Annotated in this window: 52 protein-coding genes and 2 pseudogenes (2 of these 54 only partly in view); 16 read left to right on the top strand and 38 right to left on the bottom strand. The window is 62.3% G+C overall.

Translation table 11 applies throughout. The features are described from left to right. On the top strand, positions 1–476 hold the 3' end of the coding sequence (locus tag ACS4RR_RS00840; protein WP_456189574.1) for a peptide chain release factor 3. Its footprint begins 1,108 nt before the window's first position; the window shows 476 of its 1,584 coding nt (coding positions 1,109–1,584); its start codon lies beyond the left edge, outside the window; its stop codon occupies positions 474–476. 92 nt (positions 477–568) lie between these two features. On the opposite strand, the gene ACS4RR_RS00835 is transcribed toward ACS4RR_RS00840, so the two are convergent. The 4 genes from ACS4RR_RS00835 to ACS4RR_RS00820 form a co-directional block, all read right to left on the bottom strand. Further along, positions 569–1,903 (bottom strand): HlyD family type I secretion periplasmic adaptor subunit, encoded by a 1,335-nt coding sequence (locus tag ACS4RR_RS00835; RefSeq protein ID WP_260109904.1) that lies wholly within the window; start codon positions 1,901–1,903, stop codon positions 569–571. Between the two features lie 20 nt (positions 1,904–1,923). Then, a complete protein-coding gene (locus ACS4RR_RS00830; RefSeq protein ID WP_260109905.1) occupies positions 1,924–3,648 on the bottom strand; it encodes a type I secretion system permease/ATPase in 1,725 nt (574 codons plus the stop codon). A gap of 80 nt (positions 3,649–3,728) precedes the next feature. Continuing rightward, positions 3,729–7,271, bottom strand: a complete 3,543-nt coding sequence (locus ACS4RR_RS00825) for a DUF5801 repeats-in-toxin domain-containing protein (RefSeq protein WP_260109906.1) — start codon at positions 7,269–7,271, stop codon at positions 3,729–3,731. A gap of 636 nt (positions 7,272–7,907) precedes the next feature. Next, positions 7,908–8,798 (bottom strand): LysR substrate-binding domain-containing protein, encoded by an 891-nt coding sequence (locus tag ACS4RR_RS00820; RefSeq protein ID WP_456189573.1) that lies wholly within the window; start codon positions 8,796–8,798, stop codon positions 7,908–7,910. 114 nt (positions 8,799–8,912) lie between these two features. On the opposite strand from ACS4RR_RS00820, the gene ACS4RR_RS00815 reads away from it, so the two are divergent. Next, on the top strand, positions 8,913–9,620 hold the full coding sequence (locus tag ACS4RR_RS00815; protein ID WP_456189572.1) for a glutathione S-transferase family protein: 708 nt from the start codon (positions 8,913–8,915) through the stop codon (positions 9,618–9,620). Between the two features lie 47 nt (positions 9,621–9,667). Here ACS4RR_RS00815 and ACS4RR_RS00810 read toward each other — a convergent pair whose 3' ends face one another. Further along, entirely contained in the window at positions 9,668–10,054 is a 387-nt protein-coding gene (locus tag ACS4RR_RS00810) for a RidA family protein (protein WP_456189571.1), read from the bottom strand. Positions 10,055–10,081: 27 nt separating this feature from the next. On the opposite strand from ACS4RR_RS00810, the gene ACS4RR_RS00805 reads away from it, so the two are divergent. Beyond that, positions 10,082–10,663 carry an Lrp/AsnC family transcriptional regulator gene (locus tag ACS4RR_RS00805; RefSeq protein ID WP_456189570.1) on the top strand — a complete coding sequence of 194 codons (582 nt, stop codon included), beginning with the start codon at positions 10,082–10,084 and terminating at the stop codon, positions 10,661–10,663. A gap of 26 nt (positions 10,664–10,689) precedes the next feature. Here ACS4RR_RS00805 and ACS4RR_RS00800 read toward each other — a convergent pair whose 3' ends face one another. From ACS4RR_RS00800 to ACS4RR_RS00780, 5 genes are all read right to left on the bottom strand, one after another. Then, complete coding sequence (locus tag ACS4RR_RS00800; protein ID WP_222387231.1) at positions 10,690–11,091, bottom strand: GFA family protein; 402 nt, start codon at positions 11,089–11,091, stop codon at positions 10,690–10,692. 10 nt (positions 11,092–11,101) lie between these two features. Beyond that, positions 11,102–12,634 carry a S10 family peptidase gene (locus ACS4RR_RS00795; protein ID WP_456189569.1) on the bottom strand — a complete coding sequence of 511 codons (1,533 nt, stop codon included), beginning with the start codon at positions 12,632–12,634 and terminating at the stop codon, positions 11,102–11,104. A gap of 101 nt (positions 12,635–12,735) precedes the next feature. After that, positions 12,736–14,028 (bottom strand): CynX/NimT family MFS transporter, encoded by a 1,293-nt coding sequence (locus tag ACS4RR_RS00790; RefSeq protein WP_260109911.1) that lies wholly within the window; start codon positions 14,026–14,028, stop codon positions 12,736–12,738. Beyond that, positions 14,025–14,702 carry a FadR/GntR family transcriptional regulator gene (locus tag ACS4RR_RS00785; protein ID WP_260109912.1) on the bottom strand — a complete coding sequence of 226 codons (678 nt, stop codon included), beginning with the start codon at positions 14,700–14,702 and terminating at the stop codon, positions 14,025–14,027. The genes ACS4RR_RS00790 and ACS4RR_RS00785 overlap by 4 nt, the downstream gene beginning before the upstream one ends. Before the next feature lie 332 nt (positions 14,703–15,034). Then, on the bottom strand, positions 15,035–15,946 hold the full coding sequence (locus ACS4RR_RS00780; RefSeq protein WP_260109913.1) for a pirin family protein: 912 nt from the start codon (positions 15,944–15,946) through the stop codon (positions 15,035–15,037). Positions 15,947–16,202: 256 nt separating this feature from the next. On the opposite strand from ACS4RR_RS00780, the gene ACS4RR_RS00775 reads away from it, so the two are divergent. Beyond that, positions 16,203–17,015: a class II glutamine amidotransferase gene (locus ACS4RR_RS00775; RefSeq protein ID WP_260109914.1), complete on the top strand. Its 813-nt coding sequence runs from the start codon at positions 16,203–16,205 to the stop codon at positions 17,013–17,015. Between the two features lie 30 nt (positions 17,016–17,045). Here ACS4RR_RS00775 and coaBC read toward each other — a convergent pair whose 3' ends face one another. The 3 genes from coaBC to ACS4RR_RS00760 all read right to left on the bottom strand — a co-directional run bounded on the left by coaBC (position 17,046) and on the right by ACS4RR_RS00760 (position 20,033). Beyond that, entirely contained in the window at positions 17,046–18,251 is a 1,206-nt protein-coding gene (gene coaBC, locus ACS4RR_RS00770; RefSeq protein ID WP_260109915.1) for a bifunctional phosphopantothenoylcysteine decarboxylase/phosphopantothenate--cysteine ligase CoaBC, read from the bottom strand. A gap of 139 nt (positions 18,252–18,390) precedes the next feature. Then, a complete protein-coding gene (locus tag ACS4RR_RS00765; RefSeq protein WP_260109916.1) occupies positions 18,391–19,140 on the bottom strand; it encodes an SDR family oxidoreductase in 750 nt (249 codons plus the stop codon). Positions 19,141–19,268: 128 nt separating this feature from the next. After that, positions 19,269–20,033 carry an SDR family oxidoreductase gene (locus ACS4RR_RS00760; protein ID WP_260109917.1) on the bottom strand — a complete coding sequence of 255 codons (765 nt, stop codon included), beginning with the start codon at positions 20,031–20,033 and terminating at the stop codon, positions 19,269–19,271. A gap of 126 nt (positions 20,034–20,159) precedes the next feature. On the opposite strand from ACS4RR_RS00760, the gene ACS4RR_RS00755 reads away from it, so the two are divergent. Then, positions 20,160–21,065 (top strand): LysR family transcriptional regulator, encoded by a 906-nt coding sequence (locus ACS4RR_RS00755; protein ID WP_260109918.1) that lies wholly within the window; start codon positions 20,160–20,162, stop codon positions 21,063–21,065. A 104-nt stretch (positions 21,066–21,169) separates the two neighbouring features. On the opposite strand, the pseudogene ACS4RR_RS00750 reads toward ACS4RR_RS00755, so the two are convergent. Beyond that, positions 21,170–21,419: pseudogene (locus tag ACS4RR_RS00750) on the bottom strand (type 2 periplasmic-binding domain-containing protein); the annotation flags it as partial. Next, a pseudogene (locus tag ACS4RR_RS00745) lies at positions 21,419–21,541 on the bottom strand (LysR family transcriptional regulator); the annotation flags it as partial. The pseudogenes ACS4RR_RS00750 and ACS4RR_RS00745, both read right to left, overlap by 1 nt. Before the next feature lie 91 nt (positions 21,542–21,632). Between ACS4RR_RS00745 and ACS4RR_RS00740 the strand changes: the two are divergent. Together ACS4RR_RS00740 and ACS4RR_RS00735 are read left to right on the top strand one after the other, a co-directional pair. Next, positions 21,633–22,883 (top strand): MFS transporter, encoded by a 1,251-nt coding sequence (locus ACS4RR_RS00740; RefSeq protein ID WP_260109919.1) that lies wholly within the window; start codon positions 21,633–21,635, stop codon positions 22,881–22,883. Next, positions 22,880–23,266 carry a VOC family protein gene (locus ACS4RR_RS00735; RefSeq protein WP_222387237.1) on the top strand — a complete coding sequence of 129 codons (387 nt, stop codon included), beginning with the start codon at positions 22,880–22,882 and terminating at the stop codon, positions 23,264–23,266. The genes ACS4RR_RS00740 and ACS4RR_RS00735 overlap by 4 nt, the downstream gene beginning before the upstream one ends. Positions 23,267–23,283: 17 nt before the next feature. On the opposite strand, the gene ertB is transcribed toward ACS4RR_RS00735, so the two are convergent. The 8 genes from ertB to ubiE form a co-directional block, all read right to left on the bottom strand. Further along, on the bottom strand, positions 23,284–24,945 hold the full coding sequence (gene ertB / locus ACS4RR_RS00730) for a thiourocanate hydratase (protein WP_222387238.1): 1,662 nt from the start codon (positions 24,943–24,945) through the stop codon (positions 23,284–23,286). A gap of 18 nt (positions 24,946–24,963) precedes the next feature. Next, complete coding sequence (locus ACS4RR_RS00725) at positions 24,964–25,293, bottom strand: TfoX/Sxy family protein (RefSeq protein ID WP_020052607.1); 330 nt, start codon at positions 25,291–25,293, stop codon at positions 24,964–24,966. A gap of 3 nt (positions 25,294–25,296) precedes the next feature. Then, positions 25,297–26,394 (bottom strand): thiohydantoin desulfurase, encoded by a 1,098-nt coding sequence (ertC, locus tag ACS4RR_RS00720; protein WP_222387239.1) that lies wholly within the window; start codon positions 26,392–26,394, stop codon positions 25,297–25,299. After that, positions 26,375–27,700 carry a Zn-dependent hydrolase gene (locus ACS4RR_RS00715; RefSeq protein ID WP_260109921.1) on the bottom strand — a complete coding sequence of 442 codons (1,326 nt, stop codon included), beginning with the start codon at positions 27,698–27,700 and terminating at the stop codon, positions 26,375–26,377. The genes ertC and ACS4RR_RS00715 overlap by 20 nt, the downstream gene beginning before the upstream one ends. Further along, positions 27,697–29,076, bottom strand: a complete 1,380-nt coding sequence (gene ertD, locus ACS4RR_RS00710; protein WP_456189568.1) for a hydantoin-5-propionate amidohydrolase — start codon at positions 29,074–29,076, stop codon at positions 27,697–27,699. The genes ACS4RR_RS00715 and ertD overlap by 4 nt, the downstream gene beginning before the upstream one ends. A gap of 97 nt (positions 29,077–29,173) precedes the next feature. Beyond that, the gene (locus tag ACS4RR_RS00705; protein ID WP_222387242.1) at positions 29,174–30,742 is read right to left on the bottom strand and encodes an aromatic amino acid lyase; all 1,569 of its coding nucleotides are present in this window, start codon (positions 30,740–30,742) and stop codon (positions 29,174–29,176) included. Between the two features lie 202 nt (positions 30,743–30,944). Then, positions 30,945–32,519 (bottom strand): 2-polyprenylphenol 6-hydroxylase, encoded by a 1,575-nt coding sequence (gene ubiB / locus ACS4RR_RS00700; RefSeq protein WP_222292447.1) that lies wholly within the window; start codon positions 32,517–32,519, stop codon positions 30,945–30,947. A gap of 62 nt (positions 32,520–32,581) precedes the next feature. Further along, a complete protein-coding gene (gene ubiE / locus ACS4RR_RS00695; RefSeq protein WP_456189567.1) occupies positions 32,582–33,358 on the bottom strand; it encodes a bifunctional demethylmenaquinone methyltransferase/2-methoxy-6-polyprenyl-1,4-benzoquinol methylase UbiE in 777 nt (258 codons plus the stop codon). 149 nt (positions 33,359–33,507) lie between these two features. Here ubiE and mutM point away from each other — a divergent pair, with 149 nt between their 5' ends. The 5 genes from mutM to ACS4RR_RS00670 all read left to right on the top strand — a co-directional run bounded on the left by mutM (position 33,508) and on the right by ACS4RR_RS00670 (position 39,320). After that, entirely contained in the window at positions 33,508–34,413 is a 906-nt protein-coding gene (gene mutM, locus ACS4RR_RS00690; RefSeq protein ID WP_260109922.1) for a bifunctional DNA-formamidopyrimidine glycosylase/DNA-(apurinic or apyrimidinic site) lyase, read from the top strand. A 37-nt stretch (positions 34,414–34,450) separates the two neighbouring features. Continuing rightward, a complete protein-coding gene (locus tag ACS4RR_RS00685; RefSeq protein ID WP_222387244.1) occupies positions 34,451–35,224 on the top strand; it encodes an enoyl-CoA hydratase in 774 nt (257 codons plus the stop codon). A 192-nt stretch (positions 35,225–35,416) separates the two neighbouring features. Beyond that, the gene (rpsT, locus tag ACS4RR_RS00680; protein ID WP_003556028.1) at positions 35,417–35,695 is read left to right on the top strand and encodes a 30S ribosomal protein S20; all 279 of its coding nucleotides are present in this window, start codon (positions 35,417–35,419) and stop codon (positions 35,693–35,695) included. A gap of 855 nt (positions 35,696–36,550) precedes the next feature. Next, a complete protein-coding gene (dnaA, locus tag ACS4RR_RS00675) occupies positions 36,551–38,101 on the top strand; it encodes a chromosomal replication initiator protein DnaA (protein WP_222387245.1) in 1,551 nt (516 codons plus the stop codon). 136 nt (positions 38,102–38,237) lie between these two features. Then, entirely contained in the window at positions 38,238–39,320 is a 1,083-nt protein-coding gene (locus ACS4RR_RS00670) for a saccharopine dehydrogenase family protein (protein WP_222332447.1), read from the top strand. Between the two features lie 67 nt (positions 39,321–39,387). On the opposite strand, the gene hemW is transcribed toward ACS4RR_RS00670, so the two are convergent. From hemW to rph, 4 genes are read right to left on the bottom strand one after another with little or no spacing between them, the layout of a single operon-like run. Next, positions 39,388–40,590, bottom strand: coding sequence for a radical SAM family heme chaperone HemW (hemW, locus tag ACS4RR_RS00665; RefSeq protein ID WP_170257375.1), 1,203 nt, complete (start codon positions 40,588–40,590; stop codon positions 39,388–39,390). A 9-nt stretch (positions 40,591–40,599) separates the two neighbouring features. Continuing rightward, entirely contained in the window at positions 40,600–41,244 is a 645-nt protein-coding gene (rdgB, locus tag ACS4RR_RS00660; protein WP_260297615.1) for an RdgB/HAM1 family non-canonical purine NTP pyrophosphatase, read from the bottom strand. Further along, complete coding sequence (locus ACS4RR_RS00655) at positions 41,245–41,670, bottom strand: VOC family protein (protein WP_456189566.1); 426 nt, start codon at positions 41,668–41,670, stop codon at positions 41,245–41,247. Then, on the bottom strand, positions 41,667–42,386 hold the full coding sequence (gene rph / locus ACS4RR_RS00650; RefSeq protein WP_007633796.1) for a ribonuclease PH: 720 nt from the start codon (positions 42,384–42,386) through the stop codon (positions 41,667–41,669). Before rph ends, ACS4RR_RS00655 begins: the two co-directional genes overlap by 4 nt. A 128-nt stretch (positions 42,387–42,514) precedes the next feature. Here rph and hrcA point away from each other — a divergent pair, with 128 nt between their 5' ends. Both hrcA and grpE read left to right on the top strand, forming a co-directional pair. Next, positions 42,515–43,603, top strand: a complete 1,089-nt coding sequence (hrcA, locus tag ACS4RR_RS00645; RefSeq protein WP_017966717.1) for a heat-inducible transcriptional repressor HrcA — start codon at positions 42,515–42,517, stop codon at positions 43,601–43,603. A gap of 111 nt (positions 43,604–43,714) precedes the next feature. Beyond that, entirely contained in the window at positions 43,715–44,347 is a 633-nt protein-coding gene (gene grpE, locus ACS4RR_RS00640) for a nucleotide exchange factor GrpE (RefSeq protein ID WP_017966718.1), read from the top strand. Positions 44,348–44,389: 42 nt separating this feature from the next. Here the strand turns inward: grpE and ACS4RR_RS00635 are convergent, their stop codons facing one another. Continuing rightward, positions 44,390–45,334, bottom strand: a complete 945-nt coding sequence (locus ACS4RR_RS00635) for a nucleoside hydrolase (RefSeq protein ID WP_162115415.1) — start codon at positions 45,332–45,334, stop codon at positions 44,390–44,392. 277 nt (positions 45,335–45,611) lie between these two features. Between ACS4RR_RS00635 and ACS4RR_RS00630 the strand changes: the two genes are divergently transcribed. Both ACS4RR_RS00630 and ACS4RR_RS00625 read left to right on the top strand, forming a co-directional pair. Next, positions 45,612–46,037, top strand: a complete 426-nt coding sequence (locus ACS4RR_RS00630) for an Hsp20 family protein (RefSeq protein ID WP_017966720.1) — start codon at positions 45,612–45,614, stop codon at positions 46,035–46,037. A gap of 47 nt (positions 46,038–46,084) precedes the next feature. Beyond that, positions 46,085–46,342 (top strand): BQ00720 family protein, encoded by a 258-nt coding sequence (locus ACS4RR_RS00625; RefSeq protein WP_003556039.1) that lies wholly within the window; start codon positions 46,085–46,087, stop codon positions 46,340–46,342. Between the two features lie 373 nt (positions 46,343–46,715). Here the strand turns inward: ACS4RR_RS00625 and ACS4RR_RS00620 are convergent, their stop codons facing one another. The 10 genes from ACS4RR_RS00620 to olsA form a co-directional block, all read right to left on the bottom strand. After that, on the bottom strand, positions 46,716–46,982 hold the full coding sequence (locus ACS4RR_RS00620) for a DUF2277 domain-containing protein (RefSeq protein WP_456189565.1): 267 nt from the start codon (positions 46,980–46,982) through the stop codon (positions 46,716–46,718). Between the two features lie 231 nt (positions 46,983–47,213). Beyond that, on the bottom strand, positions 47,214–47,918 hold the full coding sequence (trmB, locus tag ACS4RR_RS00615) for a tRNA (guanine(46)-N(7))-methyltransferase TrmB (RefSeq protein ID WP_170257379.1): 705 nt from the start codon (positions 47,916–47,918) through the stop codon (positions 47,214–47,216). After that, positions 47,915–49,168: a methionine adenosyltransferase gene (gene metK / locus ACS4RR_RS00610; protein WP_456189564.1), complete on the bottom strand. Its 1,254-nt coding sequence runs from the start codon at positions 49,166–49,168 to the stop codon at positions 47,915–47,917. Before metK ends, trmB begins: the two co-directional genes overlap by 4 nt. 178 nt (positions 49,169–49,346) lie before the next feature. Further along, the gene (locus ACS4RR_RS00605; RefSeq protein WP_017966725.1) at positions 49,347–49,763 is read right to left on the bottom strand and encodes a helix-turn-helix domain-containing protein; all 417 of its coding nucleotides are present in this window, start codon (positions 49,761–49,763) and stop codon (positions 49,347–49,349) included. Between the two features lie 152 nt (positions 49,764–49,915). Beyond that, positions 49,916–51,520 (bottom strand): apolipoprotein N-acyltransferase, encoded by a 1,605-nt coding sequence (gene lnt / locus ACS4RR_RS00600; RefSeq protein WP_456189563.1) that lies wholly within the window; start codon positions 51,518–51,520, stop codon positions 49,916–49,918. 80 nt (positions 51,521–51,600) lie between these two features. Further along, complete coding sequence (locus ACS4RR_RS00595; RefSeq protein WP_162115411.1) at positions 51,601–52,746, bottom strand: hemolysin family protein; 1,146 nt, start codon at positions 52,744–52,746, stop codon at positions 51,601–51,603. After that, a complete protein-coding gene (gene ybeY, locus ACS4RR_RS00590; protein WP_017966728.1) occupies positions 52,743–53,258 on the bottom strand; it encodes an rRNA maturation RNase YbeY in 516 nt (171 codons plus the stop codon). Before ybeY ends, ACS4RR_RS00595 begins: the two co-directional genes overlap by 4 nt. Then, positions 53,258–54,310 (bottom strand): PhoH family protein, encoded by a 1,053-nt coding sequence (locus tag ACS4RR_RS00585; RefSeq protein ID WP_456189562.1) that lies wholly within the window; start codon positions 54,308–54,310, stop codon positions 53,258–53,260. Before ACS4RR_RS00585 ends, ybeY begins: the two co-directional genes overlap by 1 nt. Before the next feature lie 18 nt (positions 54,311–54,328). Beyond that, positions 54,329–55,738, bottom strand: a complete 1,410-nt coding sequence (miaB, locus tag ACS4RR_RS00580) for a tRNA (N6-isopentenyl adenosine(37)-C2)-methylthiotransferase MiaB (RefSeq protein ID WP_260109929.1) — start codon at positions 55,736–55,738, stop codon at positions 54,329–54,331. A gap of 49 nt (positions 55,739–55,787) precedes the next feature. Then, positions 55,788–55,894, bottom strand: the final stretch of a protein-coding gene (gene olsA, locus ACS4RR_RS00575; RefSeq protein WP_260109930.1) for a lyso-ornithine lipid O-acyltransferase. 691 nt of this gene lie beyond the right edge of the window; only the last 107 of its 798 coding nucleotides appear in the window; its start codon lies off the right edge, out of view; it ends in the stop codon at positions 55,788–55,790.

Genomic DNA, 55,894 nt, shown 5'->3' with positions numbered 1-55,894 from the left:
CGCTGACCGAGGGTGAATCGCTGGTCTTCCAGGGCGTGCCGAACTTCTCGCCGGAAATCCTGCGCCGCGTGCGTCTGGAAGACGCGATGAAGGCGAAGAAGCTGAAGGAAGCCCTGCAGCAGATGGCCGAGGAAGGCGTCGTTCAGCTGTTTTCGCCGGAAGACGGCTCGCCGGCGATCGTCGGCGTCGTCGGCGCCCTGCAGCTCGACGTCTTGAAGGAGCGGCTGATGGCCGAATACGGCCTGCCGGTCTCCTTCGAAATGTCACGTTTCTCGGTCTGCCGCTGGATCTCGGCCGATCTGCCGGCCGATCTCGAGAAATTCCTCACCGTCAAACGCGGCGATATCGCCCGCGATCTCGACGGCGATCCGGTCTTCCTCGCCCAGGACGGTTTTTCGCTGCGTTACGAGTCCGAGCGCCATCCGGCGATCAAGATGGTCGCCATCAAGGAATATCACGCCGCCAAGGCGGCGTGAGCGATTGACCGGGAGGCGGTCGCGGCGGCGCTGATGTTGGCACGTCATCAAGCCCAATCAGATAACAAAAAAAGCCGTTGGGCCGCCTACGGCTATTTTTCCCGCATCGCTCGGCGGAAGTTCTGGGCGATCGGCTCAGCCAGATAAGAAAGCACGGTGCGAGCACCCGTCCGGATCATCGTTTCGCTCGACATGCCGGGCATCAGCTTGCGGCCCTCCAGCTTGGCGAGTTCGCTCTTGTCGATCACCACGGTCGCGGCGAAATAAGGTGCACCGCTGCGCTCCTCCGTCATCCGGTCAGCCGATACGACCTCCACGACGCCGTCGAGCGGCGGCAGGCTGTAGCGGGCGAAGGCCGGGAAACTGACGCGCGCGAGCTGTCCGGGGGCGATCGTCTCGACGTCCTCTGGCCTGACCATGGCCTCGACCACGAGTTGCTGTCCGAGCGGCACGACGGTCATCAGTGTCTCGCCGGGTTTTACGACGCCGCCCGCCGTGTGGACCTTCAAATCCATGACGATGCCGTCAACGGGGGCGACGACATTGGTACGGGCAAGCACGTCTTTGGCGGAACGCTCCTCCTGTCTGAGGTCAAACAACTCCGCCTCGACCTTGCTCAACTCCTCGACGGCCTCGTTGAGGCGCACCGTGCCGAGGTTCAAGATCTGCATGTCGATCTCGGCCATGGCGCTTTTGGCGCGAGCGATGGCCGCGACGTTGGTGGCGCGTTCCCCCTCGATCTCCCGCTGTTGTCGCCTGAGCATCAGGTTCCGCTCGCGTGTGACCAGCCCACGCTTGATCAGGCTTTCTAGGTCTTTGGTTTCGCCCTCCAGCGCTTCGATCTGCTTGTCCTCGGTGACGATAAGCCCCTCCAGTCCCGTTATCTCTTCCTCGGTCTGGTGACGGCGCTGGCTGAGAATTTCCCGCTCGTCCTTCAAATTGTCGTGCTTCGCGGCGAACACGTCACGCTGTGAGGCCACCGCGTCCTTTGCGGCTTTGGCGGGGTTTGCGAGCAATGCCGGATCAAACTCGATGTCGACCTTGCCGTCACGCTCAGCCCTGAGACGAGCGGCAAGCGACTCACGCGTTGCTATCCGGTTCTGGATCAGATCAAGCCTCGCCTTTGCCGGTGTGTTGTCGAGCTGGATGAGGACCTTGCCCGCCTTGACGATATCACCGTTGGCGGCGTGCAGCTCTGCGATGATGCCGCCCTCGAGGTGCTGGATGAGCTTGCGGTCGCCGGCAACCTTGATAACGCCCGGTGCCACGGCGGCGCTGTCCAATGGTGCAAGCGTCGCCCAGCCCCCCGCCATGCCGAAGAACAGGAACATGATTGCGAAGCCGGTGAACGTCACGCCGGTGAGACGCAGGGGGACCGGCGCGGCGGGTGGCGAAACGGGTAGCGGAACGACCTTCATATCCTGCATATCTGTTTTCTCTTCCGTGCTTACTTCGCCACTATGGTCGGCATCTGGCTAACCTTGCGGGCGCGCGCGGCGAGCTCGTTGAAGACATAGTCGCGTGGACCGAAGAGGTCCTGTTGGCCCCGGTTGAGGATCAATATCTTGTCAACCGTCTCCATGATGTTCGGCCGGTGCGCGATCAGGATGACAGTCGTGCCTGTCGCCTTGACCGTGCTGAGGGCGGCGATCAATGCCTCCTCCCCTTCGCGGTCGAGATTGGAATTGGGCTCGTCCAGGATAATGAGCGCCGGGTCGTCGTAGAGTGCTCGCGCCAGGCCGATGCGTTGGCGCTGTCCGCCTGACAGCACCGCGCCGGATTCGCCGATCTCGGTGAGGTAACCCTTCGGCAGTCCTTTGATCAATTCGTGGACACCCGCCAATTGCGCGGCCTTGACCACCTTGTCGAAGACCACCGGGCTGAGCTTTGCGAAGCGGCAGATGTTTTCCGAGACGGTACCGGCGAAGAGCTCAATGTCCTGCGGCAGGTAACCGACATAGTGACCACGGTCTTCTGCCGCCCATTGGGCAACGTCCATGCCATCAAGTAATGCACGCCCTCCGGATGGACGCCAGGCGCCGGCCAGTATTCGCGCCAGACTCGTCTTGCCGGCCGCGCTCTGGCCGATCAGCGCCATCGATTCACCGGCCTCGAGGTGGAAGTCGATCCCTTTCAGGATAGGCTCGCCGCCCTGTCGGGTAAGCACAATATTGTCGGCCTCAAACTTACCTTTCGGCCGCGGGAGTGGCAGAACCGGTGTCGCCTCCGGGTGCTGCCCGGCGACGGCGGTGAGACGCCGGTAAGCGGCACGCGCTCCGACCGTCGCCTTCCACGTGCCGATCGCTTGTTCGACCGGGGACAAGGCGCGACCCATCAGGATGGAGGCGGAAACCATGATTCCGGCTGAAGCTTCGTTGCGAAGGACGAGATAAGCCCCAAGGCCGAGTATCCCCATTTGCAGGGCCAGCCGGTGACAACGGGCGATGGCGGAGATGATGCCGCCGCGGTTGGCGGCAAGCACCTGGCCCCTGTTTGCCTCGTCCTGCTGCGTCTTCCAGCCCTCCATCAAGGGCTTCAACATCCCCATCGCCTGGACGACCTCGGCATTGCGGATTGCGGCCTCGGCCTGGACATAGGCGCGCGACTGTGCGCCTGCCGCCTCGGTCAACGGCTTGCGGGTCAGCCATTCGTTGAGCAAGGCCAGCGCAAAGAGCACCGCCCCGCCGCAAAGCGCCAACCAGCCCAGCCACGGATGCATGAAGAATATGGCGGCGAAAAACAGCGGCGCCCACGGCGCGTCAAGAATCGGAAAGATGCTTGGGCTGGTGAAGAAATTTCGGACTTGATCGAGGTCGCGCAGCGGACGGGCGTTGACCTGGCCGGGCGCTGAGGCGGCATATTCCACCGATGCGGTCAGCAGAACCGGCGCCAGACGCGCGTTCATCCACGATCCGACGGTTGCCAGAAGGCGGCCGCGCACCACCTCCAGCCCCGCCATAGCCGCAAGTGCGCCCGCCGCCATCAGCGACAGCATTGCCAACGTCTCCAGACTGTGGCTGGACAAAACACGGTGGTAGACCTGCAGCATGTAAAATGCCCCGGTCAGCATCAGCACATTGATGCCGCCGCTGAACCAGATAAGCGGTCGGATCGCCCGTCTGGCTTCTTTCATCACCACCTGAAGCGCCGGGGGCGGCTGTTTGGTTTTCATCTTTCCAGCTCTGGTACTCGAGACAACACGTCATGCAATGGCAGAACGGGGGCAGCTTTCGCTGCCCCGCTGGTCATATGTCAGGCGACGTCAACAAGGATGTGCTGCATCACCGTCTGGTCTCCGTCCGCATCGACCACCTGGAAGGCGAAGTCGAGGTTGGCGTTCGGCGTCTCGGTCACGGTCGAGGTGAAGCCGATGTCGGTGATCTTCAACACGTCATTATCGGTGGCGTCGAAGTTCACCAGACCGCCGATCGCATTGCTGCCGCCATTGGCGCCAGTCGCCTTCACCAGGTCGATCGCCGTATTGTTGCCGGTGATCCCGTTGCCCGACTGCATGATCTGCGCGCCCTGCAGCACGTAGTCTTCGCCGGCGGCGTTGTAGTCGTTCTGCTCGACGATCACGAGGCCGTCATTTTGGTCGAGCGTGAACTCGCTGCTGTAGGCGGTCGGGACTTGGCCTGTCTTGTAGATGGCGTCATTCGACACATACATGGCCCGGGTGATCGTCGTGTTGTCGTCCGCGGTGCCGGCGATATTGTCGGCGCCGTTTTTGTCGATCAGATTGAGGATCAGCATCAGGTCCTCGCTGTTGCCGATGCCGTCGAACTTGATGGCCATTGCGCCGGCGGTCGCCGTCGGGGTCGTGGCCTCGCTGGCAATGCCGACATTGCTGCTGAAGAACCGCAGGGTGAGCAGTTCGTCTTTCTGGATGGTGTCGCCGGCAACACCATTGGTGCTCTGCGTCGCAGACACCCATGTTTCATTGGTGTTACTCACCATCTCGTGACCACCGAGGGTGAAGGTGGAGTCGGCGGATGACCCCTGGCCATTGCTCGTCAAGCTGAATGGGTGGGATCTGTCGATCGCGTTGCCCGTGAACTGTACGTAGAAGTCTTCATCATCAGGCGTGTTCGGGTCATCCTTCTGCAGCCCCTCCACCACGATCTGCGGATGGCCGGTATTGCTCGTCGGCTCCTTGGACAGGAGCTCGCTGGTGTGGAGAACGTCGAAGCTGAAGCCTTCCAGCGGGTCGGTCAGGTTGACGGTATAGGTGTCGCCGGCCTTGTCGAAGACAAGCGTGCCGCCCGCCGTGCCCGCCTGGACGCCGGCTGCCGGATCCTTGTCATAGGTGAAGTTGAAGTTGAACGTCGCCGAGGTGAGGCTCTCTGACGCCAGCGTCACATTCGAGGTGACGAGATTGCCGCCGCCACCGCCGGTAATCGCGCCGGTCAGTCCGATCTGGACACCGGCCGTCCCGCTATCCTGGTCGACAAAGTCGGAACCGCCAGCGGTGTAGAAAGCCGCCGGATGGACATCCGCCCCGATATTGTAGCCGAAGGCGCCGCTGGCCGAGGCGTTGAGCACGTTGGCCAGGGTTTCGTGCTGGATGCCTATGAGAGCCGGGTTGCCGTCAAACGGCACCGTGATCGTAGGCCCGTCATCCTTGAAGTAGAGGCTCTGGCCGATATGGGCGGTGGAGGTTGCCTGATCGCCGTCGCCATCGGTGATGGTTGCGGTCAGGGTGATGTCGGCAGCCGCCAGGGTGGTGATGTCGTCCGGGTCGTTGGCATCAGCATGGACGACCGCCCTTGTCTGGTCGAGGGTGATGACGCCGGCAGCGCTGACGCCGACGGTGAAGACGATCGGACCGCCAGCTCCGGCGCGGCCGACCACGCTGCCGCCTTCCAGGAAGAGCAGGACGGACTGGCCGGTTTCGGTATCGGTAAGACCGCTGACATTGTTGTTCGGGTTGATGCCGAGCGCATAGGTGATACCGTTGCCAACGCCATCGGCTCCGGGGAAGGCGACGAAGGCGGCCCCGAGGGCGCTGACATCGGTCGTCAGGTCGGTCTCGTCGACGATCAGTGGAAACGGGCCGCCTTTTATCCCGATTATCGGCGCGTCATCCTCGAAGTTGAAATTCTGGCCGATATTGTGGGTGGCTGCGGCGTGATCGCCGTCGCCGTCGGTGATGGTCGCGGTCAGCGTGACGAGGTCGGCGGCGGCCAGAGTGATGCTGTCGTCCGGGTCGCTGGCGTCGGCATGGACCACGGCCCGCGCCTGGTCGAGGCTGACGAGGCCGGCAGCGGTGACGCTGACGGTGAAGACGACCGGGCCGCCGGCTCCGGCGCGGCCAACGACACTGCCGCCTTCGAGGAAGAGCAGCACGGACTGGTGGGTTGCGGTGTCGGTGAGGCCGCTGACATTGGTGATCTGGCTGATGCCGAGCGCATAGGTGATGGCGTCGCCATCGGCGCCGGCATTCGCGGTGAAGGAGGTCGCGAAGTCGCCGCTGGCATCGGTGGTCAGGTTGGTCTCATCGACCGTCAGTACCGGCGGGGTGCCGGTTGCCGTGATGCTTGGCCCGTCGTCGTCGAAGTTGATGAAGGAGCCAACCTCTTCGTTGTGAGCGTTGCCGACCTCGCCACCATAATGCACCTCTTTGACATCGAAAAAGTCTTTCTCCGTGTCGATATTCCTGATGGTGAAGCGATCGAATGTTCCGCCAGCTCCGCCTGCGGTCGTGAAGTCGATCGTCACGCCCTCGCCGACTTTCCCGAGGATCAATCCAGTGCCGGCGAGATTGACCGTGATGCCGAGCTCCGCGGCTGTTTTTGTCACGCCGTTCAGCTTGAACGTCACGCCGGTGATGTTGATCTCGGCATCGTTGTCGTCTGTGGGGAAGGCAGCACCTTCTACGTTGTCGTTATTATTGTAGGCGTGGATCTCAATGTCGGCGACGGTGCTGGTCGGCGTCGACTGCGAGATCGAGAAGCCGGCGGTGGAGACGTTCTCGAGGTGGGTGCCGTAGTCGGGCGCGGTTGGCGTGCTGGTAAAGTTCTTGCCGGCGCTCTGGGTGCCGCCGGTGATCAGGTCGATCTGGAGCTCGCGGCCGAAACGCACGTCTTGCGATGCGACACCCAGGCCTTGGGTACTGACGTTGACTTCCGCCTGCACGCCATTGTCGTGCGCGGTGACCAGGATCTTCTGGGGGCTGGCTGCATCGGCGTCGAGAATATACCAGTTGTTATGTCCGGACGGGGCATCGCCAAGCTGGCTGAAATTGACCACCGAGGTTCCACTGACCGAGGCGAACACCTTGTTCGTCAGATCGATGCGGTCGTCGGCATTGGTCGCATCGGGATGGAACAACGGCACATACTGGACTGTGTACAGGTCGGCATTGGTGGCGCTGGTGCCGATCAGCGCCAGCGAGAAGGCGAGCGGCCCGGTTTCAGCCGGCTCGGTGAGCGGGTTAGAGGTCCCGATGACGCCGATCACCACGTTCGAATGTGTCGGGTCCTGGAACAGCCAGACATAATTGCCGTCGACGGTGCGGATGCCGCTGTTGACGCCGACCGTGGTGGAAAACGGGGTCCCGGAGGCGCTCTGGGTGAGAACGACCGAGGTGATGGTTTCCCCGGCGCTCGCCGAGGCCACGACGAAATTGCTCTGGTAGGCGACCTCCGGTGGGGTCAGCCCGCCGGCAGCGTCGAGACCCAACAAATATTGCACCGTGGTATTGTTGTGCGGCGGAGTGGCGGGGTTGATATCGTTGTCCGTTAGACCGGTGGTCTCGTCGATGATGATGTCTTGGGTCGTGATGTCGAGTGCCATGGAGTTTCTCCCTCGGTTTCTGTCGCATTAGCAGGGGAGATACCGGCCCCAGATGCCGAATTGCATCCGCGCGGGTCTACCCCTTTGCGCATTGAATTTGCGGCTCTCTATCGACGAGCATTGTGTCGTCGATAGCGCGCACTAGTCCATCTCAGTTGGAAGGGTATTAAGACCAAAGCCTATAAGCACATTAGGACTAAAGTCCGTAACTAGGGCTGCATAATGACAACTCCCAAGATTACTTCCTCAGATATGCAAGAAAGAGTTGGTAAAGTTCGGAAATGTCCTTTGAAAGCTATGTTAACCCCTCGCGCCCCTCACGCGAATTTCTCCTCAATATTATATATACTACAAATTCAACTGTTATGCACTTAGCCAGTTCGAGCTACAATGTGGAGCTGTATTGAACTGCATTGAGCGTTTTGTATCTGCTCGTGGACGAATACACCGCATTTCAGATTTTACTGAGTACTGGCGGGAGACCCGGGGCGTCGCGGATCGTCGAAAAAGCGAGGCAGTGGTTGTGATAAGAGGAGGCTAAAGGCCCCGCAGCTCGACGTCCTGAAGGAGCGGCTGATGGCCGAATACCCTTCGAAATGTAGTGTTTCTCCGTCTGCTGCGTTATGCCGCGGAGCGTTATCCCGCCAGCCGTTCCGCCAGGAAGTCGACGACGGCGCGCACTGCCGGCAGTTGGCCACGCCGATGCGGCATCAGGATCGTCGTCTCGATACTGCCGGCCGTCCATTCCGGCAGCACCCGCACCAGCCGCCCGTCCGCCAGCGCCTTGCGGCAGACGGATGTCGGCAGGCAGGTAATGCCAAGCCCCGCCATGGCCATTTCCATCAAGACATAGGGCTCATCCGCGGCCATGACGGAATGCAGCGTGACGAGAACCTTATCGCCGCCCGAATAAAGCCGCCACTGGTCCTCTGTCAGGCTGGTCATGATCGTCGCATGCTGTGTCAGTTCCTCCGGCCGGCGCGGTTCGCCATGGGCACTGATATAATCCGGCGAGGCGAGGATGAAGAAAGGATGGCTGGCGAGCTTCCGCTGCACCAGCGCCGAATCCGGCAGCGGCGTCCGGTGGCTGCGCAGCGCGATGTCGAAACCTTCCTGGACGATATCGACGAAGCGGTCCGTCACATGCACGGAAAGCCGGAGCTTCGGAAATCGCGCCGCCAGCGCCGGCAGATGCTCCGTCAGCGTGAACTGTGCCGTCGGCACCGAGGCGGTCAGGCGAACGCTGCCGGCAGGTTCGGCCAGATGCCGCCGCACGATGCCCTCGGCCATCTCCGCCTCGATGATCGAGGCCTGGGCATGCCGAAAGAACTCGCGGCCGAGCTCGGTCAGCGCGAAGCTTCGCGACGTACGCTGGATCAGCCGCACGCCAAGCCGCCCCTCCAGCTCGGCAACCCGCTTGCTCACCGTCGATTTAGGCATGCCGAGATGTCTCGCCGCAGCCGTAAAGCTGCCGCTGTCGACGGCCTGGACGAAAAGATGGAGGTCGTTGAGGTTGAAAAGCGCCATCGTCATCTTCCAGATACGTGGACATTGCGAAGCATTTATAGTCTCTACCGCAAGATCGTCCACATCCTCATATTCATCGCGTCCAAACGGGTTCAATTCTGAAAGGAACGATTGATGTCACCCATATTGTTTTACGGCGTCCCTGAAGGCTGCTCCTTCGGCTCGATCGTCGCGCTGGAATGGTCCGGCCTGCCTTATCGGCTCTGCCGCGTTGAGATGCCGGAAATAGTCTCCAGCGAAGAATACAAACGGATCAACGCAGTCGGCGAAACGCCGTCGCTGCTCCTCGAAGATGGCAGGACGATCAGCGAAAGCATGGCGATCCTCCACCATATTGGCGCCGGCACGATCGGCAAAGGTCTGGGCTTTGTGCAGGGGTCGGCGGATTTCGATCGGCTGAACCAGATGCTCGCCTTTCTCAATACCACCTTCTTCAAGGCCTTCGGCCCGCTCTGGTATGCGATCGAGCATCCAATGGAGCCGGAGGAGAAGCAGGTCCTCACCGCCTATGGAATCGCCGCGGTCGAAAAGGCGCATCAGACGCTGGAGCGTCTGCTCGACGGCCGCGAATGGCTTCTCGGCAACGGGCCGGGCCTGGCGGACGCCTATTTCGTCGGCATCGCCCGCTGGAACGACTTTCACCAGGTCGTCGACCGCAGGCAGTTTCCCGGCCTGCATCGCCTCTATGAGCGCATGCAGCAGGAGCCGGCCGTGCGTTTTGCCCATGCGATCGAGCATCGCCAGGAGGCGAAAAGCAGCGGCGGTTTCCGCGGTGAGGTCGACCTGGCCGAGGCGCTCGGCCTGTTGAAACAGGCGGCCTGATTGCCGCAGCCATCGCACCCCTCGGGGTGCGATGGCCAATGTGCCGGTCAGCCGGCAGCGACGATCTCGATCTCGACGAGCCAGTCGTCGCGCAGCGTTTCGACGATGATCGCCGTGGTCGGCACGGCGCGGCCGCCAAGCGCCCGAAGACGGGCATTCTGGTTCGCCTCGATAAAGGCGCCGTCGCTGAGATAGCTCGTCAGCCGCACGATATTGTCCACCGTCATATCAGCGGACGTGAGGATGGCGCGCAGATTGGACCAGATGAGGTCCAACTGGCCTTCCAGATCGGCCGCGGCCATTCCCTGTTGATCGAGACCCATGGTGCCGCTGACGAAGAGCAGCCGGGACGGTTGCCTGACCTCCAGCGCATGGATGTAATCAGGGCTGGCCGCATAGATCCCGTTTGCTGGATTGTGCGCGATCATCTCCATGAGATCTCTCCTCCTCCGAATATCCTGTTGAAGAATGCCAGTATCGGCGATTATTCTTCGGCAGAAAGGGGAGTTTGCGGAATGGCGAAAAATACAGACGATCTTCGGCAGAGACGGCCCCAGCAGCCGGTCATCGATGCCTTCGACCGAAGAATATTAGCCGCGCTCGCCGCCGACGGCAGCCAGAGCTATGCCAGGCTTGGCGAAACGGTCGGCCTGTCAGCGCCGGCCGTGCATGAGCGTGTGCGCCGACTGAGACAATCCGGCGCCATCAAGGGCGTGCATGCCGCGCTGGATGGCGCAGCGCTTGGCAAACCGCTGCTTGCCTTCGTGCATGTGGAGGCGGCCGGCTGGGGCAAGAGCGAGCGGCTGATACAGGTTCTGCAGTTTCCCGAGGTCGAGGAGATGCATTCGGTCGCCGGCGACGCCAGCGTTCTCTTCAAGGTTCGCACCGCCAGCCCGCAGGCCTTAGAGGCTTTTCTCGCCCAGATCCATGCCGTCCCCGGCGTCACCGGCACCCGCAGCTATATCGCCCTATCCACCTATCTGGAGCGTCCGGTCCAGGCCGGCGTGACCGATCGCTGGCCGGGTATGCCGCTGCCGGAATAAAGGCGCGATGGTAAGCCGGCCTGAGCCTAATCCTCTCTCTCGAAGCGTGGCAGCTTTTCGATATTCGCCAGCCCAGGCAAAGCCGAGCGGCACCATATCTGCTTTTTCGGCACCAATTCCCGCCGCTGGTCGATGCCGCCGACGCGGATGCCGATGGCGCCGCCTTCGCCGTCTGTGCGGTAGAGCGGCGATCCGCAATTCGGGCAGAAGAATTGACGGCTGAGACCGCCGCTGTCGCCATATTTTGCGTAGCCTTTTGGCTCACCTGAAGTCAGTGTGAAACTTCCCGGCCGCGCGGGTGCTGTGATGCGATAGGCGGAGCCCGTCAACCGCTGGCAATCGGTGCAATGGCAGATCGAGACCCGCTCCGGGTCGATCTCCGCCTGATAGCGGATCGCCCCGCAGTGGCATCCTCCGGTGATATGCATCGGCGATTCCTCAGTCTGCCGGCGGAGCGGCCGCGTGTGTGGCGTAGAAGGCCTTCGCATCCGCCGTGAAGGCCGCCCGCTGATCGGCTTTCGTATAGAACATATGGCCGCCGCGATAAAGCTTCAGCCCGACGCGGCCGCCGGCGAGCGAGGGCGGCAGATGGTCGACCACGTAACGGCTGACGCCATAGGGCGTCACCACATCGCTGTAGCCATGTGCAATCAGCAGATGGAAGGCCGAGTTCGAGGCGAGCAGCTGCCGGATGTTATCGGTGGCGCTGGCCTGGAAGCGCGATCCGCCGCCACGTCCTCCACCCCACTCCCAGCGTGGGCTGATATCGCCGTCGAGCAGCGAATAGGTCATCTCGGTCTTGAAGCCGAGCTCGTTGCGGGCGTAATCGGCAAAGGCGCCGCCATAGGCGCGGGCGAAGCCGTCGAGGATGGCGTCGTCGCCGCGATCGTAATCCGATTCCGGATAGGGATCGGGTGCTGCAAAGGAAGCGTCGTAGGCGCTCATCACCTCGCCGCTGCCGGCGTCCGAATGTTTGACGTAGGAATTGCCGAGGAAGCCGCGGTTGCGGGTAACGATATCCTCGGGAATGCCCGTCAGCCCGGCGATCCTGCCATAGAAGACGGCGGCGTCGGCACCCGTCGGCGGCGGCCCGGCCAGCGTCGTCAGATAGTCCCCGAGCGCGAAGATCTCGGCCGCCTTCTGCTTCTCTTCGTCAAAGGCCTTGTGCCGGTCGAGTTCGGCTGCCGCCAGTGACGGCAGCTCCAGCGCTGCGCCGAGCGCGAACTGATCGGCATTGAACATCAACTGGCCCTCGAGCAGGGGGGAAAGCATCACCGCGCCGGCGACAATGATTCCCTGGCTTTCCTGCAGCACCGAGGCGACCTTGGCCGCACGGAAGCCGCCATAACTCTCGCCGAGAAGATATTTTGGCGAGTTGGAACGGTTGTTGTGCGCGACATAGAGCGCGATCGCCTTGGCGATGCTTTCAGCATCTGAGTTGACGTTATAATAATTGGAGGCGTCGTCGGCCTTCGCCGTCCGGCTCCAGCCGGTGCCGATCGGGTCGATCAGCACGAGATCGGTGAAATCGAGCCAGCTTTGCTCGTTATCGACGAGTTTCGCATTGGCGCCGTCGCGTCCGTCCGGCCCGAAATCGAGCACCTTCGGCCCGACCAGCCCGAGATGCAGGAAGGCGGAAGCAGCACCCGGCCCGCCGTTGAAGGCAAAGGTCAGAGGCCGGTTCGGCCCGGCATCCCGCGCGACATAGGCGGTGTAGAAGATCGCGCCGGTCTGCGCGCCGTCCTGGCCGAAGAGATCCAGCGTGCCGGCGGTTGCAGTATAGGCGAGCTTCCGGTCGCCGATCGTCAGCGCGTGCTCTGTGACGGAATCGGCCGGCAGCAGCTTCAATACGCCGTCGCGCGCGCCGCTGTGGACATTTGCCCTCGGCTGACTGCTTTCCTGCGCATAGGAAAGGGCGGGGGTCAGCATTGCCGCAAGTGCGGCGAGCAGAAACAGGGTTCGTATGCGCAAGATGTCTCCTCCGGCGGTGGGGAATGAGAGGCTGAGATAGCGTAGCATCCGCGGCCGACGACGGGCATCAAGAGATGGTGATGGACAGGTGAGCGAAGGGCTCAGCCGTCCTTTTCGACCGCATGGACATTGATCTCGACCGCCCGCCCGGCCTTCCAGCCATTGATCGCCGCTCCAAGCCCGAGCGCAATGAAGAGAGCCGCGCACCAGGAAAAACTTCCGGTCCAGCCGCGGATGAGGCCGACGATGAGCGGACCGATGGCGGCGAGCAGGTAACCGACGCATTGCGCCATGCCGGAAAGATGGGCGGCGACATCGGGATCGCGCGAGCGCAGCACGATCGTCGTCATGGCCGCCGCGATCAGCCCACCCTGGCCGATGCCCTGCAGTACCGCCCACAGCCAGACCGTCGAAAGCGGCGCAAAGAGCAGGCCGAGCAGGGCGATGACGGCAACGCCACAGAGGCTCGCATTGATCAGCCGCTGGTCGCGGCCGCGCACGGCGATATGCGGCACGATCAGGCAGGATGCCGCCTGCACCATCACCGACAGGGAAACGATTGCCCCGGCAGTGACCCCGTCGAGCCCGCGTTCGCGCAAGATCGGAACCAGCCAGCTGAAGACGCAATAGGCAAGCGCCGATTGCAGCCCCATGAACAGCGTCACCTGCCAGGCGAGCCGGTCACGCCAGAGGCTTTTGAGGTGGAAGCCGTTTCGTCTTGCCTGGGTGCCGCTGCGAAGAACCTCAGGCAGCCAGAGCAGGCTGACGGCGAGGGCGGGTAGCGCCCAGATGGCGAGCGCGCCCGCGAGAGAGCCGCCGAGTGCGTGCTCGATCGGCAGCGTCAGCCCGGCGGCACTGGCCGCCCCGGCGCAAAGCGCCATCGTGTAGAAGCCGGTCATCAGCGCGGCGCGCCCGGCGAAATCCCGCTTCACCAGCCCCGGCAGCAGCACATTGCCGACGGCAATGCAGGCGCCCGCAAGGGCCGTGCCGATGAAGAGCAGCGGTATGGAGGAAAGCCCGCGCAATGCGGTGCCGAGAGCCAGAAGCAGGAGAACGCCGAACAGCGTGCGTTCAGTCCCGAAGCGCTGAGCAAGACGAGGGGCAAGCGGCGAGAAGGCGCCGAGGCAGACGACCGGAAGCGTCGTCAGCAGGCTGGCGCCCAGCGCACTCAGGCCGAATTCCCCACGGATTTCCGGCAGCAGCGCCGAGGCGCTGGAGAAGACCGGGCGCAGGTTGAAGGCGATCAGCACCAGGCTTGCGCCCAGCAGAAACCGATCCGCAACTCCCCGTACCGGCGTTGCCTGCGGCGGTGGAAGGCTGCCGGCCTCGGCATCAACAAGCAGATCGTCGGCAGGCTCAAGCGCGCTGGCGGCATGGTTGGCAGGCGTGTTCATGACAGGATCATCCGGTCGAGTGCGGCAAGAACCGGCGCCATGAAGCGGCGCACCGCCGCATCCGCACTATCGGGGTCGCCGGTCTCGATGGCGTCGACGATATCGGCATGCGCCTGCATATCGGGTTCCGGAATATCCTTGCCGAGCGTCGCCGCGATGGTATCGGCGATCGAGGCCGAGAAGAAATCATAGATCTCGATCATCGCCCGGTTGCCGGAAGCGGCGATGACAGCCTTGTGGAAGGCGAGGTCGCGTTCGATGAAGGCGGCCTGATTGCCGCCATCGTAATTGCCGCGTTCGGCAAGCAGCCTGCGAAGCCCGGCAATCGTCTCCAGCGTCTTGCGCATCGCCGTCAGCCGGGCGGCCTCGACGTCGAGCGCCAGGCGCGCCTCGAACTGGTCGCGCAGGCTGGCGCGCCGCGCCATCGTCAGTGGCCGTCCGGCGTCGCTGGTCGCGCGGACATAGGTTCCCGAACCCTGCCTTGTTTCGAGATAACCCTGAGAGGCGAGAACGCGCACCGCCTCGCGCACCGTGCCGCGGCTGACGGACAGCATGGCCGAGAGCGAGGCTTCATTCGGCAATTTTTCGCCGACCGCCCAGCGTTTGCCGAGAATGTCGCCGCGGATCGCCTCGATCGCCTCATCGGCGAGATTGGTTTTGCTGAGCGCTCGCATTTCAATACTCATAAAGTCATCAGATGACTTTATGAGTATTGAAATTTCGATCTTTCGTCAACGCCTGGCATCAAGACAATAAAGACATCAAGACAGTAAAAAAGGGCCGCCTCAGCGACCCTTTCCATGAGTTTGGCCTCTAACTGGCCTGGACTGTCTATGCAGCCCTAGGAAGGCGGGGATTAGAGCGAGGGCTGCCTCGCCTTCGTCACCTCTTCCATGCCCGTTACGAGGTCCGAAATCTCATTAGACATTGGATCACCTTCCTTTCGTTCTGTTGCTGATGACTTAAAGTTAGGCTGATTCTTCGCAGATGCAAGAGAGAAATCCGTTCAATGCGCAGCTTTGATGAAGGTGCCGTTCTGCAGTTCGCGCATCGCCTGCATGATTTCCTCGCGCGAATTCATCACGATCGGGCCGTGCCAGGCAACCGGCTCCTCGATCGGCTTGCCGGAGACAAGCAGGAAACGGATGCCCTGGTCGCCTGCCTGCACCGTCACTTCGTCGCCGCTGTCGAAGACCACGAGCGTGCGGTTGCCGGACATGTCGCGGATATTCAATTCCTCGCCGTCGACTTCCTTCTCGACGCGCACGCCGAAGGGTTTCGATGCATCGCGGAAGGTGCCGGAGCCGGCGAAGATATAGGCGAAGGCATTGCGGTAGGTATCGACCCGTAGGCGCTTCTTCCGGCCGGGCGGCACTGACACGTCGAGATAGATCGGCTCGGCGGCGACGCCATCGACCGGACCGGCCTTGCCCCAGAAATCGCCGCAGATCACCCGCACCGCCGTGCCGTCATCATCGACGACGACAGGAATATCGGTGGATTTGACGTCCTGGTAGCGCGGCGCCGTCATCTTCAGCGAGGAGGGCAAGTTCGCCCAGAGCTGGAAGCCGTGCATTCGGCCAGCAAAATCGCCCTTCGGCATTTCCTGGTGCATGATGCCGCTGCCGGCTGTCATCCACTGGATGTCGCCGGCGCCGAGCAGGCCGCTATTGCCCAAGCTGTCGCCGTGCTCGACGGTGCCGGCGAGCACATAGGTGATCGTCTCGATGCCGCGATGCGGATGCCAGGGAAAACCGCGGATATATTCCGCTGGATTGTCGTTGCGGAAATCATCCATCATCAGGAATGGATCGGTCATCGCGGGATCGCCGAAGCCGAAGACGCGGTGCAGCTTTACGCCGGCGCCTTCCATGGTCGGTGTGGCAGTACTTTCATGCTTGACGGGGCGGATCGACATGGCGTCCTCCTAGGGGTTCAACTTGGCGGCGACTATAGCCGCCCGGCTGCCGGGCGCGAAGTCTGCGGGGCAGACAACGCAGTGTTCACAAAAGAACACAGCGTTTCGCCGAATTTGAAGAGGTCAGGCGTCAAGGAATCGTCATGTTTCACTTGCAAACCGGCCGGGCGTTAAGCTGTTATTAGCGACGACATTCGACAATTCAGTTGAGTTTCAGCATTTCCCGCCGATGCGGCGGGTTCCGGAGCAAAGAGCCATGTGTCGCTGGGCAGCCTATCGCGGAGACCCTCTCTATCTCGAAGATCTGGTATCCTCGCCCGCCCATTCCCTGATCGAGCAGTCGCATTGCGCCACCCGCGCCAAGACGGCGACGAATGGCGATGGTTTCGGCATTGCCTGGTATGGTGACAGGCCCGAGCCCGGCCGCTACCGCGATATCCTGCCGGCCTGGTCGGATTGCAATTTGAAGAGCCTGGCACGGCAGATCCGTTCGCCGCTCTTCCTCGCCCATGTCCGCGCTGCCACAGGCGGCGGCACGCGCCGCGACAACTGCCATCCCTTCACCAATGGCACCTGGTCCTTCATGCACAACGGCCAGATCTCCGGCTTCGAGCGCCTGCGCCGGCCGATGGAGGCGATGCTCGACGATGAATTGTTCAATGCCCGCGGCGGCACGACCGATTCCGAGCTGATGTTCCTGTTGGCGCTGCAGTTCGGCCTGCGCGAAGCGCCGGTCGCCGCGATGGCGGAAATGATCGGCTTCATCGAGGACCTGGCGGAAAACACCATCGGCTCGATCTTGCTGCGTTTTACCGCTGCCTTCTCCGATGGCAACACGCTCTATGCGATCCGTTATGCCACAGATCGCAGGGCCCCGACGCTCTATGCTTCTCCCGTCGGCGCGGGCTATTGCCTTGTGTCCGAGCCGCTGAACGACGATGGCGATGCCTGGGCCGAGATCCCGAACGGCAGCGCCGTCACCGTCGGTAAAGGCGGCATCGATGTCGCCGACTTCCGGCCGGAGAAGCGGAGCGCGTCCAAGCCGCTACGGGTCGCTATTCCAGCCTGAGCCGCTTGCGATCAGCTGAGCCGCTCGGCGTTAGCCGATCTGCTTGGCGATCAGCGCCGCGAGCCTTTCGGCAACCTCTTCCTTCGTCAGGTCAGGCCATTGCTCGACACTGCTGTGGCGAATGAGTTTGACGCTGTTGCGGCTGCCGCCCATGATACCTGTCGCAGGGGAAACGTCATTGGCGACGATCAGGTCGGCGCCTTTCCTTTCGAGTTTCGCCTTCGCATTGCTTTCGACGTCCTGCGTCTCGGCGGCAAAGCCGATCACCAGCCTCGGCCGCATCGTATGATGGCCGACGGTTTTCAGGATGTCCGGGTTCTCGGTCAGCGCCAGCGTCGGAATGGATTCGCCGGGATGTTTCTTCAGCTTCTGGTCGGCGGCCGAGGCGACGCGCCAGTCCGCAACCGCCGCGACCATCACCGCGATGTCGGCCGGCAGCGCCGCAAGCACGGCATCGCGCATTTCCTCCGCCCGTTCGACATGCACGGTGCCAACGCCGACGGGGTCGGCGATCGCCACCGGCCCCGATACGAGCGTCACATCAGCCCCGAGCTTTGCAAGGGCTGCGGCGATCGCATGCCCCTGCCGGCCGGAGGAGCGGTTGGCGATATAGCGCACCGGATCGATCGGTTCGTGCGTCGGTCCTGACGTGACGATCGCTTTGCGTCCCTTGAGCGGCTTTTCTCCATCGTCGAGCATCGTTTCGACCGCAGCGACAATGTCAAGCGGTTCCGCCATCCGGCCAAGCCCGGCCTCCCGGCTTTCCGCCATCTCGCCGGCCATCGGCCCGACGAAGCGGATGCCGTCGGCTCGGAGCATCGCCGCATTCCGCCGCGTCGCCGGGTGCGCCCACATGGCGGGGTTCATCGCCGGTGCGGCAAGCACCGGCCTGTTCGTCGCCAGAAGCACGGTCGAAGCGAGATCGTCGGCAAGCCCGTTCGCCATCTTCGCCATCAGATCGGCGGTGGCAGGGGCGATTAGCACGAGGTCGCAGTCGCGCGCCAGCCTTACATGACCGATATCCTGTTCGTCCTGGCGCGAAAACAGATCGAGGAAGACATGGTCCGCCGCCAGTGCACCAACGGCAAGCGGCGTGACGAATTCCTGCGCGCCTTTGGTCATGACGGGGCGCACGCTCGCGCCGCGCTCGCGCAGCCGGCGGATCAGATCCAGGCTCTTATAGGCCGCGATGCCGCCGGAGATGATGAGGAGGATGCGTTTGCCGCTGAGAGCCATGGCCTTCTTCCCGTTGCCTTTTCTGACCACCCTCGACCCTAAGCCTTTGGCGTTGAACATGCAATCGCGGGGACGGCACCCATCGGCCGCAGCCGGCGGGTCCGCCCCGTTCATGACGTCAGCTGTCATCTTCGTCGGGTCAGAGGTTGCTCATCCCGCCGTCGATGATGAGTTCGCTGCCGACGATATAGGCCGCCTCATCGGAGGCGAGGAAGACGATCGTCTTGGCGACTTCGCCGGGATTTCCGAAGCGGCCGACGGGGATCTGGGCCTGGATCTGCTCGGCCATCGCCTTGGATTGGGCTTCCGAAGCACCGAGCTTGCTGTAAAGCGGCGTGGCGATCGGACCGGGGCTGACGGCGTTGACGCGGATGCCGCGGCCGATGAGTTCGCCCGACAATGTTTTGGCAAGCGTCAGCAGCGCGCCCTTCGTCAGCGAATAGACGCTGGAGTTCGGCATGCCGATATGGGCGTTGATCGAGGTGTTGAGCACGATCGCGGCCTGCTTCGAAAAAATCGGCAGCAGCGCCTGAATCAGGAAGAACGGTCCTTTGACGTTGATATCAACCGACTTGTCGAAGGCGGCTTCGCTCCACTGTTCCAGCGGCCCGAATTCGGCGACCCCGGCGTTGACGAAGAGGATGTCGAGCGTGCCGAAAACCTCTCTCACGCTATCGGCGACGGCCTTCTGGCCGACCGCATTGCCGGCATCGGCCTGGATGACGGTGGCTTCGCCGCCAAGTTCGGCGCGGGCCGCCTCGACGCTTGCCGCGCTGCTGCCGGTAACGACGACGCGGGCGCCCTCGGCGATGAATTGGCGGGCGGTCTCGAGACCGATGCCGCTGGTGCCGCCGGTGATGAGGGCTGTCTTGTTTTGCAGGCGTGACATGATGACGTTCCTTTGATCGAATTTTGGGCCGCGGCCCGTTGTTGGGAGAATGCCCTGAAAAAGGCGGCGCGATAAGCCGGCGCGTTGAAGGATCATCAACCGGCAGCGGATAATCGCGCCGCGCCGTCTCAGGTGCGGGTGATCGAACCGCCGCCGTCGACCAGCGAGGCCGTCCCGGTGACGAAGCTCGCATCGTCGGAGGCGAGATAGAGAACCGAGCGGGCAAGTTCTTCGGGTGTCGCGACACGCTTCAGCGCATGCAGATTGGTGACGAAGGCCTGCTTCTCAGGCGTGTCGTTCATGTCCCGATACATGTCGGTATCAACAGCACCCGGCAGGATGGCATTGACGCGCACGCCCTGCTGGCCGAATTCGGCGGCAAGCGCCTGCGTCAGGCCGATCAGGCCGGATTTGCTGGCGGCATAGGCGGCAACGCCCGGAAAAGCGAAGCTGTAGCCGACGAAGGTCGAGGTGAAGATCACCGAGCCGCCGCCATTCTCCACCATTGTGCCGATCTGGTGCTTGGCGGCGAGGAAGGAGGCCGTCAGATTGATCGCCAGCGCCTCGCTGAAGCCTGCTTCCGAAACGGCGGTGCTCGGACCGGCCTCGCCAAGCGTGCCGGCATTGTTGAAGGCGATGTCGAGCTTGCCGTAATTCGTCACGGCGGCAGCGACCAGCGCCTTGTGATAGTCTTCCGAGCGCACGTCGCCGGCAATGGCGATGGCGTCGCCGCCCTCTGCCTTGATCTCCGCGACAAGGCTGTCGAGTTCGCGCTCGCGGCGGGCGCCGACGACGATCTTGGCGCCTTCGGCGGCGAAGAGCTTTGCCGTGGCGCGGCCGATGCCGGAGCTTGCGCCGGTGACGATTGCGACCCTGTTGTTCAAGCGGTTCATGGTTCCATCTCCTGCGTTTAAGGTGAGGCGGCCCCTGCCGTCCCTTTCGATGAAGGGAAGATGGCATTTTCCTTTCGTTCGGATTAGTCTCCAGATCGGGGAACTCGAATTCGGAAAAGCCGAACGATGATCAGGATCGAAGGTATTGCGGCTTTCGTCGCCGTGGTTGAGGCGGGCTCGGTCAGCGAGGCGGCGCGGCGCCTGCGGCTGTCCAAATCCGTCATCAGCGAAAGGCTGACCGAACTGGAGAAGTCGCTGGGCGGCATGCTGCTGCACCGAACGACCCGCAAGCTCACCTTGACGGAGGATGGCGCGGTCTTCCTGGAGCGCGCCGCGCGCATCGTGCGCGAGATCGAGGAGGCCGCCGCAGATATGGCCGAGCGGCGCGGAACGCTGTCCGGCCCGATCCGCATCGCCGCCCCCGTCACCTTCGGCCGCATGCATCTCGGCCCGGCGCTCTATCCTTTTCTTGCCGAACATCCCGAGATCGAACTGACCCTCGATATCGATGACCGGCGGGTCGATGCCGCCTCGGACGGTTATGATGCCATCATCCGCAACGGCGCGATCGCCGACAGCCGGCTGGTCGCCTGGAAACTCACACGCAGCCGCCGTCTTCTCTGCGCCTCGCCGGATTATCTCGCCCGCCAGGGAATTCCGTCGTCGCTTGATGATCTCAACAGCCATCGCGGCATCTTCTACACCAATCGCGGCGTTGCCGACTGGCGCTTCCAGACACCAGAGGGCGCAATCGTCGTGCGCGCGAAACCGGCGCTCGGCATCAACAATGGCGACATGCTCCGCGACGCCGCGATTGCCGGGCTCGGCATCGCGCTGCTGCCGGCCTTCATCGCCGGCCCGGCCATCCGCGAGGGCCGGCTTGCCGAAATCGATGTCGGCCACAAGCCTGAGGCCGAATTCATCTACATGGCCCATCCCGAAGGCCGAAATCCCTCCGCCAAGCTCCGCGCCATCGCCGATCATCTGAAGAAGAGTTTTGGTGATCCGCCCTATTGGGATCCGGTGGGTTAGAGCATGTCGCGCAAAAGTGTGCAGCGGTTTTGCGGAAACGACATGCGCAAAAACAAAGACCTAAAGCGCGAAGAGCGAATCTGAAAGATCGCGACGCGCTTTAGCTAGCTCAGCAAGCTGATCAGGTTCTCGGTGACCGGCGAGCGATGTGTTTTCAGCATTGCCAGCGCCAGGCGCGCCACGGCCGGCGGCCCCTCGATCGGCCGGTAGGCCGCACCTTCGAGCTTCATCTGTGAAATGAAGGCCGGCACGATCGAGACGCCGAGATCGGCGGCACCAGAAGGAAATCTGCGGCGCCTCCTGCGCCACGGTCAGCTCGAACCCCGCCCCGCGGCAAGCGAGCACGACATCGTCTTCCGTTCCAGGTCGCGGATCTGCTGGCTGAGCGGCGGCTGCCCGATGCCGAGTTTGCCGGCGGCACGGGTGAAGTTGCCTTCTTCCGCCACCAGGAAATATCGCAAGTGCCGCAGCTCGATCGTCATCTCCAAAACCTATCGAAATCGCCAGTTTCATATATTGGACAAATGGCGTGGCGTTGACTAGATCGAAGGTCGGAAGGATGAAGAGATGCCGACGTCAGCGCATGCAATGAAGACCGCCGAGACAGCTGCGATCCCAGGGCAAAAACACTATCTGACCCGCGGAACGGGCGCCTATCGCCGCGCCAGCCTGGCGCTCTTCCTCTCCGGCTTCTCCACCTTTTCGCTGCTCTATTGCGTCCAGCCGCTGCTGCCGATTTTCTCGCAGCAATTCGCCGTCAGCCCGGCCGAAAGCTCGCTGTCGCTGTCGCTCTCCACCGGTTTCCTGGCGGTTGCCATCGTCTGCGCCGCCGCCGTCTCGGAAGGCCTTGGCCGCCGCAGCCTGATGTCGATATCGCTGGTTGGGGCGGCATTGCTGACCATTGCCACCGCCTTTGCCCCGAACTGGCACTTGCTCCTCGTCATCCGCGCTCTCCAAGGCCTCGTTCTCGGCGGCGTGCCGGCCGTCGCCATGGCCTATCTCGCCGAGGAAATCGATCCGCGCGGTCTTGGCGCCACCATGGGCCTTAATGTCGGCGGCACGGCCTTCGGCGGCATGTCCGGCCGCGTGCTGACCGGTATCTTCGCCGAATATCTCACCTGGCGTCCGGCGCTTTTTCTCATCGGCGCCATTGGCCTTGCCGCCGCGATCGGCTTCATCGCCCTCTTGCCGCCGTCACGCAATTTCGTCCGCAGGCCGGGCTTCGATCCGCGCTTTCATGCAAAAGCCTGGCTTGGCCATCTCACCAATCCGGCGCTGCCCTTCATCTTCGCCATAGCTTTCCTGGCGATGGGCTCCTTCGTGACGATCTATAACTATGCCGGTTTCCGCCTGGTGGCGCCGCCCTACGGCCTCAACCAGACCGAACTCGGCCTGATCTTCACTGTCTATCTCTTCGGCATCGGCGCCTCTTCGATCGGCGGTCTGCTCGGAGACCGGATCGGGCATTTTTCCGTGCTTCTCTTCGGTCTGGCGCTCACTGCCGCCGGCAGCGCGTTGACGCTCTTTGCCTCGCTCCCGGTCATCATCCTCGGTATAATAGTGCTCACGACCGGCTTCTTCATGAGCCATTCCATCGCCAGTGGCCTTGTCGGCAAGTTGGCGCATGGCACCAAAGGCCACGCCTCGTCGCTCTATATGCTCGCCTATTATGTCGGCTCCAGCCTCATGGGTTCGGCGGGCGGGTGGTTCTTCGCGATTGAAGGCTGGGCCGCCGTCGTTATCTTCACCCTTGCCATGCTGGCGCTGGCCTTTATCTCCGCCTGTGTCGCCCAGCGCCTTGCGAGGAGAAAAGCATGATCCGCATAGACCGCCTCGACCATCTCGTGCTGACCGTCGCCGATATCGCGATCACCTGCGATTTCTATTCCCGCATCCTCGGCATGTCGGTCGAAACCTTCGCGGAAGGCCGCAAGGCACTGAAATTCGGCGGGCAGAAGATCAACCTGCATCAGGCCGGCCGCGAATTCGATCCCAAGGCGAGACATCCCACAGCCGGCTCCGGCGACCTCTGCTTCATCGCCGAGACGCCGCTTGCCGATGTCATCGCTGATCTACAGGCCGCGGACGTTGCAATCGAAGAGGGCCCGGTCGAACGCACCGGTGCGACTGGGCGTTTGCGCTCGGTCTATTTCAGGGACCCCGACGGCAACCTCCTCGAAGTCTCCAATCTGATCGCTTGACGTCCGCCTCCCGCACATCAACCAAGCCGGATATAGGGCACGTCCTTCTTTGCCACCTCATCAAGCGCCTCCTCGTAACCGGCATCGGCGTAACGCATGACGCCGAGCGCGGTATCGTTGGTCAGCGCATGGTCGAGCCGTTCGTCGGCGGGGTCCGTGCCGTCGGCGACGACGGTGACACCGCAGCTCGTCATGTAGCCGGCGTAACCGCCGCCGCCGGAATGGACGACGACCAGATCGGCCATCGACGAGCAGAGCATCATCGCATCGATCAGCGGCCAGTCGGCGATCGCATCGGAGCCGTCCTTCATTCGCTCGGTCATGATATTCGGATGCGCCATGGCGCCGGCGTCGAGATGGTCACGGGAGAAGGCAACCGGGCCTTTGAGTTCGCCGCTTGCAACCAGCGCATTGACACGCCTTGCGAGTGCCGTGCGTTCGCCATGGCCGAGCCAGGCGATCCGTGCCGGTAGCCCCTCGAAGGGCACGTGCTCGCGCGCCAGCCGGATCCAGTTGGTGATGATCTTGTTGTCAGGGAACATCTCGAGCAGCAAATCGTCGATCCGGGCGATATCGCTCTCCTCGCCCGATAGCGCCATCCAGCGGAATGGGCCGATCGCCCGGGCGAACAGCGGCCTCAGATAGGCTTCGGTGAAAATTGGAATATCGAAGGCATTCGCAACGCCGCCCTCCTTGGCCTGCGTGCGGATCAGATTGCCGTTGTCGAAGACTTCCGAGCCGCGCTTCTGGAATTCCAGCATCGCCGTCACATGCTCGACGATCGAGGCGCGGCTTGCCGCCATCAACTGGCCCTGGCCATCGTCGCGCAGGCCCTTGACCTGATCGAGGTTCATGCCCTTCGGCACGTAACCGTAGACGAGGTCATGCGCCGAGGTCTGGTCGGTGACGATATCAGGCACGATGCCGCGCCGGGCGATTTCCGGATAGACCTCCGCCGCATTGCCGACGAGGCCGACGGACAGCGCCCGCCTGTCCTTCACCGCCGCATCGATCATCTGAAGGGCGGTATCGAGATCGGGTGCGATTTCCTGGAGATAGCCGATCTGCTGGCGCTTGCGGGCGCGTTCCGGGTCTATGTCCACGCAGAGGATCGCAGCGCCTGCCATACGGCCGGCGAGCGGCTGCGCCCCGCCCATGCCGCCGAGGCCGGCCGTCAGCACGAACCGCCCGAGGAGATCGCCGCCGAAGCGCCGCTCGGCGATGCGCATGAAGATCTCGTAGGTGCCCTGGATGACGCCTTGGCTGCCGATATATTGCCAGGCGCCGGCGGTCAGCCCGCCCCAGCAGATCAGCCCCTTGCGCTGCAGCTCGTAGAACACTTCGGCCTTTGCCCATTGCCCGACAATATTGCAGTTCGCCATGATAACAAGCGGCGCCTTGGCATGGGTGCGCACCAGCCCGATCGGCTTGCCGGACTGGATGAGCAGCGTCTGGTCCTCGTCCATCTCGGTCAGCGTCTTGACGATGCCCTTGTGCGCCGCCCAGTTGCGGGCCGCCTTGCCGAGCGCGGCATAGACGATCAGATTGTCGGGGTCCTCGCCGACGGACAGCACATTTTCGAGCAGCCGCAACAGCGCTTCCTGCCGCCAGCCCTTGGCGCGCAGCTCCGGTCCGCCGGGAATCGGAAATTTCGGATGACGTGGATTGGCCTTCGGCATCGTGGGTTCCTCGTTTTGCTACTTGCTCGGCAGCGATTCCACATAGGCGAGCGCCGCATCGAGCAGACGCCGTCTCAGGGCATCGTCGCCGTAAACTTCGGCACCGCCTCGCACCCAGCCATGCATCACCCGTTCGCCCGACAGCATCTGGATCACGCCTGGCAGTGCCAGCGCCCAGCCGTCATTGCCCTTGCCGAGACGGATCAGCATGCCGTCATGGCGCGCGCAGCAGAGAAGATTGCCGTTCAGCATGAAGGCCCAGCCGCCGAACATGGATTTTTCGGCAAGACCCGGCCGATCGCCGAGTTCCTCACGCATCAGTTCTTCAAGGCCTGGATCACGCGCCACGGCTCAGGCCCTCGTTGCCAGTGCATAACGTGCGATCTCGATCCCCATCGCCTTTTCGACGACAGGATAGACGGTTGGATCGAGCACGCTTGCCGATAGCGGAATGATCTCCATCGGCACATGCAGGATGAAGACATGCATGCCCTCCTTGAGTTGGCCGACGCTGAGCGGCTCGCCCTCCGGTGAAAGCGTGGTGATCACCGCGGGGAAGGTCGCAAGCCTTTTGCCATCCGCATCGTCCACCGCCATATATTCGTTCATCACATGCAGCGTCACCGATTTTTCGCCCGCGCCGACGGTGATCGTACCGATGTCGAAGGCTTCCTTGGTGTAGACGACGTCCTTGCGGGTAATGACGCCCTCGGCAAGGATATGTCCGCCCGTCGTCTTGCAGATCGCGTCGATGACGGCAGATCCGCCGCGCTTCTCCGCCGCGATGATCGCCTCGCCGAGTGCAAGCGCCATCGAGATGCCGCCGAGCGCCGCATGGCTGCGGACATAGGAGGCCCGGAGCGGATTGCGGCAGCTGGCGATGAAGCCGCCGGATTGGTCGGCGGCGGCGCGCAGCACCGGCGAGATCTTTGCCGTCGCCCCTTTCACCACCAGCTCGATGTAACGGTTCTCAGCGCGATTGCCGCCGACAGCGGTCTGGATCATCGGCTCGGGCGAACCGGCCATGCCGATCGACCCCATGTCGCCTGTCGGATGCGCGCGGATGTCGCCGACCGCGTCGACCACCTTGGTGCCGAGGATTGCCGACGGCAACCAGCCGTTCAGCGTCGAGGATTTGCCGTTCTGGCCGATGATCAGCCCGGAAAGCTTTTCGCCGAGCGCCTCCTGCAGCAATTGCACCGCCTTCACATAGTCGATGCCCTGCATTTCCCAGGGCGTCGTGGAGGCCGGTGCGCCGATCGCGGCTGCGGTCGCAATCCAGTCCTCGTCCTGCAATTCGTCGATCGAGACAAGCTCCGGCTTGCCGACATTGACGGCGGCAAGCCCAAGCATCCGCCCGTGATCGGCCCAGCCGCCGCCGCCGGCGGCATAGACGGAGCCGCCCTTGACGGCAGCTTCCACGTCCTTCTCAACGAGTATGCGTCCCATTCGCCTTCTCCTGATTCAAGCCCCTGTCAATCAAGCCCCTGTCAATCAAGCCCCTGTCAATCAAGCCCTTGTCCATCTCGCGCACCGCCTCGAAAAGCACGGCGGCGCCGAGTGCGATATCGTCATTGTCTGCCCACTCGTCGGCCGAATGGCTGCGGCCGTCCCGGCAGGGCACGAAGATCATCGCCGCCGGCGCCACCTTGGCGATCCAGGCCGTATCATGCCCTGCGCCGGAGGCCATGCGCCGATGTTTCGCGCCGACCCGTTCGCAGGCAGCCTCCAAGATCGACAGCAGCCCGGCATCGCCAGGTGTCGGCTGATTGTCGGAAACCCGGTTCGGCGTTTTGATCGTCACGCCATAGGCCCCCGCCAGCTTTTCGACATGGCCGTCGAGCCAGCGGCAGAATGCCTGCATGTCGGCGCGGCTTTCGGCACGGCCATCGATCAGCAGCACCACCTTCGAAGGCACGACATTGGCGGCGTTCGGCTCGATCCTGAATTCGCCAACCGTCGCTGCGAAATGCCCCGGCGTTTTGGCAAGCTCGGCGGCGGCATTGCGGATGTCGAGCACCAGCTGTGACGCCGCCACCAGTGCGTCCGCCCGGCGGTCCATCGGCGTCGTGCCGGCGTGGTCGGCCCGCCCTTCGACGGTGATCTCGATGCGGGTGATGCCCGATATCGCAGTGACGATCCCAACATCCTCCTTTTCGGCTTCGAGCACCGGGCCTTGTTCGATATGAAGCTCGAGAAAGCCCGCTATATCGGGTCTGTTCTGCTGCATCAGCACGTCGGGTCGGCCACCGACCTCGGCGATGCCCTCGGCCAGGTCGCGCCCGTCGCTGACACGCGAAAGCCAGGCCTCCGGCAGTTGGCCGGTCATGCCGCGGCTGCCGATGCAGGACACGCCGAAGATGCTGACCTCCTCAGCAAGGAAGTCGACGATTTCGAGATCGTGATCGAGCTCGATATTCTGATCGCGAAGCGCGCGCGCCACCTCCAGCGCCGCAATTACCCCGGCAATGCCGTCAAAGCGGCCGCCGTCCGGCACCGTGTCGGAATGCGAGCCGGCCATGATCGTGCCGAGCCACGGCTTCCGGCCTGTCCGCCGGCCGACCAGATTGCCGGCGGCATCGATCCGCGTTTCCAGTCCCGCCGCCTTCATCCGCGCTTCGATATAGGCCCTGCCGTCGAGGAAGAGCGGCGAGAAGGCCCGCCGCGTCCAGGGATGCCCCGGCTCGGTGATCCCGGCCAGCGCCTCGATATCTTCAGCGATCCGGCCCGCATTGACGGGTAGATTGCGGCTCATGCTTCAGCTCCCGCAATGACTTGGCGCGGCAGCGGCCGCACGAACCTGCCGGTGCCGGGCTTGGCCAGCACCTTGGCACCCTCGGCGATCTTTTCGCCGCTGAGGTAGGTGGCCGAGACGGTCCAGGGCAGGCGGATGCCGTTATAGGGGCTCCAGCCGACGACATTGTTGCCGCTCGCGGCGGCGTCATAGACGCTGTCGCGCGGCTCGAGCACGACAATATCGGCATCCTTGCCCGGGGTCAGCGCGCCCTTGATATGGTCGAGCCGGAAATGCTTCGCCGGGTTTTCCGCCATCAGCCTGGCTGCCCATGTCAACGGAATGCCGCGTTCGGTGGCACCTTTGACGAAAAGCGACACCATCACCTCGAGACCGGGAACGCCGGAGGCATTGGCTAGCATGTCGGGATTGGTCTTGCGGTTTTCCGACCAGCTGACGTGATCGGTCGAAACCAGCCAGACATCGCCCTCGGCCACCTTCCGCCAGAGCGTCTCCACCTCGGCGCGCGACCGCACGGGCGGATTGATCTTCGCCTTGCCGCCAAGGCGCTTCACGTCGTTTTCCTCGTCGAGCGTCAGATAGTGGATGCAGCATTCCACCGTCGCCGCAAAGCCGTCGCGGCGATAGGCGCGCGCAATATCGTAGCCGCGCCCGAGCGAGCAATGCACCACATGTGCCGGGCAGCCGGTATGAGCGCCCGTCTCGAAGATCGTATGCATCGCCAGCAGCTCGGTGATCGGCGGCCGCGACAGGCCATGCGCCCGCCAGTCGGTGATGCCGCTCACCTTCACCTGCTCCATGTAAGTGCGCACCGCCTCGTCGTCTTCATTATGCACGCCCGCCGTCAGTCCCGTTGGCGCGATTGCCGCAAAGCAGGCGTCGAGCAGGGCCGGCGGAATGCGCGGAAAGCGCTTGGGATCGGTGCCGAAGGTCGAGAATTTGAAGGCGGCAACGCCTGCCTCCACCATTTCGCGGATGCGTGCGGGGCCTTCTTCCGGATCGACGGTGCCGTAAAGCGCGAAATCGACGCGCGCTTGCGGGCTGGCGTGGTCGATCTTCCGCTTCACCGCCGCTGCCGAGCAGACGAGATTGCCCTCGTCATAAGGCATGTCGACAATCGTCGTCACACCGCCGGCCGCTGCCGATCGTGTCGACCACAGGAAATCCTCCTGATCTTTTTGGGAAAGCGAATGCACCTGCGCGTCGATCGCACCGGGCAGGATCAGCGCTTTTCCGAGCAGATGCCGTTCGCGGCCCGCAGGCGGCACGCCGAGGCCGACTTCAGCGATTTTGCCGTCGCGCACGGCGACATAACCCTCGTCGAGAATGCGGTCCGGCAGCACCACCGTGCCCTGCAAAACGAGATCGAAATCCATGCCGCTTCCTCCCTAAACTGGATCAGACTGCCGGCTGGAGCATGATGTCGAGAAGTGTGAGCGGTTTTCGGACGGCATCATGCTCTAACTCTTTAATTTAGCTGGTCAGCCGCTCCTCGACACGCTCCTGCGACGCAAGGGCGAAGAAATCGTCGAAGGACGCGATCGGAACCTGATCGGTCAGCTTCGAAACGAAGTCGTCCGAACCAAGTTCCTCCTCAATTGCCTCGACCTCAGCCGAAAGCGGCCGGTCGACCGTATAGAAATCCGCATGTTTGCGCACGACCTCATAGAGCATGGCGGCGACGCCCTTCGGCTCATCGCCGAGAATGTCGATTGCCTGGGCAGACAGCAGCGCCTCGAGGGCTGCAAGGCGCTTCAGCGCCCGCATCTGCCGGTCGAAACGCTCGATAACGAGCGGCAAAAAGGCAGCTTCGTCCTCCAGCCCGGCCGCAACGACCAGCGACTGGGCCGACACGGGATTGGACATCGACAGCACACGCGAGAAGATCTCGCCGGCAAGTTTGATGATCGGCCCGAAACCGGTGGCAATCCGCCCCGGCGGCACGAGATTGACCGGCAGGTCGCGCCGCTGGCCGTTGCCGAGAATGACGCAACGGTTGAAGGCGTTGCGCGCTGCATGCGCCATGCAGAGTGCTGCCGATTCGAGCAGGATCGTCACATCGAGCGGAAGCGAACCGCCCGACGTCATCACACGGCCTTCGACCACGACGGGATTGTCGTCCGAGCGCCCGGTGGCGGCAAGGATCTTGTGGCCGGTCGATAAAAGGTTCTCGATCACCGCGCCGAACACCTGCGCGATCATGCGCAGGCTGAGCGGATCCTGCACATGCGTTGCGACGGGCCAGTTCCATTCGTCGGAGGCATTGCAAAGCCAGGCGCCGATCAACGCCTCGCGCGCCGTTCCGACATGCCTGACCGCCTTCCAGGGATCGCGGGAAGCACCGAGCGCGCCGGCCGCCATCATCGCTGTCGCCAGCAGGACGCGGATCGAGGCAGCAGCATTGCGCGTCGTTTCCGCCGCCGAGGCAAAGCTCACCGCATTGATGCTGAGCGAGGCGAGGCTGTCGCGCGGCGCCATCCGCATCGGTTCCAGCCCGGCCGCCCGGAAAGCCTCGGCCGCCTGCATCCGGTTGCCGCGATACATCGCTTCGCCGACGCCGGTCAGCACAGCGCCGATCTGTCCCATCAGACCGATATCCGCACAGCCGATCGAGCCGGTACGGCGCACGACCGGGATGAGATCGGCCTCGAGCATCCTGATATAGGCCTGGATCAATTCCGGCGTGCAGCCGACCTGGCCGGTCAGCGCCGTGTTGATACGGATCGCCATGGCATTGCGCACGATATTGCAGGAAAAGGGAGTGCCGGTGCCGAAATGGTGGGCCCGCACCAGGCCGAGATTGAAGGTGTCGAGTTCGTCGGCCGACCACTCCACGTCCTTCATGGCTCCGACGCCTGTCGTCGAGCCGTAAACGGGCATGCCGGAGGCAATCGCATCCTCGACGACCTCGCGGGCGATCGCGATGCGGGCCATGCCTGTCGCCGAAGCCGAAACCGCAGCCTTGCCCGCCCCGATCGTCACCATCTCGGCAAAACCGAGCGGTCGTCCGGAAAGTTCGATGCCAGGGCGTTCGTGCTTCATGTGCTGTGTCTCCCTAGAACAAGATGATTTTAGGCCGATCGGCCTAAAATCTGAATCCTGTTCTCAATTAAAGAGTCAGAGCATGACGTCGCCCGAAAACCGCTCATACTTTTCGGCATCATGCTTTGACTGCGAGACTAAGCGAGCCCGCCGTCACATGGGATATCCCAAATCCCGAACACAGCATGTTTTTGGCAGGCGGTCAGCTCAGCATCCAGGCAATATAGAGAAGCGTCAATGCGATAACCCACAAAGCAATCTTGGCCGAGCGGTTGTGCCGCGCCTCGGCCTTGCCGATCGCTTCCGCCGTCTCAGCGTCGAAACGTAAGCCGTGCTCGCTCATATGCAGCAGCTGATGATGGAATTTTTCGGTCTTCGCTGCAATTTCCGGCACGGCTTCGGCGAGCTTGACCGCCGCCTTCAGCCCGTCCTTGAGATCGGTGGCGATCCGTTTCGGTCCGAGATTGGTACGGATCCAGTCACCGACGACAGGCTCGGAGGCCTTCCACATGTTGAAGCGCGGATTGAGCATGCGCGATACGCCCTCGACCACGACCATGGTCTTCTGCAACATCACCAGTTCCGGACGCGTCGCCATGTCGAAGAGCTCGGTCACCTCGAACAGCAGCGTCAGCAGCTTGCCCATCGAGATCGTCTCGGCCGGCTGTCCATGGATCGGCTCGCCGATCGCCCGGATCGCCTGGCCGAAGCTTTCGACATTGTGGTGGCCGGGCACATAGCCGGCCTCGAAATGCACCTCGGCGACGCGGATATAGTCGCGGGTGATGAAGCCATAGAGGATTTCGGCGAGGAACCGCCGTTCCTTCTTGCCCAGCCGCCCGACGATGCCCATGTCGACAGCGACGATCATGCCGCCCGCATCGACGAAGAGATTGCCCGGATGCATGTCGGCATGAAAGAAGCCGTCGCGCAGCGTATGACGCAGGAACGACTGGATCAGCGTATCGGCAAGCAGGTTGAGATCGTGGCCCGCCGCGCGCAGACCCTCGACATCGGACATCCTCGTGCCGTCGATCCACTCCATGGTGATGACGTCGCGCCCGGTACGCTCCCAGTCGACCTTCGGCACACGGAAGCCGGGATCCTTTTCGGTATTCTCGGCGATCTCGGAAAGGGCTGCCGCCTCCAGGCGAAGATCCATCTCCACCTTCGTCGTCTGCTCCAGCGTCTTCGTCACCTCGACCGGCCGCAGCCGCCGGCTGGACGCCAGGAAACGCTCCTGCATATGAGCAACGAGATACATTGCCTCGATGTCATGGGCAAAACGCTGGCGCACGCCGGGCCGCACGATCTTGACGGCGACCTTCTTCCGGCCCTCGGCGCTGTCGACCTCGGCCGGATGCACCTGCGCGATCGAGGCGGCGGCGATCGGATCGCCGAAGCTTGCATAGAGTTCGCCGATCGGCCGCCCGAGCGAGCCTTCGATATTGGCCTTGGCGGCTGCCGAGGGAAAGAAGGCCATGCGGTCCTGGAGCTGCGACAGGTCGTTGGCGAATTCGACGCCGACGACATCCGGCCGCGTCGCCAGGAACTGCCCGATCTTTACATAGGAAGGGCCGAGCCGCTCGACCGCCTTCGCCAACCGGTCGCTGCGCTTCTGATGCCGCGCCTTGCTTCGCTCGAAAATCGTGACGAAGGATTTGGCAAGCGCCACCGGCGGCGGCAATCCTTCGGAAGGAAGGGCTGACACGACACCCTCACGCACGAGCACCCAGCCGACGCGCCAAAGGCGGAAATATGCGCCGAAAGTACTCATGTTCTGTTTGATTCTCGCGCGACGCTATTCGAAAACCGCTCTACACTTTTCGGCGTCATGCGTCAGAGCTTCCAGCCGGAATGGAGTGCGGCGATGCCGCCGGTATAATTGGTGAAGGTGACGCGCGAAAAGCCGGCCTGGCGGATCATTGCCGCGAAATTCTCCTGGTTCGGAAACTTGCGGATCGATTCCACCAGATATCGGTAGGGTTCGGCATCGCCGGTGATCGCCTTGCCGAATTGCGGAATGGCATTGAACGACCAGGCATCGTAGATCTTGTCGAGAAGCGGCATATCGACTTCGGAAAACTCCAGCACCAGCAGCCGCCCGCCGCGCTTCAACACGCGATACGCCTCCGACAGCGCCGCATCGATCCTCGGCACGTTGCGGATGCCGAAGGCGATCGTATAGGCGTCGAAGCTGCCTGTATCGAAAGGCAGTTCCTCGGCATTCGCCTCGACGAAGGTGAGATTGCTGGAGAGCTTCTTCTTTTCTGCCCGCTCGGCACCGACGCCGAGCATCGAGCCGTTGATGTCGAGCACGGTGGCATGCGCCTGTCTGCCCGAAGCCTCGACGATGCGGAAGGCTATGTCGCCGGTGCCGCCGGCAACGTCGAGCACCTTGTAGCCAGGCTCCTTGCGCGGGTTCAGCACCGAAATTATCGCGTCCTTCCAGGCGCGGTGCATGCCCATCGACATGACGTCGTTCATGATGTCGTAGCGCTTGGCGACCTTGTGGAATACCTTGTTGACCAGGCCCTGCTTCTGGCCATCAGGCACCTCGCGGAAGCCGTAGGAGGTCTCCATGCCGCCATCGGCGGAAGTGCGGCTTTCTGACATCAGACTGCTCCGTTCCTGAAGATTCGGGCGCCGCGGCCATAGCGAAAGACCGCGCGCGACGTTATCTATGGGCCGCGTTCTCCACGGCACACTGGCGCTATAGCGCACATCGTCGCCGGTTGAAACACGTTAGAGATAGATGGGTTAAGATGCCGGAATTGCCAGAAGTCGAAACGGTGAAACGCGGCCTGACGCCGGCGATGGAGGCCACCCGCATCACCAGGCTGGAGCTGCGCCGCGGCGATCTGCGCTTCCCCTTTCCCGACGCTTTCGCAGATAGAGTTTCCGGCCGCACCATCGTTGGCCTTGGCCGCCGCGCCAAATATCTGCTGGTCGATCTCGACGACGGCAACACGCTGATTTCGCATCTCGGCATGTCCGGTTCTTTTCGCATTGAGGAGGGCCGCATTGAGGAGGGAGCCGCCTCCGGCGTGCCGGGCGAATTCCACCATGCCCGCTCGAAGGACGAGAAGCACGATCACGTCGTCTTCCATCTGCAAGCCGCAAGCGGTCCGCGTCGTGTCATCTACAACGATCCGCGGCGTTTCGGCTTCATGGATATGGTGGGACGTGCCGATCTCGCAGCCCATCCCTTCTTCCGCGATCTCGGCCCGGAGCCGACAGGAAACGAGCTCAGCGCCGCCTATCTGGCCGAACGCTTCCGGGACAAGGCGCAGCCGCTGAAGAGCGCGTTGCTTGATCAAAAGAACATTGCCGGTCTCGGCAATATATATGTCTGCGAGGCGCTGTGGCGCGCGCATCTTTCGCCGATCCGCGCCGCCGGCACGCTGGTGACGGCAGGGGGCCGGCCGAAGGCGCAGCTCGACCTGCTCGTCGCCTCGATCCGCGACGTCATCGCCGATGCGATCGCCGCCGGCGGATCGTCGCTGCGTGATCACATCCAGACCGACGGATCGCTCGGCTATTTCCAGCATTCCTTCTCCGTCTATGATCGCGAAAGTCAGGCTTGCCGCACGCCCGGCTGCGGCGCTACGGTCGCCCGCATCGTCCAGGCGGGTCGCTCCACTTTCTATTGCGCCACCTGCCAGAAGTAAGCCTGCCAGAAGAAGAGTGAGAAACCGGGAGAAGAGCATGGCCTATGAGACCCTGATCGTCGAAACCCGAGGCAATGTCGGCCTCGTCACGCTGAACCGACCCCAGGCGCTGAACGCGTTGAATTCCACCGTCCTGAAAGAGCTGAAAGAGGCCTATGCCGCCTTCCACGCCGACCAGACGGTCGGGGCGATCGTGCTGACCGGCTCCGAGCGCGCCTTTGCCGCCGGCGCCGATATCAAGGAGATGCAGCCGCTTGAGTTCGCCGATATCTATAAGAGTGATTTCATCAGCGGCTGGGATGAGGTCGCCAAGGCGCGCAAGCCGGTGATCGCTGCGGTCAGCGGTTTTGCGCTCGGCGGCGGCTGTGAGCTCGCCATGATGTGCGATTTCATCATCGCCTCGGAGACGGCGAAATTCGGCCAGCCGGAAATTACCCTGGGCGTCATTCCCGGCATGGGCGGTTCGCAGCGGCTGACGCGCGCCGTCGGCAAGGCGAAGGCGATGGATCTTATCCTGACCGGCCGGATGATGGATGCGGCGGAAGCCGAACGATCGGGACTCGTTTCGCGTGTGGTGGCCCCCGAGCGTCTGCTCGACGAGGCTTTTGCCGCGGCCGAAAAGATCGCTTCGCTTTCGCGTCCCTCGGTGATGATGGCCAAGGAGGCGGTCAACCGCGCATTCGAGACGACGCTGGAGGAGGGCTTGCGTTTCGAGCGCCGCCTGTTTCACAGTCTCTTTGCCACGGACGACCAGAAAGAAGGTATGGCGGCCTTCGTCGAGAAGCGCAAACCGGCTTTTACGCACCGTTGAATGCTTTTCGGCGGTTGCCAGCGGTAAAGCTTGAAAATCCGCGTTGACGTGGGCCGGCTTTAGAGTTATATGCCCGCCCACGGTTCGGAAAGCCGGTTTGGTTTTCCGCGATTGCTCCCGCATTGCTGGATTTTGTGGCCGCAGGGCCCGCGGTAATGGCGGAGTTTGTTCGAATTCTTGAGAGAGGCATCCATGGCCAATACAACTTCGGCGAAAAAAGCGACCCGCAAGATCGCCCGCCGTACCGACGTCAATAAGGCTCGTCGCTCGCGCGTTCGTACTTTCGTTCGCCAGGTCGAAGAGGCCATCGCATCCGGTGATGCCGCCAAGGCGAAGGAAGCTTTCCTGGCTGCTCAGCCCGAGCTTGCCCGCGCCGCCAGCAAGGGTGTGCTGCATGCCAACACGGCATCGCGCAAGGTCTCGCGCCTGGCCGCTCGTGTGAAGGCTCTTTCGGTCACCACGACCGCGTAATCTTCCATTAACAACTTCTTCTTTATGATTAGCCCGGTAATTTTACCGGGCTTTTTCGATTCCGCCGATCGGCCCCTGCATGGTTAATCTCACGACTGTTTCGTGTCAGCGCCATGACAGGAAATAGTATTTAAAAACAATGGCTTGCGCAAGGATGCTTTCACGCCGCGCGACTCTGCCCCAAGCTTCCGGGACCACAGGGGAGTCAAGAGGATTTTATTTTTTTTCTTTCAATGCGTGTCAAAATAGCCCGAACGGGGGAATCTCTTTGATTCAACTGCGATTCTTTTTTGACGCTGGTGTGACGCCCGAAAAGGGCAGGCGGAGTCAATGCCCGCCTGTTAATTTTGCGTAAAATTCATCGTTGATATTGCCGTTTGATCCTGCCTAAATGGCTTCCAACAAAGGGCGCGGACATCACCTGCAGAGGCTCGGTTTTAACTGCCACGTCGGCAGGGCGATGAGTTTGTGCCTTTTGTTACGGAGCCTTGCGCTTCCGTTTTTTCAAGCACTCGACGGATTTGAGCCGTAACGTGGCTGTTACGGAGCGGGGATGTTTTGTGCCTTCATTGGCCACACGTTTAAGGCGAGGCCAGCGGAGAAGGTTAAAGTTATATTGCGTTCGGGCTGGTCGGCCGAAAACGAGGTTCGACCGCCAGCCTGGCACGGAAAGCCGATGAAGGTTGCCGCATGAGCGCGCCACCTGCAACGGAGTTCTGCGCCGGTCCCTTATGGGGCAGTGTTTGAGTGAACCGGCAGGCGAGCGGCTCATGAGGATCCGTCAGCCCGCCAAAGCGGGGATGATCGGGCGGCCGTATTAGCGGATGCCGCCCGGTGGAATTGAAAGGCGGCATTATGCAGATGAATACGATGACGACGAGCGGGCCCGACAATGGGGATGCGGCACCGCAGGCGTTCGGCTCCATTCGCCTGGAAGCGGCGGAAGTAAAGGCGGATACGAAGCAGAACGTATTGTTTGAGCGCGTCAGTGCGCGCTTGAAGGCTCAGGTCGGTCAGGATGTCTACGCCAGTTGGTTCGCCAGACTGAAGCTGCATTCGGTATCGAAGAGCGTCGTTCGCCTTTCGGTCCCCACGACCTTCCTGAAGTCGTGGATCAACAATCGTTATCTCGACCTCATCACCGGTCTGTTCCAGGCCGAAGATCCGGAAATTCTGAAAATCGAAGTCCTGGTGCGTACGGCGACGCGCCACGGCACGAAGGCGCTCGATGAGGCGGTCGCGCCGGAACCCGCCGCCCCGACGCAAATGCGCCGCCCGGCAAGCGCTCAGCCGGCCGGTCAGGCCGTCCAGCAGGCGGTTTCGGCCGTTGCCGCCGCAAGGCCTGCAAGCTTCGGCTCGCCGCTCTTCGGTTCGCCGCTCGATAGCCGCTTTACCTTCGACACCTTCGTCGAAGGCAGCTCGAACCGCGTCGCGCTTGCGGCTGCGAAGACGATCGCAGAAGCTGGCCAGGGCGCCGTGCGCTTCAACCCGCTCTTCATCCATTCGGCCGTCGGCCTCGGCAAGACCCACCTGCTGCAGGCGGTCGCCAATGCGGCGGTGCAGAACCCCAGGGCTCTGCGCGTCGTCTATCTGACGGCTGAATATTTCATGTGGCGCTTCGCCACCGCGATCCGCGACAATGATGCGCTGACGCTGAAGGATTCGCTGCGCAACATCGATCTCTTGATCATCGACGACATGCAGTTCCTGCAGGGCAAGATGATCCAGCATGAATTCTGCCATCTCCTGAACATGCTGCTCGACAGCGCCAAACAGGTCGTCGTTGCCGCCGACCGCGCGCCCTGGGAGCTGGAGTCGCTCGACCCCCGCGTCCGCTCGCGCCTGCAGGGCGGTGTCGCGATCGAATTCGACGCGCCGGATTACGAGATGCGTCTCGAAATCCTCAAGCGTCGCCTTGCTGTCGCCCGGCTCGAAGATCCGTCGCTCGAAATTCCAGCCGAACTGCTCCAGCATGTCGCCCGCAACGTCACGGCCAGCGGCCGCGAACTCGAAGGCGCCTTCAACCAGCTGGTCTTCCGCCGCTCCTTCGAGCCGAACCTGTCGATCGAACGCGTCGACGAACTGCTCGCCCATCTGGTCGGCTCCGGCGAGCCCCGCCGTGTACGCATAGAGGATATCCAGCGCATCGTCGCAAGGCACTACAATGTCTCGCGCCAGGAACTGGTCTCGAACCGTCGCACCCGCGTCATCGTCAAGCCGCGCCAGATCGCCATGTATCTGTCGAAGACGCTGACGCCGCGCTCCTTCCCGGAGATCGGCCGCCGTTTCGGCGGGCGCGATCATACGACCGTGCTGCACGCCGTGCGCAAGATCGAAGAGCTGATTTCTGGAGACACCAAGCTTTCGCACGAAGTCGAGCTTCTGAAGCGGCTGATCAACGAATAATCGGCGGGTTTTCCAAAAAATCGACGGCCGGAAGCGATTCCGGCCGTTTTCCTTTGTAAGTTTTTTATTCTATACCTCCCGCGCATCACGTGCATATCAAAGACTGAAGCGCCAAAACGGCGCGTGGGAGGAATGAATGAGTTTTGAAAAGATCGCCGTTCTCGGCCTGGGCAAGGTCGGACGGCTGGCGGCGACGCTTTTGCATGAAGGCGGCTTCGAGGTCATCGGCGTCGATGCGCAATTGCCGCTGAGCGACGTCCCTTTCAAGTGCCGCACCGGCGATATCTCCGATCCCCAGGTGATCGGCGAATTGCTCTCGAATGTCGAGGCCGTGCTCTCCTGCCTGCCCTATCATTTGAACATCGAGCTGGCGCGTGCCGCCCATCTTGCCGGCATCCATTATTTCGATCTGACCGAAGACGTTCCCACAACCAATTTCATCATCGAGCTGTCGAAGACATCACGCGGCCTGATGGCGCCGCAATGCGGCCTGGCGCCGGGTTTCGTCGGCATCGTCGGCGCAAGCCTGGCCGACGGCTTCGATCGCTGCCGGTCGATCCGCATGCGCGTCGGCGCCTTGCCGCAGCATCCGACCGGACTGCTCGGTTACGCCTTCAATTGGTCGCCCGAAGGCGTCGTCAACGAATATCTGAACGACTGCGAGGTCATCGAGGGCGGCGTGCGCAAGCTCGTCTCGCCGATGGAATGGCACGAGACCGTCTATGTCGGCGGCGTCAAGCTCGAAGCCTTCACGACGTCCGGCGGCCTTGGCACCATGTGCGACACCATGCTCGGCAAGATCGACAATCTCGATTACAAGACCATGCGTTATCCCGGCCATATGGAGCTGATGAATTTCTTCTTCCACGAGCTGTTGATGCGCGACAAGCGCAAGCTCGCCGGCGAGATCCTGACCAATGCCAAGCCGCCGGTTGAAGACGATGTCGTCTATGTCCATGTCGCCGCCGAGGGCACCGAGAATGGCAGCCTGCGCCGCAAGGAATTCGTGCGCGCCTATTACCCGATCGAGATTGCCGGCGCGCGCCGCACGGCAATCGCCTGGACGACGTCAGCCTCCGTCGTCGCCGTCATCGAGATGGTCCGCGACGGCCTGCTGCCGACGACCGGCTTCCTGCACCAGGAGCATATTCCGTTGGAGATGTTCCTGAAGACGCCGACCGGCAGCCTCTTCAAGGCGGGCGCGACCAGCCACGGCTAAGAAATAGTCTCCGGTGCGGCGGCAATATCAATGCCGCCGCACCGAAAACCAATCCGTCGTATCGGTGTCAGCAGGCGAGATCGGCGACGACCGAATCGAGGATCAGCATGCCGGATGGTGTGCAGCGCAGGCGTGAATTGCCGATCCGCTCGATAAATTTGTGCTCGAGCAGGAATTCCTCGCGCTTCGGGTCGAGGTCGCGGCCGGAAAGCTGCTGCCAGCGAGCGAGATCGACGCCTTCCCTGAGCCGCAGCCCCATCAGCAGCAGCTCGTCGGACTGTTCCTCGAAGCCGAGCCGCTCCTCATCGAGAATGCCGTGCCCATCACGCTCGACCATGTCGAGCCAGGCTTCCGGCTTGCGCTCGGTGGCGGTCGCGAGCTTCTCGGGGCCACGCGTCAGCCGGCCGTGAGCGCCCGGGCCGATGCCGGCATAATCGCCGTAGCGCCAGTAGGTCAGGTTATGTCGGCTTTCAGCTCCCGGCCGGGCATGATTGGAAACCTCATAGGCCGGCATGCCCTCGCGCGCGGTGATCTCCTGCGTCGCCTCGTAGAGCAATGCCGATTGCTCGCCGTCCGGCACGACCAGCTTGCCGGCCTTGTGCAGGCCGTAGAAGGGCGTGCCTTCCTCGATGGTCAGCTGATAGAGCGAAAGATGGTCGACCGCGTAGGAGATCGCCTCCTTCAGTTCCTTTTCCCACTCCTCGACTGTCTGGTCGGGCCGGGCATAGATCAGGTCGAAGGACATGCGCGGAAAGATGTCGCGCGCCAGCCTTATCGCCTTCAGCGCGTCGGCGACATCATGCAGCCGGCCGAGGAATTTCAGATCCCGGTCATTCAGCGCCTGCACCCCAAGCGAGACGCGATTGACACCCGCCGCCCGGTAGCCGCGGAAACGTTCGGCCTCGACGCTCGAAGGGTTGGCCTCCATGGTGATCTCGATGCCATCAGGCACATGCCAGTGCCGCGCAATGCCGTCGAGAATGGCGGAAACCGTTTCCGGCTTCATCAGCGACGGCGTGCCGCCCCCGAGGAAGATGCTTGTCACCGTCTTCGGCCCACTGAGCGACCGGACCGCCGCCATCTCCTTCAGGAAGGCAGATGTAAAGCGCTCCTGGTCCACCGGCTGGTGGCGCACATGGCTGTTGAAGTCGCAATAGGGGCACTTCGCCGCGCAGAAGGGCCAATGCACATAGACGCCGAAGCCCGGCTCGCCGGTATCAGGCAGCAGAGCCGCGTCGCGCGAGGTGCTTGGCGTATCGAAATTGCCCACGGACCGACTCTATGCCTCCAGGCAGGTTTCGACAAAGAGTTTGAAGGCACGGGCCCGGTGCGACAGCGCTTGCGGCTTGCCGACGTTCCAGCCGTGTTTTTCCTCGCCGCTCATTTCCCCGAAGGTGATGTCGTAGCCCGCAGGCTGGAAGACCGGATCATAACCGAAGCCCTGGGTGCCGCGCGGCGGCCAGACGACGCTGCCTTCCACCTCGCCGCGGAACAGCTCCGTATGCCCATCCGGCCAGGCAAGGCAGAGCACGCTGATGAAACGCGCCCTGCGCTGTTCCGGCTCTGTCGCGCCCGCATCCTGCAGCGCCTTTTCCACCTTTGCCATCGCCATGTCGAAATCGCGCGTGCCGTTGGATGTCTCCGCCCAATTGGCGGTGTAGACACCAGGATCGCCGCGAAGCGCGTCGACCACCAGCCCGGAATCGTCCGAAAGCGCCGGCATGCCTGATGCATTGGCCGATGCGACCGCCTTGATCGTCGCATTCTCCTCGAAGCTCGTGCCCGTCTCATCCGGTTCGACGAAGTTCAGCTCGGCGGCCGATTTGGCGGTGAAGCCGAGCGGCCCGATCAATTCCTGGATCTCGCGGATCTTGCCGGCATTGTGGCTGGCGACGACGATGGTCTTCGTTTCAAGCTTGCGCATTCAGATTTCCTGTTCGATGCCCCAGATTTTAGCCTCCGCGCATTCCAGGCTGTTGCCGGCCGGATCGCGGAAATAGATCGAGCGGCCGCCGTTCGGCCAGCGCACCTCGGATTCGATCGCAACGCTCGCCGCCGACAGCCGTTCAGCCATGGCATCGATATTGCGGCCGGACACCCGGAAACAGGCGTGGCCTTGGCCGTTCGTGCCGTGCGGCGGCACCTGCAGTGCTTCGGGCGCCGGCGGCTTCACCGTTTCCTCGGGATTGAAGATCAGGAGAACGCCGGGCCCACAGCGGAAGAAGACATGCCGGTTGGCGGCGCGGGCGATCTTTTCAAGCCCGAGAACGTCTTCGTAGAACGTCTCGGCCTTATCGAGATCCCGCGCATAGAGCGCCGTTTCCAACATGCCTTCCAGCATGGGGTTCATCCTTCGACGGCTTGCTTCTGCAGTGCCACGAGTTCGCCGATGCCGTTTCTGGCCAACTGCATCAGCGAGGTGAATTCGCCCTCACTGAACGGCGTGCCTTCGGCGGTGCCCTGGATCTCGACGATCCCGCCGGTGCCCGTCATGACGAAGTTCGCATCGGTCTCTGCCGAGGAGTCTTCCAGGTAATCGAGATCGATCACCGGCTGGCTGGCAAAGATACCGCAGGAAATGGCGGCGACATGATCCTTCAGGACCCGGTCGACCTTGATCATGTTGCGGCTTTCCATCCATTTCAGGCAGTCGTAAAGCGCGATCCAGCCGCCGGTGATCGAGGCTGTCCGTGTGCCGCCATCGGCCTGGATGACATCGCAATCGAGCGTGATCTGCCGTTCGCCGAGCGCCTGCAGGTCGACGACGGCGCGCAGCGACCGGCCGATCAGCCGCTGGATTTCCTGGGTGCGACCGCCCTGCTTGCCGGCGGCGGCTTCGCGCTTCATGCGTTCGCCGGTCGCCCGCGGCAGCATGCCGTATTCGGCCGTGACCCACCCCTTGCCGGAATTGCGCAGCCATGGCGGCGTCTTTTCTTCGAGGCTCGCCGTGCAGAGTACATGCGTATCGCCGAATTTCACCAGGCAGGAGCCTTCCGCATGCTTGGAAAAATTGCGCTCGAACGAGACCTTGCGCATCTGGTCGATTTTTCTGCCTGAAGGCCGCATTCTTATCTCCTGGGGTTTATTTGACCGCTTCTACGATTGGCGGCGCTCATTTGCAAATTCCCTTTTGCCACGGGTGTGAGTTTGACTTACTTTTCGGGAAGTATCATCAGCATGGGTTTGAAAGCTTCATGGGCATCAGGTCGACGTCGGTTTCGGATGCCGTAGCTGCGCTGGACGAGCGCTCCAGGGAAATTTTTCGTCGCATCGTCGAAGGTTACCTGGAAAGCGGCGAGCCGCTCGGTTCGCGCAACCTGTCCCGTATCCTGCCGATGTCGCTGTCGCCGGCCTCGGTGCGCAACGTCATGAGCGATCTCGAAGAGCTCGGCCTGATCTATTCGCCGCATGTCAGCGCCGGCCGGCTGCCGACCCAGATCGGCCTGCGCTTCTTCGTCGATGCCTTCATGCAGGTCGGCGACCTCTCCGCCGAGGAGCGCGCCAACATCGACCGTCAGCTGCGGGCCGAAAGCGGCGGCAATCCCGTTGAATCGATGATGAACGAGGCAAGCCGCATGTTGTCGGGCATTTCGCGCGGCGCGGGCCTCGTCATCACCTCGAAAAGCGATCCGGTGCTGAAACATGTCGAGTTCATCCGGCTCGAACCGACAAAGGCGCTGGCCGTGCTCGTCGGCGATCATGATCAGGTGGAAAACCGCATTATCGAGCTGCCGGCGGGCGTCACGTCCTCGCAGCTGACGGAGGCGGCGAATTTTCTCAATGCCCATATGTCCGGCCAGACCCTGCCGGAGCTCCGCAAACAATTGAGCCGCCTGAAGGACGACGTCCGTCACGAGCTCGATGCCCTGTCGCGCGATCTGGTCGAGCGCGGCATTGCTGTCTGGGCTGGGAGCCCGGATGAGGGGAAGCCGACGCAGCTGATCATCCGCGGCCGCGCCAACCTGCTCGAAGGCCTCGCCGGCGCCGACGATCTCGACCGGCTGCGGCTGCTGTTTGATGATCTCGAGAAGAAGGACAGCCTGATCGAGATCCTCAATCTCGCCGAAAGCGGCCCGGGTGTGCGCATTTTCATCGGTTCGGAAAACAAGCTCTTCTCGCTGTCCGGCTCATCGCTCATCGTCGCGCCCTATCGTGACGACGACGATCGCATCGTTGGTGCCGTCGGCGTCATCGGCCCGACGCGGCTCAATTATTCCCGCATCGTGCCGATGGTGGACTATACAGCCCAGCTCGTTTCCCGCCTTTCGCGCAATCAGCTTTGACGCAGCAACCGCCAAGCACGCGGAATTTTCGCTTCTTTGTCACGCAGACTTGATTTTTTTCGGTCAAACCTCGATATCGGGCGCATCTGAAGACACCAACCGGAGACCGTCATGACCGATGACACGACGAAAAACGGACCTGACGCAACTGCGGCCGATGCCGCAGCCGACGCTGCCGCCTACGTCGAGAACGAAACTGCGCAGCAAGAGCCCGCCCAGCCGGACCCAATCGAGCTTCTGAAAGCCGAAAACGGCGAGCTGCGCGACCGCTATTTGCGCCTTGCTGCCGAGATGGACAATCTGCGCCGGCGCACCGAGCGCGAGGTAAAGGATGCCAAGTCCTATTCCGTCGCCGGCTTTGCTCGTGACATGCTCGCCGTCTCGGACAATCTGCGCCGCGCGCTCGATGCCATCCCTCCGGAGACCAAGGCTGCCGCCGATGCCGGCCTGAGCACGCTGATCGAGGGTGTCGAGATGACCGAGCGCGCCATGCTGTCGGCTCTCGAGCGCCACGGCGTTCGCAAGCTTGAGCCGGTTGGCCAGAAGTTCGATCCGAATTTCCATCAGGCAATGTTCGAGGTGCCGAACCCCGACGTGCCGAACAATACGGTCGTGCAGGTCGTGCAGGCAGGCTTCTCCATCGGCGAGCGCGTGCTGCGCCCGGCCATGGTCGGCGTCGCCAAGGGCGGCCCGAAGCCGACCGAAGCCGAAACCAACTCCGTCTTCGACGAGAAAGACGCCTGATATCCCTTCCTTCTGCCTCGTGCAGAAGGAAAAGCCGAAGCGTTAGATGCGGGCGAAGCGTTCGATCAGCAGATCGAAAAAGCCATCCGCATCGACATGGCGCATGACCTTGGCGTTGCGCTTGCGCTCGGTCACATGCCACCAGTCGACGACCGTCATGCCGACGGTGAGTTCGGACTGGACCTCGATCTCGACATTGCAGTCGCGGCCCTGGAAAAGTTCCGGCTCCAGCAGGTAGGCGACAACGGTCGGGTCGTGCAGCGGCCCGCCGTCGGAACCGTATTTCTCGATGTCGAAGCGTTCGAAGAATTCCAGCATCTCGACCATGGCCTTTGCCGGCGCCGTGCCGATCTCGGCCATGCGTTTCACCCGGTCCTTGCGGGTCAGCAATTGATGCGTCACATCAAGCGGCATCATCACGATCGGAACGCCTGAGCGGAAGACGATATCGGCCGCCTCCGGATCGACATAGATGTTGAATTCGGCCGCCGGCGTGATGTTGCCGCCCTCGAAGAAGCCCCCGCCCATCATCACCAGTTCGCGGATGCGGGGGACGATGTCGGGTGCCTTCTGAAAGGCCATGCCGATATTGGTGAGCGGCCCGAGCGTGCACAGCGTCACCGTGCCTTCCGGCTCGCGGCGCAACGTCTCGATGATGAAGTCGACGGCATGGCTAGGCTGCAGCGCCATCGTCGGCTCGCTGAGTTCCGGACCGTCGAGGCCGGTCTTGCCGTGCACATGTTCGGCCGTCACCAACTTGCGGGCGATCGGCGCGTCGGCGCCGGCGAAAACCTTGGTCTCCGTCCGGCCGCAGAGTTCGCAGACGATGCGCGCATTGCGGCTGGTGAGCGGAAGCGGCACGTTGCCGGCGACCGTCGTGATCCCCAGCACTTCCAGCTCGTCGGGACTGCCGAAGGCCAGCATGATGGCGGCCGCGTCGTCCTGGCCAGGATCCGTGTCGATGATGATCTTTCTTGCGCTTGCCATTCCGATCGTTCCATCCTCGAACTGCGTGTTACCGGGCATGCACCGATTTCTTCACGTCCCGTCACAAATCAGCACAATCCGCGCGGACATGTTTTGATGCGAGGCAGCAGCTGCTTTGTCAAGGAAAGAGCCTGACGTCAGCTTAAAATTGAGCAGGTGGCGCCGACACGTCGTGCCCCATGCCTTGCAGCGCCAGGCTCTTGTCCCCATATTAGCGGCATCCGGATGCTGCACTGAAGGTCCGGGATGGTCGCTTGCGCCAAGGACTTGAAAAGAGATGAGCCGCATTACCCCTTTCGCCAGCCCGCTGCTTCTGGGCTTCGATGCCATGGAAAAGACGCTGGAGCGCATTTCCAAGACGAGCGACGGATATCCGCCTTACAATATCGAACGCATCGGCGCCGACAGCGGCGCGCCGGAGCGTCTGCGTATCACCCTTGCCGTGGCTGGCTTCAGCGAGGAGGAACTCGATGTCTCCATTGAGGAGAACCAGCTTCTGATCCGCGGCCGCCAGGTGGAACAGGGCGAGCGGGACTATCTCTATCGCGGCATCGCCGCTCGCCAGTTCCAGCGCACCTTCGTTCTTGCCGACGGCATGCAGGTGCTGGGTGCGGCCCTGAAGAACGGGCTGCTCTCGGTCGATCTAATTCGCCCGGAACCTGCGCGCATGGTCAAGAAAATTAACATTTCGGTCTCACAGTAGCACAACGGTTTGTCGAACCGTTGGTCCCTTCTCCCGGAGGAACAGGAATGTTGATGAAAGAAGCCACGTCTCACTTGACCAAATCCGAGCTTGCCCACATCGGCAACGGCGAGGTCGCCTATATCAGAAAAATGCGGACCGATGAGGTCGCCAAGTGCTTTCCCGAGGCGCCGGATATCGATCCGACCGTCGATCTCTGGGCGCTCTTCGGCGCCGACGGCACGCCGATCCTGCTGACGGACAACCGCTCCAGCACTTTTTTCAAGGCTGCCGAGGACGAATTGAAGACGGTCAGCCTGCACTGACCGTCAAAACCGTCAGCTCCGTTTCACTGCTTGCGGCGCACGGTCGCTCTATTCGATTTCGCTGCGATCGGGACGGATGTCGCGACATATGCGCGTAGGCGTCTTCCGGCGCCGTACCTGCGATGACGTTGAAAATTCCAGGATCCGGTAGCAACTGAATGAATCGAACTCATTGAAGATGCCGACCTCTCATCGGGAACTAAGCACTCTGGCCAAGAAATTATGGGCAAGCTACGCTTGGCATTCTTGTGCCGCTTGAGCAGATTTTCCTGATTTGAATCCTGACAAGCCCAAGGGTTGTCCGCTCCGGGCCGAGACCCGTCAGTAGACCAGTTGAGGCGTGATTGAGATCTCCTATCCGTGCCAGGCTCTCTCACCCGAACCGGACCGCCGTTCTCGCGCGCGCCTTTGCCGCTATCTCCTCGCGATCACGAGGAGGTTGGGACGTTTCCATCAGATCGAGCAGCTCGCGGGCGCATGCCGCGATCGAACTGACCGCGCGCTCGAATGCGACCTCATTGCGCTTCGACGGTTTGGTCGTTCCGCTCACCTTCCGTACAAACTGGAGCGCCGCATCGTGGATCTCCTCGTCAGTCGCCGGCGGATCGAAATTGAACAGGGGTTTTATATTTCGGCACATGACTTGCTCCCGGTCATTTTCTCTCTTCCATTTGAGAGGAGGGTGACCAGCACAGAATATAGTCGCGTGAGCGCTAATGGCAACCGGTCCAACGGCGGGTCTCTCCGCGTCGCAAGGCAGGGCGCAGCTCCTCCAGTTCGGTTTTTTTGTCGCTGTCGGCATCAGACCGGCGTCCCAGGCGATTGCTCACGCGAGGAACATCACGGCGCGTTCGCCGACTTGCGGGCAGCCTCAGATCTTCCTGAATGTCAGATAGGCCGAAGACCGGCCCTCGCGCCGCGCCTTGGCCTCGTAGCGTGTGCTCGGCCAGCCCTCATAGGGGGTCAGCCAATCGGCTGCATTGTCGGCCATCCATTCGAAACCGCCATGGTCGCGGCATTTGATCAGCGTCCAGTTCACATAGGTGTCGATGTCGGAGGCGAAGCAGAACAGGCCACCAGGCTTCAGCACGCGATGAAAGCGGCCGAGATTGGTTTTCGAGACGAAACGCCGCTTCCAGTGTTTCCGCTTCGGCCAGGGGTCCGGATAGAGCAGGTCGATCTGATCGAGTGAGCCGTCCGGCAGCCAGTCGAGCAGTTGCGTCGCGTCGTCATTATAGACGCGGATATTGGAGGCGCTGGTCTCGCCGATGCGCGACAACAGCTTCTGCATGGAATTGACGAAGGGTTCGACGCCGATGAAGCCGGTCGAAGGCATCTCCAGCGCGCGGTGGATCAGGTGCTCGCCGCCGCCGAAACCGATTTCCAGCCGCAATCTCTCGACCGGGATCGGGAAGAGGGATGATGTCAGCGGCTCCGGGGGAGCCGCCGTCAGATCGATAAGGAACGCCGGAAGCAGACTGTTCAGCGTCTCCGCTTGCTGTTCACGCAGGGCCTTTCCCTTACGGCGACCGAAGAAAGCTTCGGTCGCCCGGCCCCGGCGCTCCATATCCGTCATGCAGCAGCCTTGGTCTTGACGGCTTCCTTGAGCGCCTTCACGAGGTCCGTGCGCTCCCAGGAGAACGAGCCGTCGCGTCCGGCCTTGCGGCCGAAATGGCCGTAAGCCGAGGTCTTGGCATAGATCGGCTTGTTGAGGTCGAGATGGCGGCGGATGCCCGACGGCGACAGGTCCATGTTCTGGCGGATTGCGGCTTCGACCTGATCCTCGCTGATGCCATTGCCGGTACCGTGCAGGTCGACATAGATCGACAGCGGCTGAGCAACACCGATCGCGTAAGAGAGTTGGATCGTGCAGCGGTTGGCAAGACCGGCGGCAACGACGTTCTTGGCAAGATAGCGGGCGGCATAGGCAGCCGATCGGTCGACCTTCGTCGTGTCCTTGCCGGAGAATGCACCGCCGCCATGCGGAGCGGCACCGCCGTAGGTGTCGACGATGATCTTGCGGCCGGTGAGGCCCGCATCGCCGTCCGGTCCGCCGATGACGAACTTGCCGGTCGGGTTGATGTACCAGTTGCAATCGTCGGCGATCTTCAGCTCGCCGAGCGCTTCGCGGATATAGGGCTCAACGACGGCGCGGACCTTGTTCGAATCCCAGCTCTCGTCGAGATGCTGGGTCGAAAGCACGATCGAGGTCGCTTCCGACGGCTTGCCGTCGACGTAACGCACGGTCACCTGGCTCTTGGCGTCGGGGCCGAGCTTGGCAACTTCTCCGTCGCCCTTCTTGCGGGCAACTGCGAGCAGCTGCAGGATCTTGTGGGAATAATAGATCGGCGCCGGCATCAGGTCCGGCGTTTCGCGGCAGGCATAACCGAACATGATGCCCTGGTCGCCGGCACCCTCGTCGCCCTGCTGGTCGGCGGCGCTGTCGACGCCCTGCGCGATATCGGCCGACTGCGAGTGCAAGAGCACGTCGATCTTTGCCTTCTTCCAGTGGAAGCCGTCCTGCTCGTAGCCGATATCCTTGATGGCGCGGCGGGCGGCGGCCTTGAACTTCGACGGGTTGATGACGTCCTTGCCGTCCTTGTCCTTCTTCATCAGGCTCGGCGGCAGGCGAACTTCGCCGGCGATGACGACGCGGTTGGTCGTCGCCAGCGTCTCGCAGGCAATGCGCACGCCCCACGGATTGACGCCGGTCTTGGCCGCTTCGCGGTAGACCAGATCGACGATCTCGTCGGAGATGCGGTCACAGACTTTGTCCGGATGACCTTCGGCAACAGATTCGCTGGTAAAGAGATAATTCGCGCGCATTTCGGGATTCCCCTCAAAGAATAAAAGCCAGCTAGTAGGTACTCAGTTCGAGGGCCGATGACAAGCGCAGAAGGACATAAATATATCTTTATATCTGTGGCAAAGTGACAAATTTTGCCCCAAAAACGCAAAAAAGGCGGCCTTTCGACCGCCTTTCGAATTCTGCACCGGTCTTGGTTCAGTCGGCGTCGGCTTCAGCCGCCAAGGCTTTCACCAGCTCCACGACCTTGCGGCGAACCTTGGGATCGGAAATCTTGACGAAGGCGCGGTTGAGCTGCAGTCCTTCCGAGGAAGACAGGAAATCGACGACGTAATTCGAGCTGGAGGCTTCCATGCCGCCGCCGCCGGCAGAATGTTCGCCGGGCGCGTCCTCGAAGAAAAACGACACCGGAACATTGAGGATGTTCGAGATGTTCTGCAGACGGCTTGCGCCGACGCGGTTGGTGCCCTTTTCGTATTTCTGGATCTGCTGGAAGGTGATGCCAAGGCTTTCGCCAAGCTTTTCCTGGCTCATGCCCAGCATCGTACGACGGAGGCGAATACGGCTGCCAACATGGATGTCGATCGGATTCGGCTTCTTTTTGTTTTCAATCATGGTCGTGCCCTAGCTAAGAATTTCAACCTGTTTCTAACCGGCATGCCCCAGATCCATCCCAAAACGCCACGTTGCAAGAGGTGAGGAACCCACCTTCGAACATACGTTAAGAACGCCGATTGTCATCACTATGCAATTTTAGGGGTTTTTGGTCAATTCAACCCGGAAATAAAACCCCTGCGAGAAATTAGCGCAATCAGAATCAGCAACGCCTCGGTCAACCAGAAGTATGTTTGCTGGGGGTATGTCGTTCCGAGTCCCGCGCCGATGCTATCGAGCGTTGCATCGATGAAGCCGGTTTCCCCAAGATCGAGGCCCGCAATAATTTCCCCATGGGCGTTCACCAGCGCTGAAATGCCGCTATTGGCATCACGAATCAGCGGCATGCCGGTTTCAACAGCCCGTACTCGCGCCTGCTGGAAATGCTGGTAGGGGCCGGGCGTCGCGCCGAACCAGGCGTCATTGGTGATATTGAGGATCGCGTTGGCGTCTTTGATGTCGCCGGTCATTTCGTCGGGGAAAATGATCTCGTAGCAGATCAGCGGATAGAGATTGAGGCCGCCGGGCAGCGTCAGCAGGTGCCGGCTTGCCGCGGCCGAAAATCCTCCCGGTATTTCGACGACGTTCTGGATGCCGAATTCGGTGAGCACGTCCTCGAAGGGCAGGTATTCGCCGAAAGGCACCAGATGCATCTTGTCGGAGGCGCCGATGATCTGGCCGCGGCCGTCGATCACGTAGATGGAATTATAATAGCGCGTCGGAATGCCCGGTCCCATCTCCTCGGCGCGGACGGCGCCGGCGATCAGCACCTGGTTGTCATCGAGCGTATCGGCGATCCGCGTCAGCGCATCCTGGTTGTCGGTCAGGATGAAGGGGATCGAGGTTTCCGGCCAGACGATGATATCGGGTTTGCGTCCGCCATTTTTCGGTGCTTCAGCCGAAAGCTTCAGATGCGTCTCGAAGATCGCGGCGCGGTCGGCGTCGTTGTCCATCTTCGCCGCCTGGTCGATCGCCGGCTGCACCAACCGCACCACCGGCCGCTTGTCCTCCGGCAATGTGTCCGGCCGGGGCGCGAGATAGAGAGCATAAGCGCCATAACCGAGATGGGCGGCAAAGAGCAGGACGGCGAGCGCGATTCCCGGCCGCGCGCCTTGCCGCGTCCCGGCAAGGGCAGGCGCAGAAAAGACGAAGACGGCGAGGGCCGTCACCCCCGTCGCCCCGATCACATGCGCCGACTGCATCATCAGCGGAACCGGCATCATGCCGTAGCCGATGGCGTTCCAGGGAAAGCCGGTGAGGATCACGCTTCGAAGCCACTCCATCAGCCCGAAGCTTGCCGCAAGCGCGGCGATCCGCCCCATGCCATCAGACCAGACGATGCGGGCAAGGGCGGCCGCCAGCCCGTAGAAGATCGCAAGACAGGCCGGCAGGCCGAGGATTGCCAACGGCAGCGCCCACGCGAATTCTTCCTGATCGACCAGCAGCGCATGGCCGAGCCACCAGAGGCCGGCGACGAAATAGCCGAAGCCGAACAGCCAGCCGGTGGTGAACGCCGGCCACAGCCTGCCGATCAGGCCGCTCTCAGGCGAAGCCGCCGCCCCGTCGATCAGCCAGACAAGCAGCGTGAAGGAAACGAACATTGCCGCGAAAAAGCCGAAGGGCGGCAGCGCCAGAACCGCGAATGCCCCGGCGGCGATGGTCAGCAGCGACCGTTTGAAACCCCAGACGAGGATAGCCCTGTCCGCAAGCCGCTCCATGCGCACTCCCATCAAACCGCGAATCAACCCATCCGCAGTCTTTCAAAAAAGCGGCTCTTTGTCCCGTTAGTTGGGTCCTGTTAGTTGGCGGTCGATTCCGCCGGCCGGTCTTCGCCGGCCTCGGAGCCGGGAGCGATGTCGCCATCCGTCTTGGCGCGGCGGCGAACCGCGTGGCGCTTGCGGGTAATGCGCAGCCGTTTGATGCGGCGCGGATCGGCGTCGAGGATGTGGAATTCGAAGCCCGGCAGTGCCTGGACGACTTCGCCGCGCACCGGAATGCGGCCGAGCGCCGAGAAGATCAGGCCGCCCAGCGTATCGACCTCGTCGACCTGCTCGCTGATGTCGAAATCCGGCCCGATCGCTGCGGCGATCTCTTCCAGTTCGACGCGGGCGTCGGCGATGAAGACGTCTTCGGCGACCCGCTTGAACATCACTTCGTCATCGTCATGTTCGTCGTCGATGTCGCCGACCACCATCTCGACGATGTCTTCATGCGAGGCAAGCCCGTCGGTGCCGCCATATTCGTCGATGACGAGCGCCATCTGCGTGCGGTTCACCTGCATCCGGCGCAACAGGTCGGACGCCAGCATCGACGGCGGCACGAACAGGATCTTGCGGATGATGCCGGCCTCGGCCAGCGTCTTTTGCAGGTCGACGCGGGCGAGATCGAAATTCTGCTTGGCCGAACGCGTGGTCTTCTGGATGTTTTCGGGCGCAACCTCGATCGCCGGCAAGACAGCGGCCGGTTTCGTCGGGCCGCGGCGTTTGTTGCGCGCCTGCTTGGCGATGTAGGAGAGCAGATCGCGGATATGCACCATGCCGCGCGGATCGTCGAGCGTATCGGCATAGACAGGCATGCGCGAGCGGCCGGATTCCTCGAAGAGGATCATCAACTCGCCGATGGTGATGTTCTGGTCGACCGCCTCGATATCGGCGCGCGGCACCATCACGTCGGCGACGCGCACTTCGCGAAAGCGCAGGATGTTGTTGAGCATCGCCCGTTCGTCGGGCGAAAAGGCGTCGTCGCCGGCCGCATCGGTCATCAGCGCGTCGGCGAGATCCTCGCGCAGTCGCGAGCCCTGCTGCGGGCGAAGGATGCGCGCGGCGCGCGACCAGAAGGATTGGGATCGGCCGGATGGCCGACTACTACTGCCTGCCTCGTCCGAAGAGGAGGATGGCTCGGAGTCCTTGGCGTCTGCCGCCGGCTTCGTCGTAAAGTCGCTCATGGTTCCATTTTAAGGTCTTGACCCTCGTAAGGATCAGATAGGCCGAGCTGCGCCAAAATGCGAGTCTCCAGCCCCTCCATAATTTCGGCTTCGGTACTATTCATATGATCGTAGCCGAGAAGATGCAAGAAACCGTGCACCAGAAGATGGGTCAGGTGGTCGTCGAAGCTCTTTTCGAGCTCGGTCGCTTCCCGCTCCACCGTCTCCCGGGCGATGATGATGTCGCCGAGCATCGGACCGGGCATCTTGCCGGGCCGAACCGGAAAGGCGGGAAAGGAGAGCACGTTGGTCGCCTTGTCCTTGCCGCGCCATTCGGCGTTGATGTCCTGGATCGAGGCATCGTCGGTAAAGACAAGCGAAACCTCGGGCGGCATCGTCGGGAAGGGCTGCTTCTCGCTGTCGCGGAGATAGATTGCCGCGGCACTGAGCACGCGTTCGCAAAACGACTGCAGCGTTTCTTCGCCGGGCCAGCCGATGTCCTCGACGCTGATCTGGATATCGAGTTCGGCCATTAGTCGTGCCGGCTGACGTCTTCGGTTTCGACGGCATAGGTGGAATCATAGGCCCTGACGATGCGCCCGACCAGCGGATGGCGGACGACGTCGGTATCCTTGAAGCGCACGATCGAGATGCCCTCGACGCCGTTCAGAAGCTGCAAGGCCTCGACGAGGCCGGATTTGACGCCGCGTGGCAGGTCGATCTGGCTCGGGTCGCCGGTAACGATCATGCGCGCATTCTCGCCGAGACGCGTCAGGAACATCTTCATCTGCATAGATGTCGTGTTTTGCGCTTCGTCGAGGATGATGGCGGCGTTGGCGAGCGTGCGGCCGCGCATGAAGGCGAGCGGCGCGATTTCGATGACGCCGGCAGTGATCGCCCGGTCGACCTTGTCGGCGGGGATCATGTCGTAGAGTGCGTCATAGAGCGGGCGAAGATAGGGATCGACCTTTTCCTTCATGTCACCGGGCAGGAAGCCGAGGCGCTCGCCGGCCTCGACCGCCGGACGCGACAGGATGATCTTTTCGACCGCACCGCGCTCCAGCAACTGGGCGGCATGCGCGACGGCAAGATAGGTCTTGCCGGTGCCGGCCGGGCCAACGCCGAAGACGAGCTCGGCGCGTTCCAGCGCCCTGATATAGGCGTCCTGCGTGGGCGTGCGGGCGATGATCGTCTTCTTGCGTGTCGAAACCTGCGCCATCGTCAGCTTGGCCTTGCGTTCCATTGTGGGAAGGCTGAGCTGGTCGTCGGCGGCGACCGCCATGCGGATTGCTCCCTCGACGTCGGATCGTTCCACGCTGCCGCCTTTCTGAAGCTTTTCATAGAGATAGTCGAGCGTGCGCCGCGCCTGATTGGTGGTCACGACATCGCCTGTGATGACGACGGAATTGCCGCGTGCCCGCGCATCGATATTGAGCCGTTGCTCGAGCAGCTTGAGGTTCTGGTCGAATTGCCCGAACAACTCGCTGGCGAACCGGTTGTTCTCGAACGTCAGGACGAAGTGATTGGTGTCGCTCGGCGTGCGGGGTTGGCGCGGTGAAGAAGAAACCAATTCTTGTCCGTTCAAGCGGTCGGGCTCCTTAGGTTAAACCGCAGCCTCTGCGCGTTCGGCAAACAGGCTGTTTGTTCCGGTTCCGGTGATTCGCACTTTAATAATGTCACCGATTTGCGATGCTTTTGCATCAACATTCACTGATTGAAGCCAGGGAGAACGTCCGATTAGTTGTTCCGGCATGCGACCGGGCTTTTCGAGCAACAGGTCGATCTCCTTGCCGATGCAGGATTCGGCAAATTCCTGCTGCTGCTTCAGGAGAAGCATTTGCAGGCGTTCCAGCCGTTCTGCCTTGATTTTTTCCGGCACCTGGTCCTTCAGTTCCGCGCCGGGTGTGCCCGGCCGTGTCGAGTATTTGAACGAGAAGGCCTGTGCATAACGGACCTCCTCCACAAGCCTCAGTGTATCCTCAAAATCCTTATCTGTCTCCCCCGGAAAGCCAGTGATGAAATCGCCCGACAGGGCGATGTCAGGCCGCACCGTGCGGATGCGCTCGATCAGCGCCAGATATTCGGCCGCCGTATGACGCCGGTTCATTGCTTTCAGGATGCGGTCCGAGCCCGACTGTACCGGCAGATGCAGATAAGGCATCAGCGCCCGGAGGTCGCGATGAGCGTTGATCAGCCGGTCGTCCATGTCGCGCGGGTGGCTTGTGGTATAGCGCAGCCGCGCAAGGCCGGGGATCTCGGCCAGGCGATAGAGCAGGTCGCCGAGGCTCCATGCCTCGCCGTGGCTCCCGGCGCCGTGCCAGGCATTGACGTTCTGGCCGAGCAGGGTGATCTCGCGCACCCCGCTGTCGACGAGCTTTTCGGCTTCCTCGACGATCTGGGAAACCGGCCGCGACACTTCCGAGCCGCGTGTATAGGGCACGACGCAGAAGGTGCAGAACTTGTCGCAGCCCTCCTGCACCGTCAGGAAGGCGGTGACGCCGCGGGCACGGATCTTTCGGCTCTCGGCGATCGGCAGATGCTCGAACTTGTCCTCGATCGCATATTCCGTATCGACGACGCGCTGGCCTTGTTTGGCCAGGCGTAGCGCCTCCGGCAGGCGGTGGTAGGTCTGCGGGCCGATGACGACGTCGACGGCGGGTGCGCGGCGCAGGATTTCCTCGCCTTCGGCCTGGGCGACACAGCCGGCAACGCCGATCATCATCTCCCGTCCATCAGCCGCTTTCTTCTTTTTCATCTCGCGCAGCCGTCCGAGCGCCGAATAGACTTTTTCGGCCGCTTTTTCACGGATATGGCAGGTGTTGAGCAGAACGAGGTCCGCCTCTTCCATATCTTCCGTCGGCTCATAACCGTCGCGGGCGAGCGCATCGCTCATGCGCATGGAATCGTAGACGTTCATCTGGCAACCATAGGTCTTGATGAAGACCTTGCGGTTGTTGCTGCCATCGCGGGGTGTCGATTCCGGGGCCTGGAGAAGGGCGCTGTCCTGTGTCATGGCGCGCTATTTAGTGGTTTTTGCCGCCGGAGAAAATCGAAATCTTGCTTCAGGAGATTTCCCGCCCGCGCAGGCGGCTGTTCAGGAGGTTGCGGATGCGCAAGGCGATCGTCGCGCTCACCTCCTTGCGGCTGGTATCGGCGCGGTAATCCACCG

Origin of the sequence: Rhizobium zaerense, from assembly GCF_051810725.1 — a bacterium.
Lineage (GTDB): Bacteria > Pseudomonadota > Alphaproteobacteria > Rhizobiales > Rhizobiaceae > Rhizobium > Rhizobium leguminosarum_I.
The sequence above is the reverse complement of the archived record's forward strand: the minus strand, read 5'-3'. Positions and strand labels throughout refer to the sequence as shown.

Excerpts from the sequence above, each read along its gene's own strand:
- ACS4RR_RS00740 (WP_260109919.1), top strand. The coding sequence starts at position 21,633 with ATGCCGACGTCAGCGCATGCAATGAAGACCGCCGAGACAGCTGCGATC.
- ACS4RR_RS00800 (WP_222387231.1), bottom strand. The coding sequence starts at position 11,091 with ATGCATATCACCGGAGGATGCCACTGCGGGGCGATCCGCTATCAGGCG.
- ACS4RR_RS00835 (WP_260109904.1), bottom strand. The coding sequence starts at position 1,903 with ATGCAGGATATGAAGGTCGTTCCGCTACCCGTTTCGCCACCCGCCGCG.
- ACS4RR_RS00820 (WP_456189573.1), bottom strand. The coding sequence starts at position 8,798 with ATGGCGCTTTTCAACCTCAACGACCTCCATCTTTTCGTCCAGGCCGTC.
- trmB (WP_170257379.1), bottom strand. The coding sequence starts at position 47,918 with ATGACGGATATGGAGCGCCGGGGCCGGGCGACCGAAGCTTTCTTCGGT.
- ACS4RR_RS00715 (WP_260109921.1), bottom strand. The coding sequence starts at position 27,700 with ATGAGCCGCAATCTACCCGTCAATGCGGGCCGGATCGCTGAAGATATC.
- ACS4RR_RS00785 (WP_260109912.1), bottom strand. The coding sequence starts at position 14,702 with ATGCGAGCGCTCAGCAAAACCAATCTCGCCGATGAGGCGATCGAGGCG.
- ACS4RR_RS00705 (WP_222387242.1), bottom strand. The coding sequence starts at position 30,742 with ATGAAGCACGAACGCCCTGGCATCGAACTTTCCGGACGACCGCTCGGT.
- rph (WP_007633796.1), bottom strand. The coding sequence starts at position 42,386 with ATGCGGCCTTCAGGCAGAAAAATCGACCAGATGCGCAAGGTCTCGTTC.
- ACS4RR_RS00790 (WP_260109911.1), bottom strand. The coding sequence starts at position 14,028 with ATGAACACGCCTGCCAACCATGCCGCCAGCGCGCTTGAGCCTGCCGAC.
- mutM (WP_260109922.1), top strand. The coding sequence starts at position 33,508 with ATGCCGGAATTGCCAGAAGTCGAAACGGTGAAACGCGGCCTGACGCCG.
- ACS4RR_RS00825 (WP_260109906.1), bottom strand. The coding sequence starts at position 7,271 with ATGGCACTCGACATCACGACCCAAGACATCATCATCGACGAGACCACC.
- ACS4RR_RS00760 (WP_260109917.1), bottom strand. The coding sequence starts at position 20,033 with ATGAACCGCTTGAACAACAGGGTCGCAATCGTCACCGGCGCAAGCTCC.
- coaBC (WP_260109915.1), bottom strand. The coding sequence starts at position 18,251 with ATGGCTCTCAGCGGCAAACGCATCCTCCTCATCATCTCCGGCGGCATC.
- ACS4RR_RS00765 (WP_260109916.1), bottom strand. The coding sequence starts at position 19,140 with ATGTCACGCCTGCAAAACAAGACAGCCCTCATCACCGGCGGCACCAGC.
- ACS4RR_RS00670 (WP_222332447.1), top strand. The coding sequence starts at position 38,238 with ATGAGTTTTGAAAAGATCGCCGTTCTCGGCCTGGGCAAGGTCGGACGG.
- ertD (WP_456189568.1), bottom strand. The coding sequence starts at position 29,076 with ATGGATTTCGATCTCGTTTTGCAGGGCACGGTGGTGCTGCCGGACCGC.
- ACS4RR_RS00655 (WP_456189566.1), bottom strand. The coding sequence starts at position 41,670 with ATGAACCCCATGCTGGAAGGCATGTTGGAAACGGCGCTCTATGCGCGG.
- rpsT (WP_003556028.1), top strand. The coding sequence starts at position 35,417 with ATGGCCAATACAACTTCGGCGAAAAAAGCGACCCGCAAGATCGCCCGC.
- ertC (WP_222387239.1), bottom strand. The coding sequence starts at position 26,394 with ATGGGACGCATACTCGTTGAGAAGGACGTGGAAGCTGCCGTCAAGGGC.
- ACS4RR_RS00755 (WP_260109918.1), top strand. The coding sequence starts at position 20,160 with ATGATCAGGATCGAAGGTATTGCGGCTTTCGTCGCCGTGGTTGAGGCG.
- ACS4RR_RS00775 (WP_260109914.1), top strand. The coding sequence starts at position 16,203 with ATGTGTCGCTGGGCAGCCTATCGCGGAGACCCTCTCTATCTCGAAGAT.
- rdgB (WP_260297615.1), bottom strand. The coding sequence starts at position 41,244 with ATGCGCAAGCTTGAAACGAAGACCATCGTCGTCGCCAGCCACAATGCC.
- ACS4RR_RS00830 (WP_260109905.1), bottom strand. The coding sequence starts at position 3,648 with ATGAAAACCAAACAGCCGCCCCCGGCGCTTCAGGTGGTGATGAAAGAA.
- ertB (WP_222387238.1), bottom strand. The coding sequence starts at position 24,945 with ATGCCGAAGGCCAATCCACGTCATCCGAAATTTCCGATTCCCGGCGGA.
- lnt (WP_456189563.1), bottom strand. The coding sequence starts at position 51,520 with ATGGAGCGGCTTGCGGACAGGGCTATCCTCGTCTGGGGTTTCAAACGG.
- ACS4RR_RS00635 (WP_162115415.1), bottom strand. The coding sequence starts at position 45,334 with ATGGCAAGCGCAAGAAAGATCATCATCGACACGGATCCTGGCCAGGAC.
- ACS4RR_RS00815 (WP_456189572.1), top strand. The coding sequence starts at position 8,913 with ATGTCACCCATATTGTTTTACGGCGTCCCTGAAGGCTGCTCCTTCGGC.
- ACS4RR_RS00780 (WP_260109913.1), bottom strand. The coding sequence starts at position 15,946 with ATGTCGATCCGCCCCGTCAAGCATGAAAGTACTGCCACACCGACCATG.
- hrcA (WP_017966717.1), top strand. The coding sequence starts at position 42,515 with ATGGGCATCAGGTCGACGTCGGTTTCGGATGCCGTAGCTGCGCTGGAC.
- metK (WP_456189564.1), bottom strand. The coding sequence starts at position 49,168 with ATGCGCGCGAATTATCTCTTTACCAGCGAATCTGTTGCCGAAGGTCAT.
- dnaA (WP_222387245.1), top strand. The coding sequence starts at position 36,551 with ATGCAGATGAATACGATGACGACGAGCGGGCCCGACAATGGGGATGCG.
- miaB (WP_260109929.1), bottom strand. The coding sequence starts at position 55,738 with ATGACACAGGACAGCGCCCTTCTCCAGGCCCCGGAATCGACACCCCGC.
- ACS4RR_RS00685 (WP_222387244.1), top strand. The coding sequence starts at position 34,451 with ATGGCCTATGAGACCCTGATCGTCGAAACCCGAGGCAATGTCGGCCTC.
- ACS4RR_RS00605 (WP_017966725.1), bottom strand. The coding sequence starts at position 49,763 with ATGATTGAAAACAAAAAGAAGCCGAATCCGATCGACATCCATGTTGGC.
- ybeY (WP_017966728.1), bottom strand. The coding sequence starts at position 53,258 with ATGGCCGAACTCGATATCCAGATCAGCGTCGAGGACATCGGCTGGCCC.
- ACS4RR_RS00735 (WP_222387237.1), top strand. The coding sequence starts at position 22,880 with ATGATCCGCATAGACCGCCTCGACCATCTCGTGCTGACCGTCGCCGAT.
- ubiE (WP_456189567.1), bottom strand. The coding sequence starts at position 33,358 with ATGTCAGAAAGCCGCACTTCCGCCGATGGCGGCATGGAGACCTCCTAC.
- ACS4RR_RS00595 (WP_162115411.1), bottom strand. The coding sequence starts at position 52,746 with ATGAGCGACTTTACGACGAAGCCGGCGGCAGACGCCAAGGACTCCGAG.
- ACS4RR_RS00630 (WP_017966720.1), top strand. The coding sequence starts at position 45,612 with ATGAGCCGCATTACCCCTTTCGCCAGCCCGCTGCTTCTGGGCTTCGAT.
- ubiB (WP_222292447.1), bottom strand. The coding sequence starts at position 32,519 with ATGAGTACTTTCGGCGCATATTTCCGCCTTTGGCGCGTCGGCTGGGTG.
- ACS4RR_RS00620 (WP_456189565.1), bottom strand. The coding sequence starts at position 46,982 with ATGTGCCGAAATATAAAACCCCTGTTCAATTTCGATCCGCCGGCGACT.
- grpE (WP_017966718.1), top strand. The coding sequence starts at position 43,715 with ATGACCGATGACACGACGAAAAACGGACCTGACGCAACTGCGGCCGAT.
- ACS4RR_RS00625 (WP_003556039.1), top strand. The coding sequence starts at position 46,085 with ATGTTGATGAAAGAAGCCACGTCTCACTTGACCAAATCCGAGCTTGCC.
- ACS4RR_RS00810 (WP_456189571.1), bottom strand. The coding sequence starts at position 10,054 with ATGGAGATGATCGCGCACAATCCAGCAAACGGGATCTATGCGGCCAGC.